Annotated in this window: 49 protein-coding genes (2 of these 49 cut by a window edge); 37 read left to right on the forward strand and 12 right to left on the reverse strand. The window is 56.9% G+C overall.

The features are described 5' to 3' along the window. From rnr to Mag101_RS01645, 7 genes are all read left to right on the forward strand, one after another. A protein-coding gene (gene rnr / locus Mag101_RS01615) for a ribonuclease R (protein ID WP_232325094.1) crosses the window boundary here: on the forward strand, nucleotides 1–842 show its end. Its footprint begins 2,071 nt before the window's first position; 842 of the gene's 2,913 nt are visible here — the last part of the coding sequence; its start codon lies beyond the left edge, outside the window; its stop codon occupies nucleotides 840–842. A gap of 3 nt (nucleotides 843–845) precedes the next feature. Further along, nucleotides 846–1,604 (forward strand): 23S rRNA (guanosine(2251)-2'-O)-methyltransferase RlmB, encoded by a 759-nt coding sequence (gene rlmB, locus Mag101_RS01620; protein WP_077399871.1) that lies wholly within the window; start codon nucleotides 846–848, stop codon nucleotides 1,602–1,604. 216 nt (nucleotides 1,605–1,820) lie between these two features. After that, nucleotides 1,821–2,951 carry a hypothetical protein gene (locus Mag101_RS01625; RefSeq protein WP_077399874.1) on the forward strand — a complete coding sequence of 377 codons (1,131 nt, stop codon included), beginning with the start codon at nucleotides 1,821–1,823 and terminating at the stop codon, nucleotides 2,949–2,951. After that, nucleotides 2,939–3,571 (forward strand): hypothetical protein, encoded by a 633-nt coding sequence (locus Mag101_RS01630; protein WP_157520103.1) that lies wholly within the window; start codon nucleotides 2,939–2,941, stop codon nucleotides 3,569–3,571. Before Mag101_RS01625 ends, Mag101_RS01630 begins: the two co-directional genes overlap by 13 nt. A gap of 119 nt (nucleotides 3,572–3,690) precedes the next feature. Beyond that, complete coding sequence (locus Mag101_RS01635; protein ID WP_198040048.1) at nucleotides 3,691–5,037, forward strand: hypothetical protein; 1,347 nt, start codon at nucleotides 3,691–3,693, stop codon at nucleotides 5,035–5,037. Between the two features lie 145 nt (nucleotides 5,038–5,182). Beyond that, entirely contained in the window at nucleotides 5,183–5,893 is a 711-nt protein-coding gene (locus tag Mag101_RS01640) for a hypothetical protein (RefSeq protein WP_157520109.1), read from the forward strand. Between the two features lie 46 nt (nucleotides 5,894–5,939). Continuing rightward, on the forward strand, nucleotides 5,940–7,253 hold the full coding sequence (locus Mag101_RS01645; protein WP_077399886.1) for a tetratricopeptide repeat protein: 1,314 nt from the start codon (nucleotides 5,940–5,942) through the stop codon (nucleotides 7,251–7,253). 116 nt (nucleotides 7,254–7,369) lie between these two features. Here Mag101_RS01645 and Mag101_RS01650 read toward each other — a convergent pair whose 3' ends face one another. Next, a complete protein-coding gene (locus tag Mag101_RS01650) occupies nucleotides 7,370–8,221 on the reverse strand; it encodes an alpha/beta fold hydrolase (RefSeq protein WP_198040049.1) in 852 nt (283 codons plus the stop codon). Nucleotides 8,222–8,592: 371 nt separating this feature from the next. Here Mag101_RS01650 and rpsF point away from each other — a divergent pair, with 371 nt between their 5' ends. The 5 genes from rpsF (at nucleotide 8,593) to dnaB (ending at nucleotide 12,368) form a co-directional block, all read left to right on the forward strand. Beyond that, nucleotides 8,593–9,042 (forward strand): 30S ribosomal protein S6, encoded by a 450-nt coding sequence (gene rpsF / locus Mag101_RS01655; RefSeq protein ID WP_077399892.1) that lies wholly within the window; start codon nucleotides 8,593–8,595, stop codon nucleotides 9,040–9,042. 12 nt (nucleotides 9,043–9,054) lie between these two features. Next, the gene (gene rpsR, locus Mag101_RS01660) at nucleotides 9,055–9,285 is read left to right on the forward strand and encodes a 30S ribosomal protein S18 (RefSeq protein WP_010133305.1); all 231 of its coding nucleotides are present in this window, start codon (nucleotides 9,055–9,057) and stop codon (nucleotides 9,283–9,285) included. A 67-nt stretch (nucleotides 9,286–9,352) separates the two neighbouring features. Next, nucleotides 9,353–10,177, forward strand: a complete 825-nt coding sequence (locus Mag101_RS01665) for a hypothetical protein (RefSeq protein ID WP_232325095.1) — start codon at nucleotides 9,353–9,355, stop codon at nucleotides 10,175–10,177. A gap of 34 nt (nucleotides 10,178–10,211) precedes the next feature. Then, entirely contained in the window at nucleotides 10,212–10,658 is a 447-nt protein-coding gene (rplI, locus tag Mag101_RS01670; RefSeq protein ID WP_077399898.1) for a 50S ribosomal protein L9, read from the forward strand. A gap of 264 nt (nucleotides 10,659–10,922) precedes the next feature. Then, nucleotides 10,923–12,368 carry a replicative DNA helicase gene (gene dnaB, locus Mag101_RS01675; RefSeq protein WP_077399901.1) on the forward strand — a complete coding sequence of 482 codons (1,446 nt, stop codon included), beginning with the start codon at nucleotides 10,923–10,925 and terminating at the stop codon, nucleotides 12,366–12,368. A gap of 343 nt (nucleotides 12,369–12,711) precedes the next feature. Here the strand turns inward: dnaB and Mag101_RS01680 are convergent, their stop codons facing one another. Next, nucleotides 12,712–13,203, reverse strand: coding sequence for a L,D-transpeptidase family protein (locus Mag101_RS01680; protein ID WP_077399904.1), 492 nt, complete (start codon nucleotides 13,201–13,203; stop codon nucleotides 12,712–12,714). A 364-nt stretch (nucleotides 13,204–13,567) separates the two neighbouring features. Between Mag101_RS01680 and bioD the strand changes: the two genes are divergently transcribed. The 4 genes from bioD (at nucleotide 13,568) to Mag101_RS01700 (ending at nucleotide 17,279) form a co-directional block, all read left to right on the forward strand. After that, nucleotides 13,568–14,269, forward strand: coding sequence for a dethiobiotin synthase (bioD, locus tag Mag101_RS01685; protein WP_077399907.1), 702 nt, complete (start codon nucleotides 13,568–13,570; stop codon nucleotides 14,267–14,269). 169 nt (nucleotides 14,270–14,438) lie between these two features. After that, nucleotides 14,439–16,214 carry an acyl-CoA dehydrogenase C-terminal domain-containing protein gene (locus Mag101_RS01690; RefSeq protein ID WP_077399910.1) on the forward strand — a complete coding sequence of 592 codons (1,776 nt, stop codon included), beginning with the start codon at nucleotides 14,439–14,441 and terminating at the stop codon, nucleotides 16,212–16,214. A gap of 103 nt (nucleotides 16,215–16,317) precedes the next feature. Beyond that, nucleotides 16,318–16,545, forward strand: a complete 228-nt coding sequence (locus tag Mag101_RS01695) for a DUF3094 family protein (protein WP_077399913.1) — start codon at nucleotides 16,318–16,320, stop codon at nucleotides 16,543–16,545. Nucleotides 16,546–16,610: 65 nt separating this feature from the next. Continuing rightward, on the forward strand, nucleotides 16,611–17,279 hold the full coding sequence (locus Mag101_RS01700; protein ID WP_077399916.1) for a nitroreductase family protein: 669 nt from the start codon (nucleotides 16,611–16,613) through the stop codon (nucleotides 17,277–17,279). Nucleotides 17,280–17,340: 61 nt separating this feature from the next. Here Mag101_RS01700 and Mag101_RS01705 read toward each other — a convergent pair whose 3' ends face one another. After that, nucleotides 17,341–17,805 carry an EVE domain-containing protein gene (locus Mag101_RS01705; protein ID WP_077399919.1) on the reverse strand — a complete coding sequence of 155 codons (465 nt, stop codon included), beginning with the start codon at nucleotides 17,803–17,805 and terminating at the stop codon, nucleotides 17,341–17,343. Nucleotides 17,806–17,939: 134 nt separating this feature from the next. On the opposite strand from Mag101_RS01705, the gene Mag101_RS01710 reads away from it, so the two are divergent. The 4 genes from Mag101_RS01710 (at nucleotide 17,940) to Mag101_RS01725 (ending at nucleotide 22,616) form a co-directional block, all read left to right on the forward strand. Continuing rightward, the gene (locus Mag101_RS01710; RefSeq protein WP_077399922.1) at nucleotides 17,940–19,028 is read left to right on the forward strand and encodes a sensor histidine kinase; all 1,089 of its coding nucleotides are present in this window, start codon (nucleotides 17,940–17,942) and stop codon (nucleotides 19,026–19,028) included. Between the two features lie 26 nt (nucleotides 19,029–19,054). Next, on the forward strand, nucleotides 19,055–19,867 hold the full coding sequence (locus Mag101_RS01715; protein WP_077399926.1) for a LytR/AlgR family response regulator transcription factor: 813 nt from the start codon (nucleotides 19,055–19,057) through the stop codon (nucleotides 19,865–19,867). A 168-nt stretch (nucleotides 19,868–20,035) separates the two neighbouring features. Further along, nucleotides 20,036–20,656 (forward strand): HdeD family acid-resistance protein, encoded by a 621-nt coding sequence (locus tag Mag101_RS01720; protein ID WP_198040051.1) that lies wholly within the window; start codon nucleotides 20,036–20,038, stop codon nucleotides 20,654–20,656. Nucleotides 20,657–20,816: 160 nt separating this feature from the next. Continuing rightward, complete coding sequence (locus Mag101_RS01725) at nucleotides 20,817–22,616, forward strand: PLP-dependent aminotransferase family protein (protein WP_077399932.1); 1,800 nt, start codon at nucleotides 20,817–20,819, stop codon at nucleotides 22,614–22,616. Nucleotides 22,617–22,664: 48 nt separating this feature from the next. Here the strand turns inward: Mag101_RS01725 and Mag101_RS01730 are convergent, their stop codons facing one another. Continuing rightward, nucleotides 22,665–23,948 (reverse strand): MFS transporter, encoded by a 1,284-nt coding sequence (locus Mag101_RS01730; protein ID WP_077399935.1) that lies wholly within the window; start codon nucleotides 23,946–23,948, stop codon nucleotides 22,665–22,667. 268 nt (nucleotides 23,949–24,216) lie between these two features. Here Mag101_RS01730 and Mag101_RS01735 point away from each other — a divergent pair, with 268 nt between their 5' ends. From Mag101_RS01735 to Mag101_RS01745, 3 genes are all read left to right on the forward strand, one after another. After that, complete coding sequence (locus tag Mag101_RS01735) at nucleotides 24,217–25,071, forward strand: carbon-nitrogen hydrolase family protein (RefSeq protein ID WP_077399938.1); 855 nt, start codon at nucleotides 24,217–24,219, stop codon at nucleotides 25,069–25,071. A 203-nt stretch (nucleotides 25,072–25,274) separates the two neighbouring features. Then, a complete protein-coding gene (locus tag Mag101_RS01740; RefSeq protein ID WP_077399941.1) occupies nucleotides 25,275–27,725 on the forward strand; it encodes a TonB-dependent receptor in 2,451 nt (816 codons plus the stop codon). A gap of 112 nt (nucleotides 27,726–27,837) precedes the next feature. After that, nucleotides 27,838–29,469: a tetratricopeptide repeat-containing sulfotransferase family protein gene (locus tag Mag101_RS01745; protein WP_077399944.1), complete on the forward strand. Its 1,632-nt coding sequence runs from the start codon at nucleotides 27,838–27,840 to the stop codon at nucleotides 29,467–29,469. A 46-nt stretch (nucleotides 29,470–29,515) separates the two neighbouring features. Here the strand turns inward: Mag101_RS01745 and Mag101_RS01750 are convergent, their stop codons facing one another. Further along, on the reverse strand, nucleotides 29,516–32,311 hold the full coding sequence (locus tag Mag101_RS01750; RefSeq protein ID WP_077399947.1) for a M1 family metallopeptidase: 2,796 nt from the start codon (nucleotides 32,309–32,311) through the stop codon (nucleotides 29,516–29,518). A 297-nt stretch (nucleotides 32,312–32,608) separates the two neighbouring features. Then, nucleotides 32,609–34,168, reverse strand: a complete 1,560-nt coding sequence (locus tag Mag101_RS01755; protein ID WP_077399950.1) for an alpha/beta fold hydrolase — start codon at nucleotides 34,166–34,168, stop codon at nucleotides 32,609–32,611. A gap of 422 nt (nucleotides 34,169–34,590) precedes the next feature. Between Mag101_RS01755 and Mag101_RS01760 the strand changes: the two genes are divergently transcribed. Beyond that, nucleotides 34,591–36,132, forward strand: a complete 1,542-nt coding sequence (locus Mag101_RS01760; protein WP_232325096.1) for a hypothetical protein — start codon at nucleotides 34,591–34,593, stop codon at nucleotides 36,130–36,132. Between the two features lie 151 nt (nucleotides 36,133–36,283). Then, nucleotides 36,284–37,207: a glycosyltransferase family 2 protein gene (locus Mag101_RS01765; protein WP_198040052.1), complete on the forward strand. Its 924-nt coding sequence runs from the start codon at nucleotides 36,284–36,286 to the stop codon at nucleotides 37,205–37,207. Nucleotides 37,208–37,221: 14 nt separating this feature from the next. On the opposite strand, the gene Mag101_RS01770 is transcribed toward Mag101_RS01765, so the two are convergent. From Mag101_RS01770 to Mag101_RS01790, 5 genes are all read right to left on the reverse strand, one after another. Then, on the reverse strand, nucleotides 37,222–37,605 hold the full coding sequence (locus tag Mag101_RS01770) for a VOC family protein (protein WP_077399956.1): 384 nt from the start codon (nucleotides 37,603–37,605) through the stop codon (nucleotides 37,222–37,224). A 24-nt stretch (nucleotides 37,606–37,629) separates the two neighbouring features. Further along, a complete protein-coding gene (locus Mag101_RS01775; protein ID WP_232325097.1) occupies nucleotides 37,630–38,121 on the reverse strand; it encodes a GNAT family N-acetyltransferase in 492 nt (163 codons plus the stop codon). Nucleotides 38,122–38,162: 41 nt separating this feature from the next. After that, nucleotides 38,163–38,486, reverse strand: coding sequence for a hypothetical protein (locus Mag101_RS01780; protein WP_077399963.1), 324 nt, complete (start codon nucleotides 38,484–38,486; stop codon nucleotides 38,163–38,165). Between the two features lies 1 nt (nucleotide 38,487). Next, nucleotides 38,488–39,303: a class I SAM-dependent methyltransferase gene (locus Mag101_RS01785; protein WP_077399966.1), complete on the reverse strand. Its 816-nt coding sequence runs from the start codon at nucleotides 39,301–39,303 to the stop codon at nucleotides 38,488–38,490. 90 nt (nucleotides 39,304–39,393) lie between these two features. Beyond that, nucleotides 39,394–40,341 carry a LysR family transcriptional regulator gene (locus tag Mag101_RS01790; protein ID WP_077399969.1) on the reverse strand — a complete coding sequence of 316 codons (948 nt, stop codon included), beginning with the start codon at nucleotides 40,339–40,341 and terminating at the stop codon, nucleotides 39,394–39,396. 176 nt (nucleotides 40,342–40,517) lie between these two features. Here Mag101_RS01790 and Mag101_RS01795 point away from each other — a divergent pair, with 176 nt between their 5' ends. From Mag101_RS01795 to Mag101_RS01820, 6 genes are all read left to right on the forward strand, one after another. Then, the gene (locus tag Mag101_RS01795) at nucleotides 40,518–41,963 is read left to right on the forward strand and encodes an NAD-dependent succinate-semialdehyde dehydrogenase (protein WP_077399972.1); all 1,446 of its coding nucleotides are present in this window, start codon (nucleotides 40,518–40,520) and stop codon (nucleotides 41,961–41,963) included. A gap of 211 nt (nucleotides 41,964–42,174) precedes the next feature. After that, nucleotides 42,175–43,488, forward strand: coding sequence for an aspartate aminotransferase family protein (locus Mag101_RS01800; protein WP_077399975.1), 1,314 nt, complete (start codon nucleotides 42,175–42,177; stop codon nucleotides 43,486–43,488). A gap of 375 nt (nucleotides 43,489–43,863) precedes the next feature. Then, nucleotides 43,864–45,780, forward strand: a complete 1,917-nt coding sequence (locus Mag101_RS01805) for a DUF4382 domain-containing protein (RefSeq protein ID WP_157520112.1) — start codon at nucleotides 43,864–43,866, stop codon at nucleotides 45,778–45,780. Nucleotides 45,781–46,082: 302 nt separating this feature from the next. Continuing rightward, nucleotides 46,083–46,913 (forward strand): DUF6515 family protein, encoded by an 831-nt coding sequence (locus Mag101_RS01810; RefSeq protein WP_157520115.1) that lies wholly within the window; start codon nucleotides 46,083–46,085, stop codon nucleotides 46,911–46,913. A gap of 158 nt (nucleotides 46,914–47,071) precedes the next feature. Beyond that, entirely contained in the window at nucleotides 47,072–49,354 is a 2,283-nt protein-coding gene (locus tag Mag101_RS01815) for a mechanosensitive ion channel family protein (RefSeq protein ID WP_077399983.1), read from the forward strand. 173 nt (nucleotides 49,355–49,527) lie between these two features. Continuing rightward, nucleotides 49,528–50,940 (forward strand): rhomboid family intramembrane serine protease, encoded by a 1,413-nt coding sequence (locus tag Mag101_RS01820; protein ID WP_077399986.1) that lies wholly within the window; start codon nucleotides 49,528–49,530, stop codon nucleotides 50,938–50,940. Here Mag101_RS01820 and Mag101_RS01825 read toward each other — a convergent pair. Further along, nucleotides 50,937–52,382 carry a tetratricopeptide repeat protein gene (locus Mag101_RS01825; RefSeq protein ID WP_077399989.1) on the reverse strand — a complete coding sequence of 482 codons (1,446 nt, stop codon included), beginning with the start codon at nucleotides 52,380–52,382 and terminating at the stop codon, nucleotides 50,937–50,939. The genes Mag101_RS01820 and Mag101_RS01825 overlap by 4 nt on opposite strands. 193 nt (nucleotides 52,383–52,575) lie before the next feature. Here Mag101_RS01825 and pepB point away from each other — a divergent pair, with 193 nt between their 5' ends. From pepB to Mag101_RS01855, 6 genes are all read left to right on the forward strand, one after another. Continuing rightward, complete coding sequence (pepB, locus tag Mag101_RS01830; protein ID WP_077399992.1) at nucleotides 52,576–53,865, forward strand: aminopeptidase PepB; 1,290 nt, start codon at nucleotides 52,576–52,578, stop codon at nucleotides 53,863–53,865. A 14-nt stretch (nucleotides 53,866–53,879) separates the two neighbouring features. After that, complete coding sequence (locus Mag101_RS01835; protein WP_077399995.1) at nucleotides 53,880–54,077, forward strand: antitermination protein NusB; 198 nt, start codon at nucleotides 53,880–53,882, stop codon at nucleotides 54,075–54,077. Nucleotides 54,078–54,561: 484 nt separating this feature from the next. Next, nucleotides 54,562–55,332 (forward strand): FadR/GntR family transcriptional regulator, encoded by a 771-nt coding sequence (locus tag Mag101_RS01840; RefSeq protein WP_232325098.1) that lies wholly within the window; start codon nucleotides 54,562–54,564, stop codon nucleotides 55,330–55,332. Between the two features lie 324 nt (nucleotides 55,333–55,656). After that, nucleotides 55,657–55,776 (forward strand): hypothetical protein, encoded by a 120-nt coding sequence (locus Mag101_RS01845; protein WP_418287757.1) that lies wholly within the window; start codon nucleotides 55,657–55,659, stop codon nucleotides 55,774–55,776. Between the two features lie 317 nt (nucleotides 55,777–56,093). Continuing rightward, nucleotides 56,094–56,750: a phenolic acid decarboxylase gene (locus tag Mag101_RS01850; RefSeq protein ID WP_198040053.1), complete on the forward strand. Its 657-nt coding sequence runs from the start codon at nucleotides 56,094–56,096 to the stop codon at nucleotides 56,748–56,750. A 542-nt stretch (nucleotides 56,751–57,292) separates the two neighbouring features. Next, nucleotides 57,293–57,671 carry the start of an alpha/beta hydrolase gene (locus Mag101_RS01855; protein WP_077400000.1) on the forward strand. The gene runs 416 nt beyond the window's last position, so the window shows 379 of its 795 coding nt (coding positions 1–379); it begins with the start codon at nucleotides 57,293–57,295; its stop codon lies off the right edge, out of view.

Raw genomic sequence — 57,671 nt, forward strand, 5'->3', positions numbered from 1 at the left:
AAGATCTCTATGTGGAGGGTCTGATCCATGTCACTGCCTTGCCAAAGGACTACTACCACTTCGAACAGGCGCAACAGCGCCTTGTCGGAGAGCGCAGCGGTACGCGTTTTCATCTAGGTGATGGAGTGACCGTGCAGGTGGCACGTGTGGATCTTGAGGAGCGTAAAGTCGATTTCACATTTGTCGAATTGCATCCGCGCCCCAGCTACCAGACACCCAAGTATCGCAAGCCTAAAGCCGATAAAAAGGCTGATAAAAAGTCAGACAAAGAATCCCGTAAGCAAGATGACAGCAAGGTTAGTAAACAAGCCGTGAAGAACAGTGTTACCGGTGAGCCGACATCGGCGCCAGATGTGGAAAACAAGGCGAAGAAAGCGGCGAAAAAATCCCGTTCCGGAGAGGAATCAACTCAGGTCAGTGGCCGCGCGATGGAAATGGCAGTGGAGTTTCAGGCCGAGCGCCAACGTCGTGGCAAGCACGACTTTAGCAAAGAGGCGGAAAAGGCCAGCCCCTGGGGTGGTGGACTGAAAACCAAGCGCACCGACAAGGTTGAAGATGAGCCGCGTCCGATTCGTAAGCGCAAGGTGGGCAGCGATGACGCTGAGGTAGTGCCGCCATCAGAAGAGATCGTTTCCGAAACGGAAGCCGGCGAAGAGTCTCCACCGAAAAAGCGTCGCCCGAAGAAAACACCACCGCGCAAAGGTGGCAAGCGTCCGGCAGTAGCCGCGCGCAAAGCTGCGCAGAAAGCAGAAAAGGCCGAAGCAGAGCAGCGTGCAGCCAAGAAAGCAGCGAAGAAAAAGCTGAAGAAAAAACTGGCGAAGAAATCAGGTGGGAAGAAATAAATCGTGGCTCAGCAATTGGTTTATGGCTTGCACGCGGTGCAGGCCCTGTTAAAAAGTTCGCCCCAACAGGTGCAGGAGCTACTGCTGTTGCGCGGCCGCCGCGATCAAAAACTGCAGAAAATTATTCGTCAGGCGGAACAGAACGAAATCGTGATTCGCTTCGTGGATCGCCGTGCGCTGGATGAAAAAGTTGCCGATGAGGGTAACCACCAGGGCGCGGTGGCCATCTGTGTGGGTGATACCAAGATTTATGATGAGCAGTTCCTGAAGTCCTTGCTGAAAGACCTGGATACTAATGGCGAAGCGCCTTTCCTGTTGATCCTCGATGGGGTTACCGACCCGCACAACCTGGGCGCCTGTCTGCGCTCCGCGGATGCGGCCGGCGTGCATGCAGTCATTGCGCCCAAGGATAAAGCCGCGGGTCTCACGCCGACGGCGCGCAAGGTGGCCTGCGGGGCCGCCGAAGTGTTGCCGTTTATTACTGTCACCAATCTGGCGCGTACGCTGCAAATGTTGCAGCAAGCCGGTGTGTGGATATACGGCGCTGCCGGTGAGGCAGAACAGGATGTGTACCAGTCTTCTCTGACCGGGCCGCTAGCGCTGGTGATGGGTGCCGAAGGTCCTGGCTTGCGTCGTCTGACGCGGGAAAACTGCGATCACCTGATCAAAATCCCCATGGCGGGTGAGGTTAGCAGCCTGAACGTTTCTGTTGCCACAGGTGTTTGCCTGTTTGAGGCTGTGCGACAGCGTCGGAACGGTTAATCTGCCGAAAACGGCGCCTCTTTCGTGATATATCACGCAAAGCGCCGTTGATGCCATCTTCTTAATATTCCCCCACAACGCCTTTCTATCAAATCCCTCCTCACTTCCGTAGCTTGCGTATGGCCGCAGGTTCACTGCTGCGCTGCACAAGTGGTGCTCGCCTGAATGCGGCAATAAAAATACTCAAAACGATAAAAACGATGTGAGGAAGACGCGATGAACAAAAGGAAGTTACGCGGTTGTCTCGCCCTGGTGGCGGCAACCTTTTTACTGGTCGGCCTGAAAGCGCAGGCTCAGTCTTGCCCAGCTAGTCACCCGCTCGCTTGTGGCGGCGCCTGCTATGTGGATGCGGCGCAAGCGGCATCTGGTGGTTGTACCGTCGACGGCGGCGGTTCCGGTAGCAGTTCCAGCAGCTCAAGTAGTTCCAGTAGCAGTTCCAGTGGCGGTGGCAGCTCTAGTGGCGGGAGTTCTGGCGGGAGCAGTTCAAGCAGTAGCTCCAGCAGCGGCGGCAATGCGCTGAGCTGCCACAGCGATGAAAACCCGTCCCACGTCGAATCCGGTCGCCGCACCGAGTTCACTCAGGAGTGGTGTGACACCATATGTGTAACCTACGTGGGTAACGGCACCGGCTGTTTGAATGCTGCTGGTACCTTTGTGAGCAATGCCAGTATTTGTAGTGATCCGGCCAACGCACGCGAAGCGATTATTGATATCGAATACAACCTGGGCATCGAAGTCGATGACGAATTCCAGGCGCTGGCGGGGTATCAGGGGCCGGTTCCATCGATCAACCCGACAATTTCCGTGGCCGATGCGGAGACCTATTTCAGCGCTTTGATCGGAGTGGAGCGGGGTGTCGAATTGGTGCGCCTGTTAAACACCAATGGCGATAGCATTGTGACCCGCAACGAAGCGAGTCAGGCCAAAGGCTCCGACCCGCTGCAATTGCTGAATACCGATTTTGGTTGTGGTTTGTCTACCGATGACATCATGGCTTATGTCGGCCTGTATATGGGTGACGGTGCCATCGATAAATATGCCGGCGACCTGGATGAATCCGTGAAGGCGGCGATGCTGGAGTTCACCCGCAGCTGGCAGCCCGGTGTTTCTGCACAGGATTGTGAGTATCGCGGTGGTTGTGACGGCAGTGCGCAGCCCGAACCTCAGCCTGAGCCCCAGCCGGAACCAGAGCCTCAGCCGGAACCAGAGCCTCAGCCTCAACCGGAGCCAGAACCTGAACCGCAACCCGCGAACAGTTGCCCGGCTTCACATCCTTTGTTTTCTGCTGCCTGTAACCAGTGCTTTACCGACGAAGCCCAGGCCGCCTCGGCGCAGTGCGTAATCTAAGACTGCCATTGCTGGCGATCACCATCGCACTTTCCGGTGCGGGGGTGATCGCCCATTGGCTAATGCCATCATCACTGGTGTTATTGCCTCGCGCGGGCTCCGCGCAGGGTGAGCGAAGTGCGGTGGCGGCATCGCCCCGCTCGGCTGATCTTCAGCAGGTTATCTCTGTCAGCTCCCTATCAAACTCTTCACCAAGTGCGCCTTCGGTGCACCCGGCAGTCCCGGCAATCAGCGCGGGCGAGTTTATTGGTCGCAAACACGGCGCAGTTATTCAGGACGACTTTGGAAATTTTCGCGTGGATCTTTCTACTCGAGGATTTGCCTCGCGAGAGTATCTGGTGTCAGCGCGCCCGATTTATTACCCGCAGGAAGTTATGTTGGATAGTCCGGCACAAATTCAGGGGTGTCCACTGGTCGGTTATTACATTGAGGGCGGTTCGCACGGCAGTCTGCTAGTAGTTTCTGCAGGCGGCTTCCGCGTATTTCATTATCGCTGTCAATTTGATGTCGCGCGTAGCGTATTTCACCTGCAAAAGCTTGCCGATAACCCAGTACTGGACGGTAGCCTGAATCAACTATTAGCTGCAGCGGCAACGCTGCCGGCAAAAAAATCACAATGACTAATCAAGCAATATCAATTTCTTCAGCGCTCAGGGCAGTCGTCCGCGGATGGCACGTTTTGATTGTGGCGTGTGTATCCCTGGGCTTTTCGAGCGCGGTACCGGCGAGTGAGCACACTGTGCCCCTCACGGCATCCGGAGGGGTAAAAGTGGGGAGTATTATCTGCCCCGCGGAGCCTCATGACACGATTGTGCCGGTAGTTATCCCGAGCGATGTACATGATGCTGCGTCCGCGCCAGAGATGACTATTGCAGGATTGTGGGGCTTGATTCAGCAGCAGGGCCTTACATCAATTGATCAGCTGTTACCTTACCTGCCCGATCACTTTCGTACGAACTTCTCTCTTGTGGAGCACACGCGTGCGACCGGGCAATCCAACCTGGAGTTTCCGCGTGTTGTGCTGTTTGGATCCGATGGACACTTGTTGTTGAACATCGGCACCAAGCCGGATGATCCGAAATATAACCTGCTGGACGTTGCCCAATTACATGAGGGCAGTGGGCGCTGGGAGTTTTCCGTATTTGATTTTTCCAGTGAGAGGCCCCGCTTAATGCGCAATGACGCTAGCTGTATTGAATGCCACGGCGCCGACAACAGTCGCCCGGTGTGGGGTACCAACCTGGATTGGCCAGGTGTGTTTGGTGACAACATTGCCGCTGGCCCGCAGGGGGAGGCGCTGGATTCGCGGCACCTTGAACAGATACACGCAATCATGGCGGGTGATGGCAAGTCTTCGCGCTTTGATTTCCTCGAGTGGCGCCACGAGCCGCTGCGTCGCGGTGGCAAGCGACGAATAGCCCGGCATGCGTTCGGTGCCGAATTGATTCTTTCCAATATCGCCATGGGGAGTGCGACCGCGCGCGGTGTATTCCAGCGCCTACGTAGTGAAAATCTCCAGCATTTTCGCCAGCAGCGTATGGCATTGTTGTACAGCTACTTTGCCCGCAAGGGACACCTTCCCTGGGGAGAGGGGAACGCACGCTTACTTGGGTTAACGCCAGACACCAGTGCTGAGCAGGCGATGGATAAGTTATTGGCGCATTTGGGGGTGGATACCTCTGAGGCGTTCTCAGTGGCGACCCTGCATCTTTTGGAGCCCGCGCAAACCCATTGGAGTATGGGGCGCGGGGATTTGTACGACCTCGTCGCACTGCAAGTGCTCGATGATCTAAAGCGGGAGGATGCGGAAGTGGCGGCTATTCTTGCCGGTCGCAAGGTAGCTGAGGGTGTGCTCGGTTGTCCGGTTACTGCGGGTAGTGTTGCCGAGGTCGTGGATTTTAAAATGCTGCATCTTTTTTATTTGCGTGGTCATGCGCGTTTCCTCGTGCACGAACAGTTTTATCCACTCGACTTGGAAGATGTGTATTCCCGCGTTTTTCTACCGGTAGCCCACCCGTTGCTGAGTTACCTTGGCGAGTCTTTGCAGATACAAGCTTCGGTTCCTGATGGTCGCGGCGCGGGGTAACACCCGTTGTCGCTGTTCTGCGCATTGCCCTGAGGTTTTGAGACCTGCTTTGCGCAGTTTTCCCGCTCCTTGCGCAAATAGCCTGCTTTAATTTCCTTGTCTTTCCGCTCCATTGATTGCTTTTGATGACGCGAGGTAAAGGATTATGTCAGCAAAACAAGCACACCGTTTTTTCCAAATCATCCCTTCTGTATGTACACGCCATGTCGTTTCTGCCGGCTTGGTTGGCTTGGCTGTAGGCGCACTATCGTTGTCTAACGTTACCGTTGCACAGCAAGAGGTGGCCTTGCCTGATGAGGGTCCGGCACTTGATGTGCAGGCTGACGTGGTCGACCCGGATGTGACCCTGCAAGTGGTTGAAGATGCGCAAAGCGTCGAAGACCTGCTCAACAGCATTGAATTGCCAGAGGAGGTGCGAGCGCTCGCGGAACAGCGGCTCGCTGCGGCGCTTGCAGCGATTAAGGCTGCGCGCGAGGCGTCTCCATCCAATGCGGACGAGGTCCCTAGTTCTGGCGAGGTCTCCAGTGAGGTTGCCGAGCGTAGGGAAGCCATGCTGGCCGAGATGGCCGAACGGCGCGGTGAAATGATGGCAAACGCGCAGAATGCCGCGCTCGCCGCAAATGAACAGGCACAGCAGGCGGTGGAGTCTGCCCGTGAGGCGGTCGAGGAGGCATTGAAAAATGGCCTCACCAGTGACGAGATGCAGGGCATGATCGAGCAGATGGTGCAGGACATTCTTGGCAGTCTGCCCGCCGATGCGGGTGCAGATATGAGTGAAGTGGATACTCTGCTCGAATCCTTGCGTGGGGATGTGGCGGCCGAGCCGGTTGATGTGAGTGACGCTACCGGTAGCTGAGTCCACAGTTCCTTCGAGCGAAACCCGCAGTGTCACGAGGCAAGGAATGCGCGAGTTTATCAAGTTGTTTGTGCTGATCACCATGTTGGTGCTGGTGTCGGTGTTTGGTCCCGCGCGGCTGGCTGCGGCGGAGTTGTCCAGCGCCGCAGGCGCGTTTAAGAGTGGTGATTATCCTCGTGCGCTGGCCCTGTTCCAGCAAATGGAGCAGGCCGGCGATCAAACTGCGCGGCTGAAGTTCAATCTCGGGGTCACTCTCTACAAATTGGGCCGCTACGCCGAGGCGTCCGAATATTTTTGGTTATTGGTGCCAGAGCCCAAGTGGCGTGATTTGGCAGAATATAACCTTGGGCTGATGGCGAGCAGGCAGGGCGATCCAGCGCTTGCTGCGCGCTACTTTCGCCGGGTGAGTGAGCACGCAGATTCGCCCAAGCTGCAACGCCTTGCGGCGCTCCAGCTGGGAGCCAGTACGGAGCGTGCATCAGCGCCGCGTCCCTGGCTTGCCATGGCCAGTGTCAACGGCGGCTTCGACAACAACCCTTACGCGGTGAAGACCGAGTTACTGGGCGAAGATGCGGTCGGCGATGACAACTTCCTCGAGCTATTTGCCTGGGGGCAGTACCGCCTTGCCGGTAGCGACATCGATGGCTGGCGATTGCAGGGCTACGGTTTTACCCGGCGCTACAGTGAGCTGGACAGCCTGAATCTGGGAAGCCTCAGTGCTTCGCTAATTCGCGATAGCCGCTGGCGAGGATGGCAGCTGGAGACCGGCGGTGGCGGCGAGCAGGTTTCCCTCGGCGGTGAGCAGGTGAGCCGGCAGTTGCAGCTGACCGCGCGGGCCGCGCGGGCGTTCGGCGCAGTGCGGGTACAGCTGTCTTATATCCCCGCCTACTACTCCGGTGGTGAGCGTTACGGCTATCTCGATGGCTGGCGGCAGCGCTTCTCGGCGCGCGCGCGCCGCAATACGCTCGGCGCGGACCTCGGTATCTATTACCTGTATGACAGCAATGATCGCGAGGATTTACAGCAGGCGGCGGGGGACTATTACAGTTACTCACCCGCGCGCCACGCTTTCGGCAGCGATGTGCGCTGGCGCTTTCTCAGCCGCTGGGAGTTGCGCGCTGGCCTGGAGTATCGCTATAGCGTGTATGACGGAACCAATCGGGTCAGTGACAGCAGCGGCGAGTTGCTCGAATACGAACGCGAGTCGGATAGAGTGAAATCCTGGGTGTCGACCCGCTATCGGCTGACACCGCGGTTGAGCCTCGATGGCAAGCTACTGCGCATCGACAATCGGGAGAATCGTGAGATTTACGACTACGACAAGACGGAGCTGAGCCTTGGTGTCAGTTACGTGTTCTGAGGGGGCAGAAAGGGGTAAAAAATGAAGGGGCACAAGTGCCCCCCTACGGTGTTGTCCCGCTTGTTATTCTTCGGTCCTTGCTCGTTATTGTTATTGTTTAGAATTATTTTCGCGACCTATGCCTGTATGACGTCTGGCGCGCTATCCCCCTCAATCCATTGTTCAATTATTTCTACTACCGGTTCCGGGTTCTTGATCCAGCTCAGGTGTGGGTTGCCATGCGGGAAGGTGGGGGCGACTTCGCGGACTTCCCCTTGAACCAGGGCCGCTAGCCGGCGCGTGGCGCCAACCGGGGCGAAGGGGTCGCCTTTTATGCACAGGTGCAGGGGCCGGTGGGCTAGCGTAGCCTGCTTGGGGATGCGTGCCTCTGGGGCAAAGCGGCCGCGCAGTATGCCGTTGCCCCAGTCGCGCATCAGTGTCGCCGCTTCGCGGCCACCAAAGCGCATCTGCCGTCCGGGGAAATAGCCGAGCAGGCGGGTACTGGTGTGCGCAGCCAGTGCCGCGCCCATAATCGCCAGACGGGTAGGTCCGCGCCAACTGCGGCAATCCAGGTGGCCCGCCGCCACGCTCACCACCCGCGCATCCCCGGTTAACCCGGCCCGGGCGGCCAAGGTCATGGTCTGCCCGCCGATGCTGTGGCCCAGCATTAGTGCTGGGCCGTGGCCGAGAGTGCTTTTCAGTGCCTGCAAAACCTCGGGGATCAGCTCGAAAACCAGATCGCTGTAGCCGTAGTCGTTGCCCCGTCTGGGGTGCGGTGTACTTTTGCCGGTGCCCGGCATCTCGTAGATCGCGGTCTGGTACCCGCGCTCACCCAGTGTGGTGAGCAGTTGCTGGTACTTGATCGCCGGCACGCCGAGTGCCGGCGCCACCAGTACCAGAGGTCGGGCGTGTGACTGATTGGGCGGACTACATAGTGTCAGCGGCACATTGAACCCGTGAAAGGGCAGGTTGATGGTATGGGGCTGCACCGACAAAGATACCTCCGGTATATACATGGAAAGCTGGAACCAAGAGTCAAACTATAGTCACGTTTTCTCCTGCTCCCCTTGACCGAACCACCCCACTTGCTGGGCTATTTTTCTGTCGCCAGTGGCGCCTGCAGGGTGGTCGCCACGTAGTAAGTGAGTACTCGCAAATGTATGTGTCCCGATTTGCGGCGGCCGCCGCATTGTTCAACTTGCAACCACTCCGGTAGAGGCATAGAATACGCCGCCCGCAATAGCGCCATCCCGGGTGTTGTTGCGTACTCCTTGCCTCACTGGGCGGTTGCTGCACTTTTCTACTTATTAGACAGGGCGGCGGCAAGCCGGGAGGCTGTGTTAACCCGTAAGGAGCGAAAATGCGTCATTACGAAATTGTATTCCTGGTTCACCCGGACCAGAGCGAGCAGGTACCCGGCATGGTCGAGCGTTACACTGCGACCATCAAAGAGAGCGGTGGCAGCGTTCACCGTCTGGAAGACTGGGGCCGCCGTCGTCTGGCTTACCCGATCAACAAGATCCACAAGGCTCACTACATTCTGATGAATGTTGAGTGTACTGAAGAAGCGCTGGGCGAACTGACCACCAACTTCAAGTACAACGACGCCGTGCTGCGCAACCTGGTGATCCGCGAAGATGAAGCGGTTACCGAAGAAAGCCCGATCATGAAGGCTGAAAAAGAGTCCCGCGAGCGCAAAGCTGCGCGCGCAGAACGCTCTGAGCGTCGCGAGCGCGCCGAACGTGAAGAATCTTCTTCCGAAGGCGCCCAGGAAGCTAAGTCTTCCGACACCACTGAAGACGAAGAGTAAGGGGATAGTCAGATGGCACGTTTTTTCCGTCGTCGTAAGTTCTGCCGTTTCACCGCTGAAGGCGTAAAGCGTATCGACTACAAAGATCTCGATACCCTGAAAGCCTACGTTTCTGAAACTGGCAAAATCGTACCGAGCCGTATCACTGGCACCAAAGCCAAGTATCAGCGTCAGCTGGCCACCGCGGTCAAGCGCGCGCGTTACATTGCGCTGCTGCCGTACACGGACAGCCACGAAGCCTAAGCATCGCTTTGCTTCGTATTGATTGTTATAGAGAAGCTATCTAGTGCGCGCTATCGCTGAATTTGCCATGCGATCGCGCGTGCGCGCGGTGATCCTCACCATGGTGGGAATCCCGCTGATCAGCCCCGCGGTGCTTGCACTGGTGGGGTTACGCCGCGGCAGTGGCGACGGCCTGTTTGTACTGGTCTGGGGTCTACTGCCGATTGTTGCCGCAGCCGGCGCGGGCTATATGTCCCCGCTGATGGCTGGTATGGCGATCACGCACTTTGTGGCGGTGTTGGTCAGTGCTCTGGTCCTGCGCGAAACTAGCGCTTGGAGCTGGACACTGGTGACCCTGACCACGGTGACCGCCGCGGGTATTCTGGTGACCTCACAGGTGACTGGCGGTGTACTGGGCAATCTGCTCGAGGCGGTCAATGAGGCCGCGGGCGGCGCCAGCACACCGGAAGCGCAGCAGCTGGGTAAAGCATTTACCAGCGAAGCGCAGGCTACCGGTTACCTGGCCTGGGTCTCGGTAATCAGTGCCATGTTGGCTCTGTTATTGGGGCGCTGGTGGCAGGCCCTGTTGTACAACCCCGGTGGTTTGCAGCAGGAAATGCACAACCTGCGTATGCCGTTGCCGCTCGCAGCTGCCGGTATGCTGTTGTGGATTTACTGCCTAGTCAGTGAACACTTTGTGTTCTGGGGCGCGGTTGCCGCTTTCCCGATCATGGTGGCAGGCATTTGCCTGATTCACTGGCTGGTAGCCCAGAGGGGCTGGGGACGCGGTCCGCTGATTGCCCTGTATGTGATGCTGGTAATTGCGGCACTGCCGCTGGCAGGTTTCCTGTGCGGACTGGCACTGATCGATAGCTGGATTGATATTCGCGCACGCGCAAGCGACAAACGCTGAGCGGCGCACAAGAACTGAAACTGAGGGTTCCGAGATGGAAGTTATTCTGCTCGACAAAGTAGGCAAACTGGGCAACGTGGGCGACCGCGTTGAAGTAAAAGCCGGTTACGGCCGCAACTTCCTGCTGCCTACCGGTAAAGCCGTACTGGCCAACGCAGCAAACGTTGCTGAGTTCGAAGCCAAGCGCGCTGAACTGGAAGCAGCTGCTGCTGCAAAAGTAAGCGAAGCTGAAGGCCGCGCTGCCCAGCTGGTTGAACTGGCTGTGACCATCGCCGCTAACGCTGGCGACGAAGGCAAGCTGTTCGGCTCCATCGGCACTCGCGATATCGCGGAAGCGATCACCGCTGCCGGTGTTGCAGTAAGCAAGGCTGAAGTGAAGCTGCCGGAAGGCGCTCTGCGTGAACTGGGCGAGTACGACGTAGACGTACAGCTGCACGCCGACGTAATCAGCAGCGTGAAGGTTGTTGTAGAAGCCGAATAAGGCTCTGCAGTTACCGAATCGCCATAGCGAGGCCTGCGGGGAACGGAATTGCCCGTTCTCCGTCTAGCCGCGCTACAATCAGGCGCTGGATTCTCCCAGCCGGTTTTTTGCCGGTGATGGAGGGTACAGCGCCTGACTTGTTTGTGAGTCCGGCAAATGGTTTCAGCCCCCGGCGCACTTGGCCTGTGAGCCCGTGGTGGGGCAGGCCTGAAACCAATGACCGCAACGACCGGTAGTAACACAGAGCAGCGAACAGCAGCGAACATGAACGAATACGCTCCGCAAGAAGAAGAGGCTCAGCAAGCCACCGCCAGCTCCCCGCTGCCACACTCGGTCGAGGCCGAGCAGTCGGTGTTGGGTGGACTGATGCTCGACGCCAGCCGCCTCGATGCGGTTGCCGAGCAGCTGAGTGCGGAAGATTTCTTCGTCGCCAGCCACCGGATTATTTTCGGTGTCATGCTCGAGTTGTCCGGTGGCGAGCAGCCGCTGGATATCGTTACCCTCGCGGAAGGACTCGCCAATCGCGACCTGCTGGCCGACATTGGCGGCCCGGCATACCTGGCCGAACTTGCAGAAAACACCCCTTCTGCCGCCAACATCGTCGCCTACGCGAAAATCGTGCGCGAGCGCTCTATGTTGCGTCAGCTGATTGCCGCCGCCGGTGAAATCAGCCGTACCAGTTTCAACCCTGGCGGTCTTGGCTCCGTCGACCTGCTGCAGATGGCCGAGCGCCGCGTGGCAGAGATTGCCGAAGGTCGCGCCAAAGAGGGCGGCTTTGTCGGTGTCGACTCGCTGCTGAAGAAAACCGTCGAGCGTATCGACGAACTGTTCAAATCCGAGGGTGACCTCACTGGTCTCAGTTCTGGTCTCACCGAACTCGACGAGCGCACCTCTGGCTGGCAGCCCGGTGAACTCATTATCCTCGCCGCCCGTCCTTCCATGGGTAAGACTGCACTGGCACTGAACTTCGTTGAAGCCGCCATGCTCAGCCAGGAAAAACCGACCCTGGTGTTCAGTATGGAGATGCCGTCGGACAGCCTGGTCATGCGTATGTTGTCTTCCATCGGCAAGATCGACCAGGGGCGTATCCGGAACGGCAAGCTGCAGGAAGAGGATTGGCCCAAGCTCTCCAGTGCCGTGCAGAAGATGAAGGGCAAGGGGCTCTATATCGACGATACCCCGGGCCTGTCGCCGTCTGAGGTGCGGGCGCGCGTGAAGCGCACGGTGCGCGACCACACCAACAAGCTGATGCAGGCGGACCCCAAACTGAGCCGCGAAGACGCGGAACAGCGCGCGCTGCCGGCGATGGTGATGGTGGATTACCTGCAGCTGATGCAGGTGAAGGGCAGCACCGAAGGGCGTACTCAGGAGATCTCGGAAATTTCCCGCTCCTTGAAGGCGCTGGCCAAAGAATACGAATGCCCGGTGATTGCCCTGTCGCAGTTGAACCGGGGGGTGGAACAGCGTCCGAACAAGCGCCCGATGAACTCGGACCTGCGGGAATCCGGTGCGATCGAGCAGGATGCTGACGTAATCCTGTTTATTTACCGCGATGAGTATTACAACGAAGACAGCCCGGATAAGGGCCTGGCGGAGTTGATTATCGGTAAGCAGCGTAACGGTGAGATCGGTACCTGCCGCGCGGCGTTTGTGGGTAAATTCACCCGCTTTGATGATCTGGCGCCTGAGTACTATCAGGAAGAGCACTAGCCCCCGGATGTTGAATCGGGTTGAGAAGCTTAGAGATAAGGTGACGATGCCAGGTAAAGGTTTGTGAGACCTTCTAAAACAGGGATGTTTTAGAAGAGCCCCCAGGGATGGGTTCACGGCGTGTCTCACAAACCTTTACCTGGTGGCGTCACCGCCACGGCTCTGGGTTTGGAGCTTTGTTATAGCTTGGTGGTGGCCAAGCGCCGGCTGCGGGTTTTCAGGACCGCTGTTAACCCATCCCTGGGCGCTGCGGCGGCGACGTCCATGTCGCCGACGCTCCTGAAAACCCGCAGCCGGCACTTGTCCTTCGATTCGAGCTTTGAGCGCTGCTATCTATTCGCGATCAGGGGAAAATCTCAATCGGCGTACCGGTATCCACCATCGCCCAGATCTCGTCCATCTCCGGGTTGGTTACCGCGATACAGCCGTCGGTCCAGTTCATGCGGGTCAGGTACTGTTCAATACCTTTCCAGTGCGGTTTCTGGCCGTGGATCATGATGGCGCCACCTGGGCTGCGGCCCATTTTTTTCGCCCGTGCGCGGTCCGCCGAATTGGGGTAGGAAACCTGGATAGCGCGATAGTAGGTGCTGTTTTTCTTTTTCCAGTTCAGGGTATAGCGGCCTTCCGGCGTACGGGAGTCGCCCTCGTACTGCTTGTGCCCAATTGGGTTTTTACCAAATACCACCTTGTAGCTTTTAACAACCCTACCGTTGCGTTTCAGCTGCATCAGGTGCTTGGATTTGTATACGACCACCTCATCTACGGTTTTGATCTTGGCCATAGCCAGGGTGGGGATTATTAACAGGGCAATCAGACTCAGTTTCAGGTATCGCATGGCTCTCGTCGGTAGTAATGGCATTGTCGGTGTCATTCCGGGGCTGAACAATCAGCTTCCGTGCTCTCGCACTTCCACGTCCCTGACTTATGCGGGGAGTCTCTGCGGGTTGGCAGAATCGGGCTGCCAGGCGGAGAAATGTGGTTGCGCGGTGCGACTTAGTGACGCAATAGCGTTATGACAGCGCTGTCCCTGACTGTCACCCCAGACCAGGTCCGGGAACTTTTTTAGGCAATTATCCTAACCCGGGCCTCGATTGGCGAAATGGGTTGTATGAATACCGCTCTAAGTGATTAATTTATCAGCAAGTAGATCACGTTTAAAGAGCCGTCAAACAAAAAAACCAAAGAATGAGGAAGAATTTGTGACCGAAACTTTGTTTGTGACCGGAACGAATACAGAGGTCGGTAAAACCTATGCCACTGCGGCGTTATTGCACGCGGCAGGCGAGCAGGGCCTGAAAACCGCGGCGGTAAAACCGATAGCGTCTGGCTGTGAGCAGACCGCCGAAGGCCTGCGTAACAGCGATGCGCTGACCCTGATTGAGGCGATGAACCAGGACATGCCCTACGAGCAGGTCAACCCGGTGGCGCTGGAGCCCGCCATCGCCCCGCATATCGCGGCGATGGAGGCAGGGCGTAGACTCGACGTTTCCCGTCTTGAGGGCATCTGCCGCGGCGTCATGAGTAGTGGCGCGGATCTGGTACTGATCGAGGGCGCCGGTGGCTGGCGGGTGCCCCTGGCCCCTCGTCAGTTCCTGTCGGATCTGCCGCGCGCGCTGGAATTGCCGGTCATTCTGGTGGTGAGTATCGAATTGGGCTGCATTAATCACGCATTGCTGACCGCTGAGGCCATTCGCCGCGACGGCCTGCCGCTGGCGGGCTGGGTGGCAAACTTTGTGCGCGGCCCACAGGAAGATATGGCCCGCGCCGAGGAAAACCTGATGACCCTGCGGGCAATTCTGCCCGCGCCATGTCTCGGTACCCTGCCGCACGACGAATCTGGCGACTACCGCAATGGCGCCGCCCACCTCGACCTCTCCCCGCTGCTATCTTCTTCCAACTGACCAAATTTGTTTGATTCTCCAAGCCGGACCGTGGGTCCGGCTTGACTTGGGAGGCCCTTCGGCCTAGATTTCAAACATGCGTTTGAAACAAACGATTGAGTGACTCCGGCTTGCACATCGCAGAGCCACCTCCAGACACACCAAAAAATCGATTCTAAGAGGCGACACCATGGCCGATTACAAGGCGCCACTGCGCGAGATGAACTTCCTGCTGCACGAAGTATTCGAGGCAGACAAACTGTGGGCGCGCCTGCCCGCGCTGGCGGAAACCGCGGACCGCGAGACCGCCGACGCCATTCTGGAAGAGATGGGCAAGCTGGCCGCAAACACCCTCGACCCGATTAACCGCAGCGGCGACGAAGAGGGCTGCTCCTGGAATGACGGTGTGGTGACCACGCCAAAAGGTTTCCCCGAAGCCTACGCCACCTTCTGTGAGGGCGGCTGGGGCGCGCTGGTGGGTAACCCGGAATTTGGCGGCATGGGTATGCCCAAGATGTTGGGTGCCCAGGTCGAAGAAATGCTGAACGCGTCGAATATCTCCTTCGCCCTGTACCCGGTACTGACCAACGGTGCCTGCCTGGCGATCGATGCCCACGGCAGCCAGGAGCTGAAAGAAAAATACCTGCCCAACATGTACGCCGGCACCTGGTCCGGTGCCATGGACCTCACCGAGCCACACGCAGGTACCGACCTCGGGATTATCCGCACCAAGGCGGAACCGCAGGAAGACGGCAGCTACTCCATTACCGGTAGCAAGATCTTTATTACCGGCGGCGACCAGGACCTGTCCGAAAACGTAATTCACCTGGTTCTGGCCAAGCTGCCGGACGCGCCGAAAGGGCCCAAGGGCATCTCCCTGTTCCTGGTGCCAAAAATTCTGGTGAACGAAGACGGCAGCCTGGGCGAGCGCAACGCGGTCAATTGTGGCTCCATCGAACACAAGATGGGCATCAAGGCCTCCTCCACCTGTGCGATGAACTTTGACGGTGCCAAGGGCTGGCTGGTTGGTGAGCTGAACAAGGGCCTCGCGGCTATGTTCACTATGATGAACTACGAGCGCCTGGGTGTAGGTATCCAGGGGTTAGGTGCTTCCGAGCGCTCCTACCAAAATGCGATTGAATACGCCCGTGACCGCGTGCAGAGCCGTTCCCCGTCCGGCGCCAAGCAGCCAGAAAAGGCTGCTGACCCGATCATCGTGCACCCGGACGTGCGCCGCATGCTGCTTACGCAGAAAGCCTACATCGGTGGCGCGCGCGCGCTGTCTACCTATGTCGCCAAATGGCTGGACCTGGCCAAGTACAGCGAGGGTGAGGAAAAGCAGCAGGCGGAAGCTATGGTTGCGCTGCTCACCCCGGTAGCCAAAGCCTTCTTTACCGACCGCGGTCTCGACTGCACCGTAATTGGCCAGCAGGTATTTGGTGGTCACGGCTATATCCGCGAGTGGGGTCAGGAGCAACTGGTGCGCGATGTGCGCATTACCCAGATCTACGAAGGCACCAACGGTATCCAGGCGCTCGACCTCATCGGCCGCAAGACCGTTGCCAACGGTGGCGCGCTGTTTGAGCTGTTTGCCGCCGACGTGCAGCAGTTTATCGATGCCAATGCCGGCAACGCCGACCTGGCCGAGTTCATTCAGCCGCTGACCGTAGAATTGCAGCGTTTGAAAGACGCGACCGCAGCGGTCATCGAGGCCACCAAAACCGATCCGAATGCACCGGGCGCAGCCTCCGTGGATTATCTGGATCTGTTTGGTTACGTGGCTTACGCCTATATGTGGGCCAAGGTCGCCAGCGTTGCCAACGGCAAAGACGAAGACTTCTACCGTTCGCAGATCAAGACCGCGCGCTTCTACTTCGCGCGTCTGCTGCCGAAGTCTCAGGCCCTGGCCGCCAGTGTCGTGGCCGGCAGCGGCACCCTGATGGACCTGGAAGAAGAGTTGTTCTGATCTTCCGTCCCCGGTTCAAAAAAAGCCCCGCACTCGCGGGGCTTTTTTCATGGCGGCGAATCTCCTACACTCGGGGCATCACAATAAAAATACCGGGTTGCTTATGTCTAAATTTGAGTCCAATCCAGAACAGGATGCGGACCTCTCGGTTCCGCCGAAAAAACTCTCCGACGAAGACCAGGCAAAGGTCGACCGCTACCTGGCCCGCGGCTACAACCGGGTCGAGCGCAAGCCATTCCGTCCACTTCTGTTGCTCGGCATTATTCTGATTGTGTTGACCCTGCTGTCCCTGCTCAGCCTGTTTATCGCGGGCACTAAAGGCGTTGTGTAACGTGGGCATTGTGTAAAGCGGGTTTTGTGCAACAAGCGCCGGATTCGAAATAGGAATTGACTGTCATGGCTGAAGCCGAAGAATTTATCCCGCTGCAATTTGAGCAGCTTGATGATGCGACCAAGGCCGCGCGGGCCAAAGCGTTTTATGAGCAGATGAAGCAGCGACGCTCGGTGCGCGATTTTTCCAAGACACCAGTGCCGCGCGCGGTGATTGAAGACGCGGTGCGTACCGCCGGCAGCGCACCCAGCGGGGCCAATATGCAGCCCTGGCACTTCTGCGTGGTGGAGTCAGAAGCGGTAAAAAAAGAAATCCGCATTGCTGCTGAAGCGGAAGAACGCGAGTTTTACGAACGACGCGCGTCGGAAGAGTGGCTCGATGCGCTGGCCCCGTTGGGGACCGACGCACACAAGCCGTTTCTGGAAACAGCACCCTACCTGATCGTGATCTTCCTGAAGAAGTTTTCCCAGAGTGAGGCGGGCGAGCAGCTCAAGAATTACTACACCTCGGAGTCCGTGGGTATCGCCACCGGTATGCTGCTGGCGGCATTGCACAACGCCGGTGTCGCCACTTTGACCCATACCCCGAGCCCGATGAAGTTTCTCAACCAGATCCTCGGCCGCCCCAGCGATGAGCGCCCCTATATGATCGTGGTGGCAGGACTGCCGGAAGAGGGCGCGGAAGTACCGGCGATTCAGAAGAAGCCGCTTGAGGAAATCGCCGAATTTATCTAGCGCACCGCTATTGCGCTTCTAGTGTGTCTCTAATGCAACTTAGCGGGCCGGCTCGATAGCATTAGCCGGTCTCTCCCAGTTTCTTGATGAGACGCCACTCCGTCGCTTTTACCGGCTGAATGGAAAGCCGCCCCTGCTTGACCAGCACCATCTCCTCCAATGCCGGGTTCTGCTTGATGTCTTTTAGCGGCACCGTTTGGGCAAATGCGCTTTGCCAGCGGATATCCACGCAGTACCAGCGCGGCTGCTCTGCGGTCGCCTTGGGGTCGAAGTATTTGCTCTCCGGATCGAACTGGGCCGGGTCCGGGTAGGCACCGCGCACCACACTGGCGGTACCGACAATCGCGGGGACCTTGCAGGCGCTATGGTAGAAGAGCACGCCGTCGCCCTCCTGCACCGAGTCGCGCAGGAAGTTGCGCGCCTGGTAGTTACGGATGCCATCCCAGCGGCCTGTATGACCAGGCTCCCTCTTCAGGTCATCTAGGCTATATTCATCCGGTTCCGACTTAAACAGCCAGTAATTCATCGCTATCCCCCAAATCTGCGCGATTTCTGCGGCAACCTGTCAGATTGCTGCGGTTGGTGGTATTTCGTTCACCCCGTTCCTCATTTAGGCTATTTTCCCAGATTGGCGCAATGCGTGCGCACTTATGGAGAAATATGGGTACTTTTGTTTTTAACTGGCTTTCCGACAGACTGGCAACTGAGCGTCACCAGTACTGGGCGCTGCAGTGCAGCGGCTGGGCGGGCTATACGCTGCTGACGTTTATCGGTGGCTTCTTCTGGGTGGAGAACCACCTGCTGTACTGTGGCTACCTCGCCGTAGCCACAGCATCGGGGATCGCCCTATCGGAAGGCATGCGCCGTGGTTTCCAGCGCCTGTGGGACAAACCGCCGGTTACGCGTCTCATCGGTTCCCTGGGAGTCATCATCGTGGCGGCGGCACTGTGGGCCGCGATCAAGTTTGGTGGCAACCTGTGGCTGTACGGCAAGGAGAGTGACGAACACCCACTGGTGATGTCGGTCTACTGGTTCTCCTACTCGTTCCTGATCTACATGACCTGGACCGCGCTCTACTACGGCATCAAGTACTACCAGACATCCCAGCAGCAGCAGGAGAAGGCGCTTAAGGCGGAGTCCATCGCGCACCAGTCACAGCTCAAGATGCTGCGCTACCAGCTGAACCCGCACTTCCTGTTCAATACCCTGAATGCGATTTCCACTCTGATCCTGGATCAGGACGGCAAGACCGCCAACAGCATGGTTACCCGTCTGTCGCAGTTTTTGCGTCACTCACTGGATAACGACCCCATGCAAAAGGTGACGCTAGCGAAGGAAGTCGAGGCGCTGATGCTATATCTCGACATTGAAAAGGTGCGCTTTGCCGATCGCCTGCAGATCAATATCGATCTGGAGGGCGATGCCCCCCGCGCACTGGTGCCGAGCCTGCTGTTGCAACCGATTGTGGAAAACGCGATTAAATACGGTATTTCCCAGCGCGAGTGGGGCGGGGAGATCACCATCAAAGCGCGGGTATTTGCCGGCGAGCTGCTGATTGAGGTCAGCGACAATGGCCCCGGTGTGCCCGAGAAAGAGCTGGTAGGTTTGGGACAGGGTAGCGGTGTTGGTATTCGCAATACCTGTGAGCGCTTGCGCGCGCTCTATGGTGACGAGCAGAAGACCCGCTTCTGCAACCGCCCGGAAGGCGGGCTGAGTGTGCATCTGCGCATTCCATTTGAACAGGAATAACAGGATTATCTGGAGAGGGCGTACTGGTGAGTAGTGATATTCTGAAAGTCATCATTGTGGACGATGAACCCCTGGCCCGGCGCGGTTTGCGCCTGCGTTTGGAAAACCTCGGTGGTATAGAAGTGGTGGCCGAGTGCGGTAATGGCCGCGAGGCGCGTGAACAAATTCTGGCATTAAAGCCGGATGTCGCCTTCCTGGATATTCAGATGCCTGGGGTCAGTGGTCTCGACCTGGTGCAGCTGCTTCCCGCTGATGACATGCCGCAAATCGTATTCGTTACGGCCTACGATCAGTACGCGGTAGAAGCGTTTGAAGTCAATGCGGTCGACTACGTATTGAAGCCAATCGAAGAAGATCGCCTGGCGATGGCGTTGCAGCGGGTGCGGGAAAAACGCGGAAGTGAAAGCCTTGTGGCCCAGCGCGAGCAATTGCTGGAGGCGGTCGCCGACCTGACCCACGAATCCCCGGAGGCGCTGGAAGAAAAACTGGCGGCGGGCGAGTTGGGTGGCAGTCGCTACCCTGAGAAAATTGCCATCAAAGATTCCGGGAAGATTTCTCTGGTACCGGCGCGGGATATCGACTGGATCGATGCCGCCGGAGATTACATGTGTGTGCACGCCAACGGCGAAACACACGTTATGCGCATCACCATGAAAGAGCTGGAGCAGCAGCTGGACCCCAAAGTATTCCAGCGTATTCACCGCTCAACCATCGTCAACCTGAAACGAGTGCGCGAGATCTGCGCGCATATCAATGGTGAGTATCACCTGGTGCTGAACAACGGTGAGCGTCTCAAGATGAGCCGCAGCTATAAGAACAAGGTGCAGCACTTTATTTAATCCGCTATCCAAGGCGGCGATACAACCGCGCCGCCAGGCCGCACCTATGTGACGGTGTGACGGTGTGGTCTCTAAGTTGCCCCTGCCGGAAGGGAAAATAATCTCGTTTTCTGTGGCAGGGGAGACTAAAACTTCGCTCTGAAGCTAAACCTTTGCTTTGGAGATCCCATGGCTACAGAAAACAGTCCTCAACACGGGGCCCAGGGCGGCTCACAAATCTCAATGGCCCATCGCCCACTGCTGCGGGCAATGGCAGAAAACTGGTGGATAGCACTGGTGCGCGGGTTGCTCGCCATATTGTTTGGTGTGCTCACCTTTGTGTGGCCGGGTATATCCCTTCTCAGCCTCGTCCTCCTGTTCGGTGCCTACACTCTGGTGGACGGCGTCGTTGCCTTGTACGGGGCTATAAAGGGCCGCGGTTCCGCAGAGCGCTCATCCCTGTGGTGGCTGCTGTTTGTCGGTATCACCGGTATTGCCGCCGGTATCATCACGTTTGTATATCCGCAGGTGACCGCATTGGTGTTGGTGATTTTTATCGGCGCCTGGGCACTGGTGCGCGGTATCTTTGAGATCATCGGCGCGATCCGTCTGCGCAAGGAAATCGACCACGAGTGGCTGCTGATACTGGCCGGTATCCTGTCGGTTATTGTTGGATTGTTTTTGCTGATCAAACCCGGAGCCGGTGCACTCGCATTGCTGTGGTTGATCGGTGGCTATGCAATTGCATTCGGTATTATTCTGGTGTGGTTGGCCTTCCGCCTGAAGAAGGTTGGCACGCAATCCGCATGAAATTAACCGGGCCTCCAATCGCTGGGGGCTGGCAATAACCCTTGGGGCCCGCGCTTGAAACTGCGCGGGCCCCCATGCACACTGTGGATGACACTCGTGGCTGTCATGCCTAAGTCGTTTGCGGTGTGTATCAGGCCAGAACAAATATAACGAGCCGAACATGAGCGAAGCGCTGATCATTCTCGATCCTGCGGCAGAAAAAAGTCTGCAGCAGCAAATTCGTGAAAAGCTAATCCAGGGTATTTTGTCCGGGAGCATCCCCGCCAGTCATAAAATGCCTTCCTCGCGGCGGATGGCCGAGCAGCTGGGGGTGGCACGCAATACCGTGGTGCTTGCCTACCAGCAGTTGGTGGATGACGGCTTTCTGGTAACCCGCGAGCGCAGCGGCTTTTATGTCAGCGATACCGTTTCCCAGCAGGGCGTAATCAGCCATAGCGCCGGCGAACCCCAGCGGGATGAAGATGATCGCAGCTTCTGGCGCACGCACTGCAACGCGGTTTCGGTTAATCGCCGTGCGCTACAGGCGCGCCCAGCCAACTGGTTGCAATACCCTTTTCCCTTTGTCAGTAATGAATACGACCCGCGCTTGTATCCGGGGGCCGAATGGCGAGAGTGCACGCGGGATATTTTTACCGCGCGGGAAGTTGCACAGTGGGCGACCCTGGGCAGCAACGAAGACGATCGCCACTTGGTGGAACAAATCTGTACCCGGTTACTGCCCCGTCGCGGTATCTACGTAGAGCCGGGGCAAATTTTGCTTACCTGTGGTGTGGAGCAGGCCTGCCATTTACTTGGCGAGCTATTGCTGGGCGATCAGCGCAAACTTGCACTCGTGCAACCGGCTGCGGGTGAGACCGGCGAGATTTTCCGCCGCACCGGTGCGCAGATGTTGCCGTTAGCGCAGGATGCAGACGGCCCATTGCTGGACCAGAATCTCCAACAGGCAGACTGTATTTATCTGCAGCCCAATGTGCACAATCCCACGGCGGTTACTTGCAGTCTTGAACGCCGACGCTTGCTGCTGAAGCAGGCGCGCGAACAGGGCGCGGTGATTATCGAGAACGACTGCGACCACGATTTCTGTTATCACGGCAACCCGTTGCCGCCGCTGAAAGGTATGGACGGCGGCGGTTCGGTCATCTACCTCTATCAGTTTCCTAAAATTATCGACCCCGGCATGCAGCTGGCATTTGTGGTCGCCCCCAAACCGGTGATTCAGCGTTTGCGCGCGCTGCGTTATACCCTGCGTGAGCGCGTGCCGGCGCTTAATCAGCGCTTGCTGGCAAAGTTTGTCGCTGCCGGTCATCTTGACGCGGCTCTGTTTAAAATTACCCAGCAGCTGAAAGAGCGCTGGACGGCGCTGGGTGAAGCGCTGATGTACCATTTGCCGAAATTGAATGTCCGACGGGCAAGCTGTGGCACCGCCTGTTGGTTAGAACTACCGCAGCATATGGACGGTGCGCAGCTGCAAATTAGTGCTGAGAAAAACGGTTTGCTACTGGAAGCGGTCAGTGATGGCAGTGCGGTGCGTCTGGGTTTTTCTGCAATCGATGCGGATAAAATTGAAGGCGGCGTGCGCGTATTGGCACAGCTCATTAATGGTGAATTGCAGGCGGAAGAAGAGTCGCTAACGAACATGGCAGGTAGACGCCTGAGCGCCCAGGATCTGCAGAAGGAAATGCCCGGAGCCGTTTTCCTTGGCACCAATACTCTGGGCGAATCGTATCGTATCGAATTGAAACCCGACGGCACCATGTTGGGCTATTCGCGTAACGATGTGGAAATGGATGAGACGGATACCGGGCGCTGGTGGCTCGATGGCGACCAGTGGGTGCGCCAGTGGCGCACATGGTCATACGGCCGCAAGGCCAGTTTTCACGTGGTAACCGATGGCCACCGTATTAAATGGTTTAACGAGAGCGGAAAACTGATTGATACGGCAGTTGTTGCCAACGAGTAGCCAAGTCGAGATTGGCCAGGTCGAGAGCAACCAAGTCGATTAATACGGTTAGCCCTGCTGGTTTGAGTGATCCAGCCGGTTCGCCGCTGGAATGGCAATCAAACAGATACCAAGAATCACCGTGGCCAGGATGATCAGTTGCGCATAGCTGCCGCCACCGGTGATGAAGTACCCCGCAAATAATGGCCCACAGGCCAAGCCCAGCTTGGATGCAAACCCCGCAAAGGCGCCCATCTGGCCCGCACTATCAAAACGCGAGGCGATGGTCAGGAAATAGGGTACGCAGAATGCCCAGGTAATACCCGTTACCACATTAGCCACAATAAACATCGCGCGCACATCGCTTAGTAAGAAAAGCAGCAACCCAGCCAGCGTAATCACCAATGCCGCAGCAAGCGGTTTCGCCAGCGGATATTTCTGCCCGGTCACTGCCGCCAGCATGGCGCCACTGATGGCAATCAGGTTTGCCCAGAACAGTGTCTGGCTGATAAACCCGAGCGGCAGTGCATAGGTTTTCCCCAGGTCAAAAATAAACGCGAATAGGGCCATATTGGCAAACTGAAAACAGAATAGCGCGAACAGTGTAATTGCAATTGGCAGGAGAGAGCGCGGTGCCTTTGTCTGTTCGTGAGCGGCACTCGGTGATTGGGTGGGTGATTCGGACGTCGGTTCGCTCGGCAAAGGATAGTCCGCGACCAACGGAAGCATCACCAGGGTAATTACGCTAAAGGTAATCAGGGCATAGAAAGGTACGTAGGTGCCATGCTCAACCACCAGGGCTGGCAGTAATCCCATACCGATAGCGCCACCGGTGTATTGCACCAACAGCACCATGCTGTAGCTGCGCCCAGCGATGCCACTGCGGGCAATCACCGCAAACCCCAAACCAACCAGTGCGCCGCCGAGAATGCCGTGCACCAGGCGTAACGGAATCAACAGATCGAGATTGGCCAGCTGAATGGTCAATACATCCATGCCGATCGAGCAGCACAGCAGAATCGCGGCCGCGCGTTTCCAGCGCGGGATATGGCGAATCAACCAGGAAACACCAAAGGCACCGATCACCGCGCCGATGGTATTGGCAAAGGTGATTTGCCCAGCCTGTTCGGCGCTCAGCCCGGCGCCGGCCATCAAGGCATCCACAATGACCGGAAAGATATTGACGTAATAGAGACCCGCCGAAGAGAGAAACGCGAGGAATATGCTCGCGGCCCAGCCGTTACTCGCAAACCGGCCACTGGCCATCGGCAGTTGCGCTGAACCGCTATCGGGCAGTACGCCGCCGCCACTATTGGAGGCGTCAGTCGCTGCGCTGTTTACTGGATCTTGCATGGCTGCTCCGGTGCATCGTTGTTGTTATGGCTGTTTTCGTATCTGTCTGCCCTGCCGTAGTGGCCTGGCCCCGGATCAAAACTAACTTATTACATCATCATCCATAGTGCCAGATTGGCCCTGTCGTTGGAGCCAAAAGTCCGTTTTCGTTGGGAAACGGGGGTTGGACTCATGTTATGCGGTCATCTGGCCCTATAGCGGTGCTTTCACTTGGGCCAGTATGGTCCCAGCCAATATGAACAAGACTGCACAATCAGGAACCGGTGTAATGAGTAGCAAACCCAATACGTTCGGGATAGCCGCGCTGCAACTGAAGCTTGAGGAGGCGGACAATCTGGAGCTACTGCTGCAGAAAATCCAGCGTACCAAGCTGCGTTACCCCTGGGTGAAAATGATTGTGTTGAGTGAGCTTGCGCTACGCGGTGTTGGTGCGCAGCACGCCCGTGAGCTGCCCTCCGCCGAAGAGGAAGCCTTTTGCCGTGCCGCTCGTGAGCTGGGCATCTGGCTGATCCCGGGCTCCATGTATGAAAAGTGCGGCAGTGCTGTCTTCAACACCACACCGGTAATCACCCCGGCGGGTGAAGTGATTGCCCGCTACCGCAAAATGTATCCCTTCCTTCCCTATGAAAAAGGCGTGACCGCTGGCGACCAGTTTGTTGTATTCGACGTGCCGGAAGTGGGCTGTTTCGGCGTGTCTATCTGCTACGACATGTGGTTCCCGGAAACCACGCGCGCCATGGTGTGGCTGGGTGCAGAGGTGATTATCCACCCCACTAAAACCGACACCATTGACCGCCAGGACGAACTCTCCATCGTGCGCGCCAGCGCCACCATGAACCAGTGCTATATCGTCGATGTAAATTCCGCGGGTACCCAGGGGGTGGGCCGCTCCATCATCGTCGGGCCGGAAGGTGAGACGCTGCATGAGGCCTCGGTGGAGGAAGAAGTTATCGCTTTTGAGATTAATCTGGACAAAGTGACTCAGGTCCGTGAACGCGGCATGAAAGGCCTGGGACAGACATTGAAGAGCTTTCGCGATGGTCGGGTGCACTACCCCCAATATGAGGCAGGTGCAGTTTCTCCGGCCTTGCAGCGCCTCGGCGAGCTAAAAGTACCGGATTGAGTACCGGATTGAGCACCGAAGCGAGCATCGCAGTAACCGAACCCATTCTCACAGGATGAGTAAAAACTGGACCAGTCGTTATAGACTAACTGGCCCTAGGTTGGGGTCAGGGTCCGGATACAAGAAATAACCACAACAATAGCCGGCGCTGTTTGGCCAGCAAAGACAATTCAAAGAGAGTTCCAAACCTAGCAGAGGGCACCATGAAACAAGTAAACAAGCAGAGGTTTACCAAATCCACACTGGCCAGTGCGGTCGCGGCAGTATCTGCGGGTACGTTATTTGCGGTTCCGCAAATCTCCGCGGCGCAAGGTGCTGACGCGGTTGAAGAAATCATCGTTACCGCTACCCGTCGCGCACAGAGCGTACAGGACATTCCCTACAATATTTCTGCGGTTTCCGGTGATGAACTGGAAGCAAGCCAGATTACCGATGCCGCAGAAATGATGCGTAGCGTTCCCGGCTTGACCGTTGTGGATCGCGGCTACCGCAACTCCGGCACGGTTAACGGTGTAATGATTCGTGGTGTGAACGTCGATAGCGGCTCCAATGGTGATGTGCCGCTCTCCGCCGTACCTACCGTAGCGACCTACGTAGACGACACACCGCTGTACGCCAACTTCGTGCTGAAAGACATCGAGCGCGTGGAAGTATTGCGCGGCCCGCAGGGCACTCTGTACGGCTCCGGCTCCCTGGCGGGCACCGTGCGCTACATTATGAATAAGCCGAAGCTCGGCGAGTATGAAGCGACTGTAGGCAGCAGTTTCAGTCAGACAGAAGGTTCCGACGGCTTTAACATGAACAGCGATGTGCTGGTCAATGTACCGCTCGGTGACATGGTGGCACTGCGTGCAAATGTGGGCATGATTGATAATGACGGTATTGTCGATTACACCAACGTGTATGAGCTCGATGCCCAGGGTGCCCCCGTGGCAGCCGGCGGTGATATCGCCAATGGTGCACCGGTATTCCGCAGCGTGGAAGACGCAGACACAGTGGAAATCAGCTACGCGCGCGCCGCACTGCTGATCGAACCCAATGACCAGTTGAGTGCGCAGCTGTCGCATCAGATGCAGAGCGACGAAATTGGTGGGCGCCGTCAGGTCACCCGCGGCACCAACTGGGTCAGCGGCGAAGAAGAGTTCTACGATGACTATGAAAACGGTGCGGTAACCCTGGAACCCTCCGAGCGCGACGTCTCCCTGACCTCGCTGGAAATTTCCCTGGATATGGGCTTCGCAACCTTCACGTCCAGCACTTCCAGCTACTCCCACGATGGCATTGCTATTAGTGATAACTCCGGCTTCTACGCACAGAATGGCTGGTTCGCGAACTACTACGGTGGTTCCCCCCGTCCGCTGGCACAGGCCGAGCGCTTCTACGATGACAGCGCGCTGGTGCAGGAAATTCGCTTGGTTTCCAATGGGGACAATGCGGTCGACTGGGTGGCTGGTTTCTTCTATATGGATCAGGAGAGCAAGGCCGGGCAAAACAGCTATATGCCGGGCTGGGCTGAGTGGGCAGCGGCTGCACCAGCTGTATGGACCCCGGGTATTTCGTTTGCCGAGGAGTTCACCGGTTGGGGTGCCAATGTTCAGGATCAGGACTTCTACTTCCGCCGTAATCAGAAATTTACTGACGTGGCTGTTTTCGGCGAAACCACATTTAACTTCTCCGATACCCTGCGCATGACCCTGGGCCTGCGCCACTTCGACAACAAGCTAACCAACGATTCGGTACTGCAGCTGCCGATCTGGCCGGAGCCGGAAGCGGATACTCGCGCAAGTTTTACCACCGAGGATGACGATACGTTGCTGAAGGCGAATGTATCCTGGGATATGAGCGAGAGCACCATGCTCTACGCGACCATCTCCGAGGGTTATCGTCGCGGTGGTGCCAACGCGGTACCGTTGATGGGTGGCTTCGCGGAAAGTCCGGAATACCTGCAGTACGGCGCCGACCAGGTGCTGAACTACGAGCTTGGCGTTAAGGGCACGACAGACGCAATGCGCTACACCGTGTCCCTGTTCCGCATGGATTGGACCGATCCCCAGTTGAACACTGCCACCACTAACTGGGGCTTCTTCGCCGCAGTTAACGGCGATGAAGCGCGTACCCAGGGTCTCGAAGTCGAGCTGAATGGCGACCTGAGCGAAAACATCAGCTACAACTTCGGTTATGCCTTTGTCGATGCCGAACTGACCAAGGATTTCTACCAGCCCAGTGGCAACTGGCAGGGTAGCGGTGTCTTGGGCGAGTTTATGGTTGCCGAGTCCGGCACCACTCTGCCCGGTACTGCCGAGCACACCATGTCACTCTCTCTGGATCACACCACCACGGTTGCGACAGATCTGACGCTGGTATCGCGCTTGAGTGGTTACTATCAATCTGAAACCACCAACGCGATCGGCAGCGGTAGAACCTTTACCGAGTTCGACGGCTTCCAGCTGTGGAATGCGAGTAGCACGCTGGTGGCAGAAGATTGGGATGTCACGCTGTTTGCGAAGAATCTCTTCAATGAAGATGGTGTAACGGGTGCCCTGACCGAAGCGCACATGGGTACCGATCCGGCCGAAAACTTCTATGGCAATGCGTCAAAAGACTACATCAGTCTGCCGCGCACCCTGGGTGTTTCCGGACGCTACCACTTCTAAGACTCATCGTTGTCTCACCGTGTGACAGCTTAGCCGGCCCTCGAGGCCGGCTTTTTTATGGCGCAAAAGCGGGTACACTGGGTAGATAAGGTTAAAAATACAATCCAAAACTATGCAGACAGTGGTTGAACCCAACAGCGAAGCCAAGCAAGCGTATATCCGCGCTCGCCAGTATTTTCGTTCTGGTAACCTGAGTGCAGCGCAGAGCGCGGCTGAAGAGGTGATCCGTCATTCCCCCGGGTTTGCCAGTGGCCGCCGCTTATATGCGGACATATTAATGGGGTGTAATCAATTTGTGGCCGCGCGCGATCAGCTCGACAGTGCACTAAAGCTGTTTCCCGATCAGGTTGAGCGCCGGCGCCCCATCCTGCTGCACAAAGCGACCAGTTTTGTACGCGAGGGTGATCTGGCCGGTGCGTTCGGCGTCGCCACATCTGCCGACCTGAAGCCGGTGGAAGCCTTGGATGCCGCCATGCTCTCCCAGCTCGGTTATCTGCTGACCCTGTGTGAGTCTCATGAGGCCGCACTGCGGGTATTTGAACATGCGCTGATCAAGCAACCCGGCGATCCGCTGTTCTTATTCAACTGCGCTGCGGCAAACCGCGCTATGGGTAACCTTGAACGTGCGGAGGAGCTCTACGATCGCGTATTGGTGTTAAACCCGCAAGACTGGGAGGCCTACAAGAACCGCTCCGATCTGCGCAAACAGAACGCGCAGCGCAACCACATTCCGGAATTGCAGCAGCAACTTGCCCAGCGCGATTTGCCTGAAGTGGCCAAGGTGCAACTGCAATTTGCCCTGGCCAAAGAATATGAAGATCTGGACTGTTACACGGACAGTTTCGCGGCACTGCAACAGGGCTGCGAGGTAAGAAGGAAATCGATGGATTACCAGATTGATGGTGATCTATCGGTTATTTCGGATATCGCCGCGCGCTTTTCTTCCGAGTTTCTGGCCGGTTGTGATATCCCATCGGATTTCGGTAAAGAAATTATTTTTGTGCTCGGTATGCCGCGTACCGGATCCACGCTGCTGGATCGGATACTGTGTGCATCGGGCGATGTGGTTTCTGCCGGTGAACCGGATACCTTTGCGCGATTGTTGCTGAACGAGGCCGCGAAAGTACAAGAAACTGAAAACGGAAGTGATCGGAACATCATTTTACAGGCCGGTGAAGCTCTCGATGTAACTGCGGTGGGCAAAGCATATGTCCAGCAGCTGTATGCGCGTGCTCAGCTTGCTGGGGGCAAGCGGATTGTTGATAAGAATCCAATGAACTTTCTCTACCTTGGCTGGATTGCACGTGCACTGCCGGGCGCCAAAATTGTCCACTTGTGCCGAAACCCCATGGACACCTGCTATGCGGTTTACAAGACGCTGTTTAAAACCGCGTATCCGTTTTCCTACAGCCAGTCGGAGATGGCGCAGTACTACGGCGCCTACCATCGATTAATGCAGCACTGGCGCGCTGTGTTTGCCGATCGGGTGATCGATGTGGATTACGAGAGCCTGGTGATGGATTTGCCAAATACCGGGCAGGAACTTTATCGTCATTGTGAGCTGCCCTGGGATGACGCTGTTGCGACCGGCTACTATAAATCGAATAAAGGCACCGCAACTGCGAGTGCAGCGCAGGTGTATCAGCCGGTATACCAGACGTCACTTAATAAGTGGCGTAATTACGCGGAGCAGCTGCAGCCCATGCAGGATATTCTCGTGCGCGAGGGCATAGAGTTCGCCTGATACCAAATAGAAATGGCAGCCGAGGCTGCCATTTCTATTTGCTTGTTTATCTAAGGCTGTCGACCATCGCGGTACCCTTATCCTTCAAGGCGATACACAATTGTATGCTCTCCTCGGTCTGTGCCAGGGCGCGCTCGAAGCCGGGTATGATCTCGTGGTGATCGGCGAACAAGATTTTCACCTCACGCAACTCCTGCGGGTCACAGAATTTGGTTGAAAAACGCGGTGTGTTACGTCGCCACTGCCCGGGAATCTTTTCTACTATGGCGGCAAGGTTTTCTTGCAGCCATAGCCAGTTGAGTGCCTGAACTTCAGAACTGCCCATGGAATTCATAACCAGCCCGAAAGCTTCCCGTGGACCCAGGTCATCGCTCAGTGCAAGGTCGTGAATAATATGCAGCTGTGATGGGTCTGTAACACGGCCCATGGCGTTGGCGCTGGCGTTTTCGAATAGCGGATCGTCGATTTGTTTGCGTACTTGGATCAGGTGCTCGAGGAAGTTCTTGTCCGAGTCTTGTATAGCAACGGTCAGGGCGCTTTCGTAGAGATCAGAATCCAGCGCCTTGGGATCCCGCGCTACGCCAAAGCCGGTGAATCGCTCGGCCTTTTCTTGCAGCTGCTTGCGTACTTCTTTGTCTTTTGCCTCCAGCGCCAGGAAACCGAGCAGGCGGCTATTCAACAATTTGCTTTCCGCATCATCCTTGCCCGACAGTTCATTTACTTTTTCACTGTACAGTTTTCTCAGGAACGCGTGCCAGCTGTCCGCATGATTGCGATCAACATAATGGTCGCTGTATTTGCTGAGGTATGCCAGCGGGGCTTCCACTACCTGGCGCTTATCGGAGATGGCAGACAGGCGCACCACTTCAAACAGAGTGGCGGGTGTTAGTTGCCCCGCTTCGAATGCGGCAAATGCGCTATCGATCAGTGACAAGCGTTCGGTTGCGTTGAGGGAGTCATACGCACCGAGTAATTTCTCCCATTGTTTTTCATCCATGTTGAAGCGGTAGTAACCACTACCGTTGGCATTCGGCATGACCCATTTTGGGCAGGCGCCACCGGAAAGTGCGAGTGTCTGTTTGCTATCTGTGAGGAATTCGCACTGTGCGACGCCAGAGCTGCCGCGCATACAGAGCGGAATACTCCACTGTTGTCCTGCGTCGGCAATGGGGGAACCGAGTGGCTTGTAGCGCTCCTGGGTAATATGCACCTGCGCATTGCCCTCTGTATTGCAATCCACGGTGACCGACAGCAACGGCACACCTTTCTGCTCGACAAAGGTGCGGAAGGTTTCGGTCAGCTGTGGGCTGTCGGTTTCATCCCCGATGACCCGGTAGAAGTCTGGCGAGTCAGCGACGCCGTCGGCAAACTTTTCCACATAGCGGCCCAGTGCGGGACGGAAGACATCGGCACCGAAGTACTCATCCACCATGTGGATAACCCCGAGGCTCTTTAAATAGGTAATCGCATCGTAGGCGTTGCGAATATTGTTGTTGTCGGTAATGGGTTCACGGATGGCGCGGGTGCTGGCGAGCGAATCCATCTTCATCGCGCTGATTGCGCGTGCCGCGGCGTTCAGGTCGTGGCCTCCGTCCGGTTCCATGATGGTCAGTGCCAACGGAGTGCCCCAGGTAGCGAAACCCTCTTTCAGCCACAGGTCATCCCACCAGGGCGGCGTAACCAGGTTACCGAACCACATGTGTGCAATTTCATGGGCATGAATCCCCAGCAGCGCCAGGCGCTGACCCGGTGCCGGCTCGTCGCCATCGACCAGAATACGCTGCTCCCGGTAGGTGATCGCCGCGGAAAGTTCGGTGGCGCCGCTGGGCCATTGGGGCGCGGCAATGATGTCGAGTTTGCGGAAGGGGTAGGGGCGTCGGATCTGCTCTTCAAACACACGCAGCATTTGCGGGGTGATATCGAGTACGTATTGCAGGTCTTTGCCGCGGCCCTTGCGCGCAAAGCCGCGCAGTGGCAAAGGCTCTTTGCGGTACTGGTTGGCGGGGATGGCCGGGCGCTCCACTACATCGAAGGGACCTACCGCAAGGGAGAGCAGGTAAGTGGGCATGGGCGGAGACTGGGCGAAGGTAACTTTCTGCATCCCGTTGCCGGCGTCGTTGCGCGCGGTTTCCGGTTCATTGCTGATGGCCTCGTATCCCTCGGGCACGGTCAGGCTGATGTCATAGGTTGCCTTGAGGCCGGGCTCGTCGAAGCCCGGCAGGAAGCGGCGAGCCTGGATGGATTCGGATTTTGCCAGGGCGTAGGCATCGCCCTTTTCCTCGACCTTGAACAGGCCGGCGAGGTTTTTGTCGAATGGTGCGCTGTATTGAATACGCAGGGTGATTTTGCCGGCGGGTATCTCTTCGCCAAAGTCGACACGGACGACGCCACTGTCGAGCACCTGTTTGTATTCCGCCGGTACAACCTTTTCGCCTTCGGCATTGGCCGCTGCGTTTTCATTTACGGCGTGTACCACGGCATTGATATCGGAAACATTAATGTTGTTGCCGTGTATCCAGATATGGTCGGACGCCTTATCCAGCTCGATGTCGATATCCACCTGACCGTGGAAGGTATCTTGGCGCGGGTCGAGGGTAAGGTCGAGCCGGTAAGCGGTTGGGCGCACGTCGTCGGGCAGCCGGCCCGCGGGCGCCTGCTCGCGTGGATTTGTGCTGGCCTGGGGCTGGCTGGCGGACTTTTCTGATGCCTCGGGCGCAGCGCCTTGTTCACTCTTGGCTGCAGGCTCCGTTGGTGGAGTGTCTTCGGTGTTCTTTTTGTCGGATCCGCATGCGGTAAGCAGGATCAGCCCGGCCAACAGGGCGGGTAAGGCAAATTTTTGCATTGGAAATCTTTGCGTAAATTTTTGGATTGGAAAATAGGGGAAAGGTTTTCCCTATTGCAGTGGGCTCTATTGTAGCGGGTCGCGCGCTTTGCTTTACAGGGGAAGGGTGCTGATTTTGGTGTCAGCTAACAGGAGGGCGTTGTGGACTAGGTAGCGTCCAGGTGCCAGGTATCCAGGTACCAGGTATCCAGGTGCCAGGTATCCAGGTGCCAGGTATTGGATTCAAAAATGTTTCTGAAAACCAATACCCGGTACCTGTCCTTTATATATGACTTATGAATTTTTCCATTTTCGGTATTACAGGTGCGGAATCGTCAGCACCGACTGCTGGCTCCTGCGATAGGGCACGGTAATTTCGTACCGGGTATCGGCAGGCTTCTGATAAATCAGCCCCTCGGTGTCGATGGCGAGGGTTACTACATGCCCGGCGGGTACATCGTAGGAGGTGGTGAACAGGTCCAGGGATATCTTCTGGCTCTGGCCAACCGCAGCATTACGCACGGTGATGGGTGCATGGGTGATCAGGCGGCCGAGGCCCAGGGGGCCGGTGTCGTAGAGGTGGACGTGCAGCTGTACTTCCGGCTTGCTCGGTTTTATCCACATTTCCAGGCTGGGGGTACCGCGAATCTTGAACGTACTGCCGAATACCGGCGAGTTGTATTCGATGGCGTGGTAGCCGTTGATACCGAGCATGTTGGTATACACCGGAATACCGAACCCTTCGAGCGCATCGGATATTACCGGGATACCGGTGCCCGCTTTGGTGTCGGCACCACCGTGGAAGTCGTTGCTCCAGCCCCAGCCGTTGTAGCTGCTGGTTTTCATGCTGGCGTTGTTGAAGTAGCTGAAGCGCGGATGCAGGAAGTAGCGGGTGGACTTGTCGGTGACCGGAAAATCGTCGAACTGCTCCAGCTTGTTGCTGATGCGCACGGTCATGTCGACCTTGGGCTCGGTGTCGATACCGTTGGCTTCCTCCTTAAGGTAGCGGTCGAACCAGCGGAAGGTGGTTGCCCAGATATGCCCGTCGTTGCCGCCAAGGGTCTCGGTCACCGCGTGGGTGCCGGGGTTCAGCAGCAGTTTCTTGGGGCCGTCCAGCAGGGTATACAGCTGGGTCATGCTGTTGGGTTTGAACAGGTAGTCGGCGAAGTTGTTCGACATCAATACCGCGGTGCCATTGCTGTTGAGTTCCGGCACATAGGAGAGGGCGGAGCGCGGTGCGGCGAAGGTTTCAACGCCGGCAATGTCTTCGGTGGCGCGCAGGTTGGCCCAGATGGTGTCCACTTCCGGATCCAGGTTGAGCGCGGTGGTAGTGAGGATAGTGCCCCACACCAGGTTAACGGTGTCGTTCGGGTACAGGCCCTCGATCACATCCGACCAGCCCGAAAGCGCCGCTACGGCGGTAACCCGTGGGTCTTGGGCAGCGGTGACCAGGGAAATACCGGCTCCATAAGAAATGCCGGCCATGCCGAGTTTGCCCACCGGGTAATTTGCCTGCAGCCAGTCGATCAGCACGCTGGCGTCGTTGATGGAGTTATCCCCAGCCACGTCGACCAGGCCCTCGGAGACACCAAAGCCACGGGTGGAATAGCTCATCACCAGATAGCCGTTTTCGGCGAGCTCTTTGGCCTGCAGTAGGTACTGATGCTTGTCGAGCATCCAACTGTTGGTAAAGAGCACCGTGGGGTAGCCGCCGGCAGGGGCTGCGGTTTCCGGTATAAAGAGGTTGGCATCCAGCTCGCTGCCGTCGAAGGTGGTGATGTCGAGGTCTGGAATAAAGGTGGGGGCGGCCTGGCTGCTTGCGGTAAATCCGGCGCACAGGGCACCGGCCAGCAGCGCCGGCAGGGCAAATGTCTTCATGGTTTTCTCTCGGAAATTATTATCGTTTTACTGCTTCATCGCTCCGCCTCTGGTACGGGACCGGGGCGGATCCAAGAAGTCTATGGAGCCCAGTGAAAATGGGGAGAGGGTAACTTTTGTGACTGTGAACCAGTTGTCAGTCATTGGCGCGCGGCTAAACCCAGAACTTTTCGGTCATTTTGTGACTGAATAGTTCGTACCGTTCGTGACCGCCTTTATGCCAAAGATGAATTATAGGTTCTCGTTTAAGATTGTTCTTTTTTTAACCAATGAAAACGGTTATTGTGGCTTTTCACGCAGCGCTGTTCAAAAAACGGACAGCTGCACCATTGGCGAAAAACCCGGATGGTCAGAATATGTTTTCACGAATGCTCGCGTATTTAGTTGTTTTTTCCGGTGCTTGGCTGTCGACCAGTGATGTCATGGCAGAAAGTCTCGCGGAAGACACTTGGTACGAAATTGACAGCGCTAACTTTCACATCGTCACCAACGGTGAACCCAGCTCCGTACGCCGCCTGGCAGAGGATTTGGAACGTTATCGCGCGGTGGCTTTGAGCCTGCTGGGTGCCAAAGATGATGGTGCCAAGCTGACCATCTATGCCGCCGCTGACCGCGAGAGCTATGCCGGTCTGGTAGGTGATGACCTCTCCGAGCTGACCAATGGTCTGTTTGATACCACCGCTGAGGGCAGCTACGCGCTGGTGAACCTCGACGGTCGTACCGGTGAGCGTCAGTTGGAGGCTCGTGAGTTCCTGTTCCACGAGTACACCCACTTCTTGAGCTACAACGGCACCACTACCCACTACCCGTACTGGTACAGTGAAGGCTTCGCCGAGTTCATGTCCACCATGACCTTTGGCCCGGGCAATACCTACGACATCGGTGCTATCCCCGGTGAGCGTGCCATGACCCTGCTGTACACCAGCCCGGTACCGCTGCAGGAACTGTTGCGCGCGACCGTGCACAACACCCCGGATGAGGAAAAAGGTCGTGTGTATGCCAGTGGCTGGATGCTGGCCCACTGGATCATCATGAAGAGTGGCAAGGCCGAGGAATTCAAGCAGTTCGTTAAGGACTACAACAACGGTGCCGACCCGGTACGTGCGCTGAGCAAGAACCTGGGTATGTCCATCGCTGAGATCGAAGAAGCGTATAACGCGCAGTTCCTGGAAGGTCGCTTCCAGTTGGCCCGCGGCAAGGTGCCGGCGCACTTCAAGTCCGAGCGTCCGAAGCTGCGCGTAATGAGTGGTCAGGAGACCGTCGTTGAACTGGCGCGCTTCCTGGTGAAGTCTGGTTACAACCAGCAGGGCATCCGCGATCTGGCTGCCTACGCAGAAAGCGCTGACGTTTACTCTCCGGAGTTGACCGCGGTGCGTGCAGACGCTGCGACCCGTGAAGGTGACTTCGACCGCGCTGCCCGCTTGCTGGCGCAAGTAGCCCCTTCCGACCGGGATGAGTTCTGGTACCAGAAAGCCCAGGCTTGGTTGTGGCTGAACCGTGAGATCGGCAGCATGGGTAACGAGCGCAGCAAGGAGAACCTGAAAGGTGCCCGCGACAAGTTCGTAAAGCTGGTTAACAACCAGTCTGGCCAGGCGATGAACTGGTACGGCCTGGCGATCACCATGCAGATGCTGGGTTACCCGAAGAAGCAGTATGTGGAAATGCTTGAGCAGGCTTACCTGCGTGCCCCGCGCGAGCTGCACATCGCTCAGTGGATGGCTCAGGAGCTGTACGATCGCAAAGACGCGGAGTACTTCACCGAAGTTGCGCAGCCGCTGATGCTGGAGCTCACCAATGAGCACGAGTACAACCAGATGAAGATGATGTTGGCTGAGATGAAGCCGGAAGCAGGTCGTTCTACCGCCCATGCTCACGCGCACAGCCATAACCATAACCACGGCAAGGCATCGGCGAAAAACAAAAATGCGATGGCCGCAGGCGGCAGCAACAAGGCTACCCCCTGATCCCATAACAACATCTTTCCCTTCCTTTACTGGGTATCCGATAGAAGCGGCAGGCATTAGCCGCTACTATCGGACCCAGTTTTTCGTTTCAGTGGCCTGCTTTTTACTGGCGGGAAGATAACAATAAATCCTGAATCGGCTGGAGGGAGCCTTGAGCCTTCTGATATCTATCGTGTGCCCGATGTACAACGAAAGCGCGGGACTCGAGCATTACTTCAAAGAAATTACCCGGCATTTGGATCAGCTCGAGTATCCCTACGAGCTGATTTGCATCAATGACGGCAGTACCGACGACACGCTGGAAGCGCTGTATGCCAAACAGCAGGAAGTTAAGGCGCTGCGGGTGGTCAACCTGTCGCGTAACTTCGGCAAGGAGCGCGCCCTGTCCGCAGGCCTGAGCGTCGCCGCTGGCGATGTGGTGATCCCGATAGATGCGGACCTGCAAGATCCGCCGGAATTGATTCCGAAGATGCTCGAGCAGTACCACCAGGGCTTCGATGTGGTGCTTGCGCGGCGCACCTCGCGCAAATCCGATTCGCTGGCCAAACGCTGGACTGCCGGCATGTTTTACCGCCTGTTGAAGCGCCTGTCCAAGGTACAGATACCGGAGAACGTCGGCGACTACCGTCTGATGTCGCGCCGGGTGGTGACCGTGCTCAACAACCTGCCGGAATCCCAGCGCTTTATGAAAGGCCTGTTTGCCTGGTGCGGATTCCCCACCACCTATGTGGATTACGAGCGCCCCGAGCGGGTGGCCGGCGAGAGTAGTTTCAGTGGCTGGAAGCTGTGGAATCTGGCGTGGGAGGGAATCACCAGCTTCAGTACCGTGCCGCTGCGGGTGTGGACCTATATTGGCGGGATGGTCTCTTTCGTGTCCTTCCTCTACGGGGCCTGGATTATTCTGCGCACGCTGGTGCTTGGCGTGGACACCCCGGGTTATGCATCCACCATTGTGGTGGTGTTGTTTCTCGGTGGCATCCAGCTGGTTGGCATCGGTGTGGTGGGGGAGTACGTGGGGCGTATTTATATGGAAACTAAACGGCGCCCGGTGTTTGTCATTGAAAGTGTCAAATAGCACGTTGCGACGCGCTAGCTCTCATATAGCTCGAGCGGCAGTCCGTCGGGATCACTGAAAAAGGTGAAGCACTTGCCGGTGTACTCGTCCACGCGCACCGGTTCCACTTCTACTCCGCGGGCTTCCAGCTGCGCCTTGGCTGCCTCCACCGAATCCACACAAAACGCCAGGTGACGTAACCCACGTGCTTCCGGATAACTTGGCCGCGGTGGCGCATCCGGGAAAGAAAACAGCTCCACCTGGCCGCCATCCGGCAGTTGCAAATCCAGCTTCCAAGAGTCCTGCGCCGCGCGGTAATTCTCCGCTAGAATTTTGAGCCCGAGAATATTTACGTAGAAATCTTTCGCGCGCGGGTAATCGGAACAAATGATTGCCGCGTGATGGATGGACTTCAACATGGCTTTTTAGTCTTACTCTTCGGCTCAGTCTTCGGTTTCGGTGCGGTAAATCTGCATGCCGCGCGCCTGATAGTTGGCCAACGCGCCCTCGTGATCGAGAGTGCAGGTGTGCACCCACACGCGTTTGCAGGGGGCCCAGTTCCACGCCTCTTCCAGTGCCCGGCTTAGCAGGTGTCCGCCAAAGCCGCGGCCGATAAAGCGTGGGGCCAGGCCGAAATAGGCGATCTGTACCGTATCGTCCGCCTGTTTCTCCAGTTCGAAGTAGCCGGCAATAGTGCCGCGGTAGTAGGCCGCCCAGGTGCGCAACGTGTCGCGCTCTGCATAGTCCTGCCATTGCGCATCCGATTGCTTGAGTTTATCCGTCCACTCCCAGGGTTCTCCCACCAGCTGGTAAAGGTAGCGGTTAAAGCGGAACTCTTTCTCTTCCGCCTCTACAATCGACAGCCCGTCCGGACATGGTTTGCTATTCAGTTGCCCCGGGTCGGTCATTTCTAGGTAGTAGGTTGTTACGCTCACGGTTTACTCCAAAGGTTGATCGTGCGTTGGCGACCGTAATATTACTGATTGCGCTCGTAGGCGGGAGTGTCAAACTGGCGGTAGTCGATTTCTTCAAATACCCAGGCGTTTGGCGCTTCTGCCTTGTGTTCGGCGATGGTCTTGCCGAATACCTCGATGTGAATCTCTTCCATCAATTGGGCCAGTTCGGTCTTGCTATTAATGCCGAGATAGATGCCGGCCTGCATAAAGCCTTCCAGGCGATGGCGCTCGACGACGGGTATCTGCATGCCCAGTTTGGAATTGGCAAACAGCTGGCGCAGCCGGCGTGCGACTTCCTCTGCAAACTTCTCCGTAAACCTCTCCTGCTGTATCTCCTGTTGCATCTCAGGCTTTCCTCCAGCTGGCGGTCAGGGCGAGCGGTGGGTTGTGTGGGATGTTGGCGAGGTCGCCACAACAGTTGCCCACGTCTTCGGCAATCTCTTCAAAGGTTTCCAGCACCAGATTGCTGGCGATAGCCGCGCTGAAGATATCCCCCAGGGTATGCTGGAAATTGTAATGGGGTTCGGACGCGTACTTTTCGCCGGTGAAATAATCCAGGCCGTCGTCGCTCACTTGTGCCTCGCGATCGAAGTAGGAGTAGGCAATGTGTGACGGTGTGCCCTCGGCGTACATATTCAGTACCGGGTGTATCTCTTCCATCAGCAGGCGGCCGCCGGGTTTTAGCAGCTTGCTGCAGGTTTGGATAAAACCCTGTAGGTCGGGCATCCAGTTAAGCACGCCGATGGTGATGACAGCGAAGTCGAAGCGCCCGTAGTGGTGCGGCGGAATCTCGTACACATTGTGGGTTTCGAATGCCATATCCGAAAAGTCGCCGCTCTTAACAAGACTATTCGCCTGCTCGATAAATTTGCTAGAGCCGTCGATGCCGAGGCAGTAACCCGCCCCCTTGTTTTTGATCGACAGCAGATCTTTGCCGTTATTGCAGCACACTTGCACCACTGAAGCGCCGGTAAGTTCCTGCGCATCCACCAGTCGATTGAAATCCGCTTCCAGTGCGTTGAAGCCTGGTTCGGCAACGCGCTCGGCCAGATCCGGGTTGCGCTGGTGGTGAATGGCAGCCGCCTCATTCCAGGATTTCAGGGTTTGTTCGGTATATTTTTTGGTGCTGTCTTTAAGCGCTTCTTTGGTTTCGGTAGCCATGGTTACATCCCGAGTTGTCTCCCAAGTGAGATTTGGGTTTCCGTACTTTTAAGCGTGTTATTTTTCTGGGTTTATTCGTGTGCCGGTTCATTAAACTTCACTCGCCGGCATCTGTAGCGATTCGATAAACAACTGTACCGCAGGTTGCTCCAATGCACTGCTTTTGCAGGTAATCGCATTCTGGATCTGGTAGCAAAAGCGCTCCGGGCGCAGCGCATTCAGGGATCCATTTCTAACATATTCATCCGCCAGGTAGGCGGGTAAAAAGCCGATAAATTTTCCAGACAGGATCATCGCTAAACGCGCGGCCATATGGTTGGCGATGCTTTTGTGCGGAAACAGCCGATATAAATGCGCGGCGCCAGACAAAACCGCGTGGTCTGGGGCGGCGAGTTCCTGCTGGGTGATCAGCTCCTCGTCAATCTCCTGTTCCGTTTGCTCGGCGCAGGGGTGGTTGGTGGCGCAGTACAGCAGCGACTGATGGCTGAACAGAGGCTGGTAGCTGAGGCCGGGGCGGCGGGAGTGCAGCGGGTTGATGCCCACATCGGCACGCCCGGCGAGAATTTCCAGTTCTAGCTCGTGGGGGGCGGCCAGCTGGATATCCAGCTGTAGTTGCGGGGCGCGCTCGCGCAGTTGTGCAATGGTGTCTGGTAGGTCCAGCTGCGGCATGGAAAGGACATCGTCCGGCAGGATCAATCTCAGCTTGCCGGTCAGTTGCGACTGGATGGCGTTGATCTGGCTTTTGAAGGTGGCCAGGTGACCATCCAGTTCCAAAATTGCCTGGTACAGGGATTCGCCCTCCGGGGTGAGCTTGAAGTCAGCGCGGCCGCGAGAGCGCAGGCACAGCTGCATGCCCAGGCGGGTCTCCAGGTCTGACAGGTGCACGCTGATGGTGGAGCGGCTGATATTGAGGGTCACTTCGGCAGGTGCCAGCCCACCGGCCTGCACCACCTCGCGGAATACCCGCAGCAGGCGCAGGTCCATATCGCTGAGCCGCCCGGAAAGTGCCGTTTTCGCGGATTTTTGACTGCTTTTCATGGCTTTTAACCTCAATTTGCCCGTCTAGCTTGCGTGCAGACGTCGCGTCTCTGGCACAGCCTAATCCAAAGTTAGATAAACATAAATTTTAGTTTTAAATTTCTTACTTTTCGCCACCAGACTTCCCCGCCACTATTGCTCCAATACTGATAAATAAAGGGATCAGGGAGTATTCGATGAAGTTGAACAATAGCCAGTTGCTGCAGACCAAGAACTATATCGACGGTCAGTGGTGCGAGAGTACCGGTAAGTTGGCGGTCACTGACCCGGCCAATGGCGAGCTGTTGGCTGAAATTGCCGATGGCAGCGTTGCCGATGCCGAACGCGCGGTTGCCGCGGCGCACCGTGTCTTCCCTGAATGGCGCAGCAAAACCGCCGCCGAGCGCGCGGCGGTGTTGAAGCGCTGGTATCAGCTGATTGTGGAAAATCGCGAAGACCTGGCGCGTATGCTGACTCTGGAGCAGGGCAAGCCGCTGGCAGAGGCCCTGGGTGAGATTGACTACGGTGCTTCTTATATCGAGTGGTATGCGGAAGAGTGTCGTCGCGCGTACGGCCAGACGATTCCGACCCACAACCCGGCCATGCGTCTGCACACCATTCGCCAGCCGGTGGGTGTGGTGACCTGTATTACGCCGTGGAACTTCCCCAACGCGATGATTACCCGCAAGGCGGCACCGGCGCTGGCGGCGGGCTGTACCGTGGTCATCAAGCCGGCGAGCGAAACGCCGCTGTCGGCACTGGCGCTGTGTGCGCTGGCCGAGGAAGCGGGTATTCCGGCGGGCGCCCTGAATGTGGTGGCGAGTAAAGACTCTCGCGGTGTTGGCAAGGTGCTGACCCAGGATGCGCGGGTGGCTAAGTTCACCTTTACCGGTTCCACGCCGGTGGGCAAGTTGCTGATGGAGCAGTGCGCGAGCACCGTGAAGAAGATGTCTATGGAGCTTGGTGGCAATGCGCCGTTTATCGTGTTTGACGATGCCGACATCGATGTGGCGGTCACTGCGTGTATGGCTACCAAGATGCGTAACGCGGGCCAGACCTGTGTGTCGACCAACCGCATTTATGTGCACGAGTCGGTGCACGATGCGTTTGTATCCAAGCTGCAGGCGCAGATGGAAACCTTGCAGCCGGGTCACGGCCTGGAAGAGGGTACTAATTTCGGCCCGCTGATTTACCGCCGCGCGGTGGATCAGGTGCATGGTCTGGTGGAAGAGGCGGTTGCCAATGGTGCGCGCCTGTTGCTGGGCGGTGATTTCCTGCCGCACGGTGAAAATTACTATGCGCCGACTTTGCTGGTGGATGTGCACGATGAGATGCGCGTTGCGCGGGAAGAGATTTTTGGGCCGCTGGCGGTGGTGCAGAAGTTCCGCGATGAAGACGATGTGATTCGTCGTGCGAACGATACACCTTACGGTCTGGCGGCTTATGTGATGAGTGAGAATATTCACCGCGCGAACCGTGTGGTGGAGGCGCTGGAGTACGGCATGGTGGCCTGTAACGCGGGTGTTTTCTCCACCACTGTGGCGCCGTTCGGTGGCTGTAAAGAATCCGGCATCGGTCGCGAAGGCGGCGTTGAAGGCATGGCCGAATTCTATGAAACCAAATATTGCTGTTACGGGGCATAAGCCCTATTTGAATGGTTAATTGATCGTGTGGCGGCAGAGCACCGGGTACAGATTTTCAGGACCACTGTGAACCCATCCATGGGCGTTGCGGCGCAAACTTCCTGTTTGCGACGCTCCTGAAAATCTGTACCCGGCACTCAGCCTTCGCATCAAAGTTATTTGCTACCTTTTGTGTGCCGCTTAGGCGCATGAAAATAAATCGGAGAACATCATGTCCGAACTGAATACCGACGCATTTTGGATGCCGTTTACCCCCAACCGCAGCTATAAGGCAGCGCCGCGTATTGTTGAGCGCGCGGAAGGCATTTACCTGTTTGAAAAATCTGGCCGAAAAATTATCGATGCGACCGCAGGCCTGTGGTGTTCCAACGCTGGTCACTGCCGCAGTGAAATTGCCCAGGCGATTCAGCAGCAGGCAATGAAGCTGGATTACAGCTCCATTTTTAATTTCGGCCACGAGCTGGGCTTTGAGTACTCCGAGCGTCTGGTTAAGCACACGCCGGAAGGTATCAACCGTGTGTTCTTCGGTAACTCCGGTTCCGAGGCGGTGGAGTCCGCGCTGAAGATTGCATTGCAGTACCAGCGTGCCCGCGGCAAGGGTTCGCGCACCATGTTTATCGGCCGTGAGAAGGGTTATCACGGGGTGAACTTCGGTGGTATTTCTGTGGGCGGTATTGCGCCGAACTATCAGAGCTTTGGTCAGCCGGTGAAGGCGAACCATATGCGCCATACGCTGGATATCGAGCGCAATGCGTTCAGCAAAGGCCTGCCAGAGCACGGTGTGGAGCTGGCGGAAGATCTGGAGCGTCTAGTGGCGTTCCACGGTGCGGATCAGATCGCGGCGGTGATTGTAGAGCCGTTCTCCGGCGCCGGTGGTGTGGTACTGCCGCCGAAGGGTTACCTGCAGCGCCTGCGCGAAATCTGCGATAAGCACGATCTGCTGCTGATCTTTGATGAAGTGATTTCCGGTTGGGGCCGTACCGGTTCGCCGTTCGCTTCTCAGGAGTTTGGCGTCACCCCGGACATGATTACTTCCGCCAAGGGTATTACCAACGCGGCGGTACCGCTGGGTGCGGTGTTTGTCAGTGACAAGATTTACAACACCGTGATGGATGCGGCGGCCGAAGGTACGGTGGAATTCTTCCACGGCTATACCTACTCCGCTCACCCGGTAGCCTGTGCTGCGGGTATGGCGACGCTGGATATTTACGAGCGCGAAGGTCTGCTCACCCGCGCTGCTGGCGATATCGGCAAGCACTGGGAAAATGCCCTGCACAGCCTGGCGGACATGGATAACGTCATCGACGTGCGTAACTACGGTTTGGTCGGCGCGATTGAACTGCGTGCGCCGGAGCACCTGAAAGGTAAGTTTGGTGCTAAGGCTTCTGCACTGGCTTGGGAAGCGGGTGTGATGGCACGTGGTATTGGCGATGCACTGTGCATGTCGCCGCCGCTGATCATCGAGGCCCATGAAATTGATGAGATCGTGGGCAAGTTGCGTGAGGTGATCACCACCCTGGCCTGATCTTTCATCGAGATATGGCGCTCATTAAGGTAGTAAACACTATCGTAAGAGCACCGCGAGAAGGCGTGAATCCTGGGGTTCACGCCTTTTTTGTGTTTGTTACTTTCAACGCGTCATTTTCTATGTGTCATTTTGTGCCGATTTGACCTGCGCAAAATTTCTTTCGAATTCCTGTCAACCTTTGTGCCCGCTCCCCGTTTTATACAGGCGACCTGGTCAGTTACCTGATTTTCCGTGAGCAGGCTCCCGTGTTGTTTCCCGGGGCCTGCTTTCAAAATAAATAACGAGGAACCAAGGATGTGGGCAATACCCAATTCAATGCGTCTGCAAGGGCGATCTAATCTGCATTCCGCACGCTGGTTAAGCGGAGTGCTGTTGAGTGCGCTATTGGCTGGTTGCGGTGGCGGCAGTGAGACAACCGAAGTAATCCCGGACCCGATTAACCCGATCCCGCCGAGCAGTAGCAGCTGCGAAACCTCTGATAGCGGCAGTAACTCGGATTCTTGCGGCACGGTGCTGATCGGCATGACCGATGCCGACGGCGACTTCTTGCAGTACGAAGTGGAAGTGGTGTCACTGTCGCTGGAGCGGGTAAACGGCGCGCGCGTGGATGTATTACCGTCCAGCAACATCGTGGACTTCGCCCAGTATGTGGATGTAACCGAGCTGGTCACCGCGGCAACGGTGCCCGTGGGTACTTATGTGCGCGGGGAAATCACGCTCGATTACACCGAGGCAAATATTTACATCGAAAAGGACGGTGAAGCGCACTTGGCCACGGTGGTGGACGAATCTGGCGAGGCAGTAGGAGAGGTTACCCTGGCGCTCACCATCGACAACCGCAACCAGCTGGTAATCGCGCCGGGTGTGCCGGCCATGCTTACCGCTGACTTTGATCTCGCGGCCTCACATACGGTCAATCTGGAAGGGGATGCGCCGGTGGCCGAACTGTATCCGGTGCTGGTCGCCGAGGTGAATGCAGACGAGCAAAAAGACTTCCGCATGCGCGGCCCGTTGATCGAGGTGGACGAGACCGAAGGCGATTACCGTATTGCCCTGCGTCCGTTCCAGCACAAGCAAGGACGCTTGGGTGGAATTGATATCGTTACCGACAGTGAAACCTCCTGGGAAATCGATGGCGAGGCCTATGTCGGCGCCACCGGCCTGACCGCGCTGGCAGAGCTCGAAGCCGGCACCGCGACGCTGGCGATGGGTGTGTTCAACCGCTCATCCCGCGAATTTACTGCGGATTCGGTACTGGTGGGCTCCAGTGTGCCGGGTGCTGATCTGGATGCGGTTTTTGGGCATGTGATTGCGCGCGATGGCGATCGTCTTACCGTGCGCGGCGCGAACCTGGTGCGGGTGGATGGTGAAGTCCAGTTCAACCAGACCATGGACGTGCAGCTGGGCGAAATGACCCAGGTGAGCAAACCTCGCCGCCAACACGAGATGCTCGGCCTGCAGGATATATCCGTCGGCCAGCGCATTCGTTTGCTGGGTAGCTGGGATGCCGAGAGCGCACTGTTTGATGCGCGGGAAGGTCATGCCCACCTGTTGCTGACGCGCCTGTCGGCGACCGCCTCTGCGCAGACCGACAGCACTTTGGAAGCTGCCGCGCTGACCTTCGGTGGCCGTGAAGTTGCCATGTTTGATTTTGCTGGCACCGGTGCATCGGCGGAACACGATGCGGATCCCGCGGCTTACGAGGTCGATATTGCCGGTTTGGGATTGGGCACTCTCGGCATGGGCTCGCCGCTGCAGTTGCGCGGTTATGTGGCGCCTTTCGGCAGCGCACCCGCTGACTTCAACGCCCTCTCGATCACCGATTTCAGCGACGCCCGCGCACGCCTGCTGGTGGGTTGGGCACATGGGGATGAAGAGGAAACTGAAGCGGGAGAGGTAGGAGAGGTAGGAGAAGTAAGTGCAATTGCGAGTCTTTCCGCAACCGGCCTCACCCTGTCCGCTGACAGCACCTTTGGCGCCAAGCATCATATCCTGCGCGGCTCGCACCGCACCGACCTGCTGGAGCTGGACGGGCTGCCCGCCATTGAACCCGCCGACTCGATGTTCTTCGGCCGCGGTATCTACACCATCGCCCAGCGCGGTAGTGACTCCGGTGATCTGGTGTTTTTCTCCGACTTTGAAAGCTTTGCCACCGAACTCGATAGTCGACTGATGGCCGGTGCCATGGTCAAGCGGCTGCATGCCCGCGGTCACTACGATGACGCCGAGAATCGCTTTGGTGCGGTGGCCTTGAGTGTGGTGCTGCGCGAAGCAGTGTCTGTGGAGTAAGACGCAAGCTACCTCTTTTGCGGGCACCCTTTTTGGAGGACTCTTTGAAGCACTCTTTGAAGCACTTTTTGGGAGTTGCCCCAAGCGAAACTACACTGAATAAGTAGTCGGCCGTACGGTAGAAAGTGCGGAGCTGAAAAGTTCGAGCGCCCTGCCGTCACCGCCGGTCTCTAGTAGAGCGGCGCCTCCGGCTACTATGCGCGCGCGGCCTCTCGTTGCCTTGCCTTTTACGGCGTCGGGAGACCGTGCGTTGCTGTGTGTGGTTGTCATGGTCAAGGCCATGTAAAGCGCGAGGTAGTTGTGTGAAGTTGCTTCCCCCACAGTTCAATCGGTTGCGCAGCTGCGCAGTAGTTTGTGCCATGGCTTGCGCGGCCAGCCTTCCCTCTACGGCGGGGGCGCAAACCACCCTGCCGCCGCCGGACACCACGAGCGGCGAATCCGCAGAAGATTACCAGCGCGACCCCAACCGCCAGCGGCAGCTCTCCTCCGATGCCGTCCAGCTTACCTTGAGCGGCAATATTTATTACTATCAGGGCGGTTACTTTTATCGACGTGAGGGTGATGGCTTCCTGCGCGTGGAACCGCCACTGGGGGCGGAACTCAAGTTTGTACCCTACGGCAGTCGCGGTTTTGAGATCGACGGCCGTCAGTTTTTCCTGAGTGGCACCGGCACCTTTTATCGTTTCGACCCCCGTCGCGATCGCTATGTAGTAACCCAGCCACCATATGCCTGGCGGCGCTACTACAACGGCGATTTTGCCGGCAAGTATGAAGAGCGCCTGTACGGCTATCCCGATAAGGACCTCGGCACCTTGCGCGACCGTTCGGGGATTCCCCAGGCCTATCCGCCGGATGCGCTGGACCCGGATGGTGTCGATGACGAGGGTATGACCCTGTTTGAAGCGGAGGGTTATCGCGACCCGCGTCGTCGCCAGCCGCGCCCCTACGCCAATATTCGCCCCCCCTATGACGCCAGTGGTGAGCGCTACGACAACCGGGTCATTGCCGAGTCCCTGTGTCGTCAGGATGCCTCTGCCGCCGCACAGCGTGGCAGCAACCTGGACCGCCAGCGTATGCGCATTTATCAGCGGGTTTATCGCGACTGTATTCAGCGTTACGACCGCCGGCGCTGAAGTGCGGGCGCTTCACGAAGATCCACAAAGCAGTGCTCATCTACACTGAAACAGATGTGCGGTGCATAAGTACTGTGTGCGTGAGGTGATGGCCGGCGAGTACTCGCGGTCAGTGCAGGGAAGCTAGTTGGGGAGTGTGGTACAGGGATGGTTTCGGCATGTTAGCCAGTAACGCCCACCCAAGGGGCTTCCCGCCACTGCGGCCATATTCATGGCGGCAGTCTCTGCTTCTGTGTGTTTGCACATGTTTATTACTGTTCTCCGCGCTGGCCAGCGCGCAACTTCCCTCGGTTAAACCCAAAGAATTTTCCCCGGTCGTTCCGGATTTTACCGCGCTGTCTGCGGACTGGTGGACGCTGTGGCCGGACGTAACCCACGAGCAGAAAGAACAGTGGCTGACCGAGGTTGAGAAGGCCTGGCAGGACTGGAAAAAAACCTTGCCGGAAGAGGCAGAACTGGATGAGCGGGTTCTGCAAATCGACAAGCGCCTTGAGGGCATCCGCAAGACCTGGCAAAAAAGTGACAACTTAAAATCCGTCAAGATCTTGCCGGAAGTGACCTTTCCCGAGTCTCCCACGGTGTTGGAGTGGGCGGCATCCGACGCGGCAGTGGCGCGGGGCCAGCAGCGTTACCAGGGAGTGCAATTAGAAAAAAGCCAGATGGACGATGGCGTGGCACATTCCCTCAGCCGTCTGCGGGAGAGTGTGGCGGTACTGCGGGATATCAACCGCAACGACCCGAAACATCTGAGTGCAACGCTGGATGTGTTCTTTGGCCAGATAAATCATTTGCAGGTGCTGGAAGAGCAGCAATTGCTCAGGGATCAGCTGACGCTGTGGGATGAAGAACTCACTTACGGTCGCGCGCAACTACAGCGGATGCTGACCGGACTGCGCTTTAGTCAGGAAGTTGCCGATGAACTGGCCTCGGCGCGCACCAAGGAAAAAACCGGGCTGGAGGAGTTGGCTAAGGAGCGCGCGGATTCCCGTCACCTGGTCTTTGAGAGTGCCGACAGCGAAGTCACGCTGGAACAGCAGATCAGCCTGATGAATTACAGTGTGGAAACACTGCAAAATCGTCTGCAGTTGCGCAAGCAGGAACTGCTGCTGGCGATGAACAGCGTGCTGGACCCAAATGGGGAGGCGGAGAAACTCACCATCAGTAAAACGCTGGTGGAAAACGCGGAAAAAGCCCAGGCAGATTTGGTGCGCCAGCTCAATGTGCGCCAGCGGCAGGTAGTAGCCTGGATCGGTGAAGACCCGAAGGCGATGCAGCGCTGGTGGCAGCGCTTCGAGAAGATCAACAGCGCCCTCGGCCATGCCGGCGACCTGATCGACGACGTAAAACGCTACGAGGCCGCCCAGTTGTTTGTGTATCAGCGGCTGCAGGGGTGGTGGCGCACGCTCGGTGACCGCATTGTCCTGCAGCTACAGCAATTGCGCAGCGGCTGGCGCAACCTGGCAAATTACGAACTGTTCGCCATCAGCCAGCAGCCCATCACCCTCAAAGATATTGCCCAGATGATCCTGGTGATCATCGGTGCGTGGGGGTGTTCGCGGCTGTTGAGTTTGATCTTGCGGCGCATGGAGCGCAGAAAGCGCACCAGTGAACAGGCCGCGTACGCGCTGTGGCGGGTGCTGAATTACTGCATCGTACTCATCACGATCATTATCCTGCTGACCATGGTGGGGCTGGATACCTCGAAACTTACCTTGATCGCCGGTGCCCTGTCGGTGGGTATCGGTTTTGGTATGCAGGCGATTTTTTCCAATTTCATCTCCGGGATTATTCTGCTGTTCGAGCAGCCGCTGCGGGTCGGCGACCTGGTAGAACTGGAGTCCGGAGTATTCGGGCGTATCCGCGATATCAATGTGCGCTCCACCCGCATCACGACCCGCGACAACGTGGATATCCTGGTGCCGAACTCCGAGTTCGTGACTGGGCGCGTCACCAACCACACGCTGGAAGACCCGGTGCGGCGTATTCACGTGCTGTTTGGTGTGGCCTATGGCACTGATCCGGAAGAGGTACGCGAGGCGGCGATGGCGGCTGCGGAGCGGGTACCGGTGACCTTTTCCAATTGGCAACGCAAAACGGAGCTGTGGCTGACATCCTTCGGTGACAGTTCCCTCGACTTCAAACTGGTGGTGTGGGTGAACAGCAACGCGGTGTCGTCGCTGGGTGACCTGCACGCGCTGTACAACATCGAGCTGCTGCGTGAGTTCAACCAGCGCGGCATCGAGATTCCCTTCCCCCAGCGCGACCTGCATGTGCGCAGTTGGGGGGAAACTGCTCCACCTGCGCCGCAGGCACCGGACAGCGAACCGCCCAAGCCCATCGAGCGGCGTGGTTCCAGCGGTTCCGAGGACTGGCCGGGCGCCGGTGACGCGGATGGTGGTGCTGAAGGCGGGGACGGCGGAGACGGCGGCGATGGCCACTGACGCCTGAGTCAGCGTGGGCTGCAGCGCTTCGCCGCAATTCGCTGCAGCTGGCCGCAAAGGCGGGGAAATGCTGCCGAAAAGGCCCGGATTGGGGCTGGTCTTATTTTGTCACCCCTGTATTCTGGAAGACCTGAACATTTTCCAATCAACGCCAAACCTTTAGCGGACCCACCTTGCTGATCATCCCCATCCAGAACAAACCCGACTGGCGCCGGCCACCACTGGTGTGTTTTGCGCTGATCCTGGCGAACCTGCTGGTGTATGTGCTCTATCAGAGCGGCGACGAAGCCCGCTGGCAGGCAGCCGAGGAGTACTACTTCTCCAGTACCTTGCCAGAACTGGATGAGGCGCGCTTCTACGAGTTTGTGGATACGGAGAAGCCCGAGTGGCGCACCCTGGCCCAGGGCGCCGGGGAAGAGTTCATGTATGAGCAGCTGTTGTGGAGCCGCGAGTTCCACGACTGGCTGGTGCCGCAGCTGCAGCAGGAAGGTGGGGAGGCCCAGCAGTGGCTGGCCCAGCGGCAGGAGTTCGCCCAGCTGCGCGATAGCCTGTCCAGCTTTGCCTACGGCCTGACTCCCGCAGATCCCACCCTGAAAGGCCTGTTCGGACATATGTTCCTGCACGGTGGCTGGGACCACCTGCTGGGGAATATGGTGTTCCTGCTGTTATTTGGCCTGTCGGTAGAGCTCGCTCTGGGAGCCGCCTGGTTTTTGGGGTTGTACCTGCTCGGCGGGTTGGCTGCCGCCGGCCTGCATATGGGGGTGGAAGCGGGCAGCCTGATGCCGATGATCGGCGCATCCGGTGCCGTGTCTGCGGTGATGGGGATGTTTGTCGCTGTGTACGGTATTCGCCGGCTGCGCTTCTTCTACACCCTCGGCTTTGCCTTCGGAGAATTTTCCGCGCCGGCCTTGATGGTGTTGCCACTGTGGCTGGGCAAAGAGGTCTTCGGTTACTTCTTTGGTAGTGAAAACATCGCCTACTGGGCGCACTTCGGTGGTTTGGTGGCGGGCTTTGTCTGCACCATGGCGCTGATCCGGGTGCGCCCCAGTCGCGATATTCACGTGGAGGAAGATCTACCACCTACACCGGAACAGCTAGCACTGGCGCGCATCGAATCCCTGCAAAATCACGGTAAGTTACTGGAGGCGGGGCAGGCGGCCAGCAGTGCGCTCAAGCAGCACCCGGAGTCACTGCCGCTGATCGAAAAATCCATCGAGCTCACCGGGCTCGCGCCGGAGAGTGAGGCCCATCACCGGGCCTGGCTCGCGCTGTTTGCCCTCGCCAAGCTCCCGCAACAGGACTTTGCGCAAATTGCCGCAGGCGTCGAAACCTATCAGGGGAAAGTGCAGGAACCGCGCGCACTGACACCGCGGGTGTGTCTGGTTCTGGCGCAACGCGCCGCGCGGGAGAAGCAGTGGGCGCTGGTGGAAGTTTTACTGCAGCGCTTACAGCAAAAGCAGCAGCGCCACCCGCTGATGGCGCGCCTGGCCAATGGCGTTGTCGAGCACTACCGCCGCTGTGGCGACGAAGAGCGGGCGCGACAGGCGCTCGACTTTGCGCGCGCCCTGCAACCCAGCGCGGTTTAGGCCGGCTGCGAGCTTTCCTTGTTCTGCTGTTCGGCAGTCAGAATGGATTCGAGTTGTTGTACCTCACCGAGCACCGCGCTCTTCGGAAACTTACTGCGTACAAACGCCAGCAGCTTGCGGCTGTTGTCGGTGCGGTTAAACCCATCCATATAAATTTTCGCCAACAGCAGATAGGCACTGTCCAGACGGGTGTAGTGCGGGTCTTCCTTGTGCAGGTTGTTGACCAGTGCCAGTGCCGGCTTGAACTGGCGCTGGCGATACAGCGCCTCGGCAATCTGGTGGCGCAACAGTGACTTGTCGATGGCAGGTGTGCCGTGGGACTGCACGGTGGCCATATACAGTTCTGCGGCCTTGTGTGGCTGGTTCATGCTGATAAAGCGCTCCAGCAGATGCGGGCCAAGTTCGCGCAGGGCCTTCTTGTCGTCGGTGGCGAGCAGCAGGCGATAGTAACGCTCGTTGAGCGCGACATCGTTGGGTTGCTGACGCAATACACCGACCAGGGTTTTGCGTGCTTCTTCGTGGCGTCCTTCACGCAGAAAAATACTGGAATCCGCCAGTGCCTTGCGCCGCTCGAACTCGCGTTCTTCGAGAAACTCCTCGTCGTCCACCTGCGACGCCACGCCCAGCTTCTGCTGCCGCGTCAGGCAGATGTAGCCCATCATGGCACTGGTGACGATGGAGAAATAGCTGGTGACAAAAGCCAGCAGCGGCAACAGCATCCATACCGGCAGCTTATCCGCGACGACCGGTAGCAGCACGGTGGGGGCGGCGGAAACTGCACTGGTGGAGAGCCACAGCAGCCAATAGGGCCAGCCGATAATCAGGGTGAATTGCAGCAGCTTGAGCGGGTTTACCGCCGCGCGCATGCTGTGCTCTAGCGCCAGCACAATCATTGCCGCCGGCCCCAGTAGCGAAAGCACGATGGAATACACCTGGGCCGCGCCCACACCAAAGGTGGTCGCAATCAATGCGCCACCACCACCGGCGACCAGAATCATACCGATGACCCGCGCAAACACCGCCGCACTGCGGCCGTCCTGGGCATCGCCGAAAGTGGGCGACTGCAGATCGCCACTGGCCAGCTTTTCGATCACCAGCAGGTTGTAGCGCATGACCACCGCCAGCATGGCCACCAGGATAAAGATGGAGAGTATTCCCATCCCGGTGATCGCCAGTGCAGCCACCGCGCAGATCGCGGATACGGTTAACGGCCCGGCGTTAAGTGCGTAGCGGAAATAGAAGGGGGCCATTTGCCAGAAGGGCCTGGCCTTGTTGCTCGCCCCGACATTTTGCAGACGGTTGTTACACAAAATGCATTTGGGGGTGGAGCGGTAATAGTTATCCACCGAGCCGGGAACGCAGTCGCCGCAGTATTCCTTACTGCAACCGCTGCACTGCCATATGGCGTCGGCATTGGAGTGGTAGTGGCAAGCATTGCCCATGGTCTACATCCTTGTTGTTATTGTGCTTTGCTGCTGTGCGATTGTGAGTGTGCACTCGTCCAGTGTATCGGCTCTGTCCCCGGCGGCGCAATCTACCCCCCCTTGCAGGCTGCTAGACTGACCCAATATTGTAGGGAGTGACGATTCACTCTGGCGCAGTTGCGCAGAATAACACCGAATAAATGAGGTTCAGATGAGCAAAGCGATGCAGGTACGGCTGGAATCCTCCGCGGCGGCGGAGCACTGGGGCAAAAATGCCCTGTTAAGTTTCGCCGATACAGAAGCGCGCATTCACGCTAGCGACGCCACCGGCGGTTCACTGGTGGCCGCCCAGCGTGCCGCCCGCCGTCTCGACGGCATGGGTATTACCGACATCACTCTTGTTGGCGACAACTGGGACCTGGAAAGCCGCTGGGCCTTCTGGGCCGGTTACTACAATCCGAAACGCAACAGCAACCTGGACTGGGGCAGTGCGGAAGGCAACGAGCTGGCGGAATTGGAAGCGCGCAAGGCGGCAGCTTTGTGGGTTCGCCAAATTACCAACGGTTCTCCGGAAGATATTTCCCCGCTCGCCCTCGCGGAAAGTGCCGCGGAGATGCTGCAAAAGCTCGCCCCGGATGCGGTGAGCTTCCGCATTGTCAAAGGCGATGCGTTGCGCGATGAAGGTTACATGGGGATTTATAACGTGGGCCGCGGCAGTGTACGTGGCGGTGCCATGCTGCAGCTCGACTACAACCCCGCAGGTAGCGATGCTACCGATGTGGATATTTGCCTGGTGGGCAAGGGCATTACCTTCGACTCCGGTGGTTACAGCATTAAACCCTCCCCCGGCATGGCCCATATGAAGTCTGATATGGGTGGAGCGGCAATGGTTGCCGGCGGCTTGGCGCTGGCAATCGCGCGGGGTTTGCAGAAGCGGGTGAAGCTGTATTTATGCTGCGCGGAAAACCTGATCTCGGGTCACGCATTCAAGCTGGGTGATGTGATTCGCTACAAAAATGGCGTAACCGCAGAAATCCTGAATACCGATGCAGAGGGGCGTCTGGTCCTGGCAGATGGCCTGCTGGAAGCGAGCGAACAGAACCCGCGCTACATCCTCGATGCGGCCACGCTGACCGGTGCTGCGAAGATGGCGGTCGGTCGGGATTACAACTCGGTGTTGAGCCTGGAAGACGATATGGCAGACAAAGTGTTGAGCGCGGCCAAGTCCGAACACGAAAAGGCCTGGCGTTTGCCGCTGGAAAAATTCCACCTGGAACAAATTCCGTCCGGCTTTGCAGACATCGCCAATATCGGTCGTGAGGGCACTCCCGGCGCTTCCACGGCGGCGGCGTTCCTGGCCAAGTTTGTGCGCGATACGGGTCGCGGCTGGGTACATATGGATCTTTCCGGGTCCTATTTACCCGCACCAAATGATCAGTGGGCGCAGGGCGCCAAGGGGCATGGGTTCCGTACCATTGCCCGTTTCTTGCAGGATAACTAATAGGAACCAAGACTATGGAAGAGTATCAAGTAATGATTCAGTCGCGGGAGTGGCTGGTGGGTTGGGGCACACTTTCCCTGATTAACGCAGGCTTGGCCCAGGGAAAGAATCGCAGTGGCCTGATCTGGTGGATTTTGAGTTTGATTTTCGGTCCGCTGGCGACACTGGTGCTCGTTTTGCTGAGTAAAGCTCCGGCAAACCCGCAGGACTAATCATCGGTTTTGATTGCCTGTTTTTGTGCGGTGGCGAAATTAAGCCACCGCACAAGCTTACTTCCGCTCCATTCGATAGCACTCCCCTTCTATCCACTATTCCGCCTCAATGCATATCCATACCTTTCGATACCCCGATAACAATTGGCTTGACGCTGTGAGTGTCGGGTGTGGATTGTAAGTCTGTGAACATCTGGTAAGCCTTAAGTCTGAAATTTTACATATTTTGGTAAGGCCAAATAGTCTACACTTGGTTGAGCCACCCAATCCCCCTCTGTTAGAATCCCGCCACATTTTTTTAGCCTGACTGACTAGTTGAGTGCTGTAGTGTTCGCGATACATGTGAATGAGCATTCTGGTGGCGCAACTATTGCGACAGAGGTCAGGCCGGGGTGTTTGTTCTGCTGCCAAGTGGGATGACCATAGAGGTTATTTGGGTCTGTTTTGGCTACTGCTGTGGTCAGATAGGCGTGGCAAAAACATAATGGCAGACGCCGTAGATATTGGAGAGTGGGGAATGCGGGGCGCGAGACTTTACCAGCAGGTGGCGGAAAAATTGGCGGCCGCTATTGCCGCGGGGGATTTTCCGGCTGGCTCTCGCCTTCCTGCGGAGCGCAAGCTGGCAGAGCGATTTGAGGTTAGCCGCCCGACCGTGCGCGAGGCGATCATTGCCCTTGAGCTTGGTGGTTACGTCGAAGTAAAAGGTGGCTCCGGTGTGTACGTAACTGACGCACAACCCAGCGGCTTTTCCGGTGGTGATAGCGACATCGGTGCTTTTGAAGTCTTGCAGGCGCGCATGATGTTTGAAGGTGAAGCCGCGGGCCTCGCCGCGCGCGAGATGTCCGACAGTGAAATTGCGCAACTGGAAGTGTTGCTCGAAGAGATGATTGCGGAGAACGCCGCCGAATCCGGCGCTGAGATCGCGGACGAAAAATTCCATTTACATATTGCCCGCTGTACTCACAACGACGCCGTGGTTTCCGTGTGTGAACACCTGTGGAAGATGCGCAATAGTTCCTCTATTTCCGTACGCATTCTAGAGCGTGCACGACAGGCCGGCAGCAAGCCGCGCATTGAAGAGCACCGCCGTATCCTGCAGGCGATTAAGGCGCGCGATCCGGAAGCCGCGCGCAATGCCATGCGTGATCATTTACAACGCGTAGTCCAGCAACTTCTGGATGCCACCGAAGAGGAAGCGCTGGAGCAGGCGCGTCGTGAAATGAGTGCCGCCCGTCAGCGTTTCGCGCTGCCCTGATAACTTTGCCGTAAACTAGAATTTCAGATAAACCGGCCATGGGCCGGTTTTTTTTGTGTCGTGCATTTATCCGCGGCAAATCTCAAGTCCCGATGGCAGCAATTTCTTGCCGTCGCCGAAACCCTTTCTAGACTCAATGTATGTGCTGAATTTTCCCGCCAGTGTAAAGCTGCATGAAAATTGCGTATGGAGTGGAACTAGTCAGTTCTTTTTCATACTCGGTACGGCTCTTATTTCATTCGGTGATGAGAAGGTAACTTCCTTGGTGGAGTAAAAGTCTGCAGAAACGGCAGTGCACGGCAGGATAAGCGGGATGGGCGGCTGGTGCTGTTTATCTCGATTTTCCTGTTTCCGATTCTCGCTGTGATTGTAGCCGGCGGTCATGGCTTTGTGGCCTGTATTACGCAGATGATTTTTGGCCCGCCGGGAACTCTGATGTCTTAGTTGAACTAGAGAGACCAAGTTCGATAAAAGTCATTGATAGCAGCTATCAAGCTAATCGTTGCATTGGTTTACTAGAAAAGCTGAAGCGCTATTAACTGTTCGAATATGTATTTATCTATCTAGTAATTAGCACAATCGCAAACTCTAAGTTCTAAGCGTAAATTTTCATTAGTGCGCCTGAAAATATCTTAGGAATTCGAGATTAACTAATGTGAGTGAAAGCTCTGTGCGAACCCATTTTTTGAACTACGATAATGTGGAGCCTGACGACAAAGAAATATGAATCAAACTAAGCAACGTTTGTTTTTGGATGGTGCTTGATTGTTCTAGATTTTTGTCAGATCGAACTTTACATCTTGCATCAATATTTAGAGGTGAAAATGGGAAGTAACTACGACAACTCAGCGTTCAAACCAACGGATAACCCACTTCAAGATTGGCAGGACAACCCGGATCCGCAGGACATTGTAAAAACGCAGCCACAAGGGGATCTAAGTGAGTTTGTTGGTAAACACATCATCTATACCTACGCCAATGGATGGCAGTACGAATACTACTTTCGAAATGAGAATTGCGGTGATTATCGTATTCATAATGGTGTTGTAGGGAAGCGCTGGACTACTGTACAGAGGTATATGCCCGTAAATTTGGGCCACGGTATTTACAAGGTTGCATGGACTGAGCCTACCGGCTCGGTAGTTTCACTAGATATAAATTTCAAAGAAAGATGGCTCCATGGTTTCTTCGGGTTAGCTCAATGGCTTGTAAAATCGCCGGAGGTGGGAACTGTTCACCAAAATGCCCACCTTAAGAATATCCGTGAGCATCGCGACAAAGGGCCGCTATATCCGCTATTAGTGAATTTTGATTTTGCTGAAATTACCTACTTGGAGGATCGTGGTATCGACAATGATGACGTCATCAACTGCGAGGTGGATGAGCTTCCGGATGGATACTGGGATCGTCGAAATTGAGTAGGAAAAAAATTGTATCGAATGTGTGATATATAGGAAACCTCATAGAAATCAGGACGGGTTTGTCACGGAGTTTAGAGGGGCTAGCAACTGCTAGCCTTTACCGCTGCGCAAGAATTTCAGATAAACCGCTCATGATCCGTTTTTTGTCGCGCATTTATCTTCGATAACTTCCAAGTCTCAATGGCAGCAATTCCTTGCCGTCGTCGAAAACCTTTCTAGACTCTAGGTGTGTGCTGAATTTTTCCGCCAGTGATGATTGCGTGGCGATTACGTATGGAAGGGACTAATCATTTTTTCGGGCACGTCACGGATCGTGTCTCTGCAGATCTATTTTGTACTGCTTGCATCCAATGGATGCGGAGCTAGCCATGATCTCTATGCTTCGACGTTGCGTTGTACCAGCTTTTATGTACTTGTCTTGGCCCGGCGTAACCAGCCGGATAAACGAATGAACAGATTCATCGATATGCTATAGATACTTGTGTCACCCGAGGGCGCTTATTTCATTTTGCGCTAATTAACCTCCGAGGAGACTTTCTGTGAGAATTCCATTAATTAAGCTCGTTTGTGCTATCGGTCTGTTACTTTCTATGTCTGTTGTAGCTCAAACCTCCAATGAGGGTGGTGCGAGAAGCTCGACCTTTGTTCTTGTACATGGCACCTTTCAATGGGGAGGTCAGTGGGTTCCTCTTGCCTCAATACTCGAAGAACAGGGTTACACCGTCCATATGCCAACACTTTCCGGTTTGGGAGAGCGGAATAATCTGCTGTCTAAGCAAGTCGGCCTGTCAACGCATATTGAGGATGTGAAGAATTACATCCAATGGTACAACGTAACAAACGTCATCTTGGTCGGGCATAGTTACGGAGGAGCCGTCATTACCGGTGTCGCCGATGCGCTGCCGGATCGAATTGCGC

Source organism: Microbulbifer agarilyticus, assembly GCF_001999945.1.
In the GTDB taxonomy this organism is placed as follows: domain Bacteria; phylum Pseudomonadota; class Gammaproteobacteria; order Pseudomonadales; family Cellvibrionaceae; genus Microbulbifer; species Microbulbifer agarilyticus_A.

What these genes read in the sequence shown, in the direction of transcription:
- Mag101_RS01780 (WP_077399963.1), bottom strand. Translation starts at nt 38,486, where the DNA reads ATGCAACAGGAGATACAGCAGGAGAGGTTTACGGAGAAGTTTGCAGAG.
- Mag101_RS01785 (WP_077399966.1), bottom strand. Translation starts at nt 39,303, where the DNA reads ATGGCTACCGAAACCAAAGAAGCGCTTAAAGACAGCACCAAAAAATAT.
- Mag101_RS01625 (WP_077399874.1), top strand. Translation starts at nt 1,821, where the DNA reads ATGAACAAAAGGAAGTTACGCGGTTGTCTCGCCCTGGTGGCGGCAACC.
- Mag101_RS01835 (WP_077399995.1), top strand. Translation starts at nt 53,880, where the DNA reads ATGGAAGAGTATCAAGTAATGATTCAGTCGCGGGAGTGGCTGGTGGGT.
- Mag101_RS01690 (WP_077399910.1), top strand. Translation starts at nt 14,439, where the DNA reads ATGGCCGATTACAAGGCGCCACTGCGCGAGATGAACTTCCTGCTGCAC.
- Mag101_RS01760 (WP_232325096.1), top strand. Translation starts at nt 34,591, where the DNA reads ATGGCAGAAAGTCTCGCGGAAGACACTTGGTACGAAATTGACAGCGCT.
- Mag101_RS01720 (WP_198040051.1), top strand. Translation starts at nt 20,036, where the DNA reads ATGGCTACAGAAAACAGTCCTCAACACGGGGCCCAGGGCGGCTCACAA.
- Mag101_RS01640 (WP_157520109.1), top strand. Translation starts at nt 5,183, where the DNA reads ATGTCAGCAAAACAAGCACACCGTTTTTTCCAAATCATCCCTTCTGTA.
- rpsF (WP_077399892.1), top strand. Translation starts at nt 8,593, where the DNA reads ATGCGTCATTACGAAATTGTATTCCTGGTTCACCCGGACCAGAGCGAG.
- Mag101_RS01840 (WP_232325098.1), top strand. Translation starts at nt 54,562, where the DNA reads ATGGCAGACGCCGTAGATATTGGAGAGTGGGGAATGCGGGGCGCGAGA.
- Mag101_RS01770 (WP_077399956.1), bottom strand. Translation starts at nt 37,605, where the DNA reads ATGTTGAAGTCCATCCATCACGCGGCAATCATTTGTTCCGATTACCCG.
- Mag101_RS01740 (WP_077399941.1), top strand. Translation starts at nt 25,275, where the DNA reads ATGAAACAAGTAAACAAGCAGAGGTTTACCAAATCCACACTGGCCAGT.
- Mag101_RS01695 (WP_077399913.1), top strand. Translation starts at nt 16,318, where the DNA reads ATGTCTAAATTTGAGTCCAATCCAGAACAGGATGCGGACCTCTCGGTT.
- rplI (WP_077399898.1), top strand. Translation starts at nt 10,212, where the DNA reads ATGGAAGTTATTCTGCTCGACAAAGTAGGCAAACTGGGCAACGTGGGC.
- pepB (WP_077399992.1), top strand. Translation starts at nt 52,576, where the DNA reads ATGAGCAAAGCGATGCAGGTACGGCTGGAATCCTCCGCGGCGGCGGAG.
- dnaB (WP_077399901.1), top strand. Translation starts at nt 10,923, where the DNA reads ATGAACGAATACGCTCCGCAAGAAGAAGAGGCTCAGCAAGCCACCGCC.
- Mag101_RS01725 (WP_077399932.1), top strand. Translation starts at nt 20,817, where the DNA reads ATGAGCGAAGCGCTGATCATTCTCGATCCTGCGGCAGAAAAAAGTCTG.
- Mag101_RS01730 (WP_077399935.1), bottom strand. Translation starts at nt 23,948, where the DNA reads ATGCAAGATCCAGTAAACAGCGCAGCGACTGACGCCTCCAATAGTGGC.
- Mag101_RS01745 (WP_077399944.1), top strand. Translation starts at nt 27,838, where the DNA reads ATGCAGACAGTGGTTGAACCCAACAGCGAAGCCAAGCAAGCGTATATC.
- Mag101_RS01795 (WP_077399972.1), top strand. Translation starts at nt 40,518, where the DNA reads ATGAAGTTGAACAATAGCCAGTTGCTGCAGACCAAGAACTATATCGAC.
- Mag101_RS01825 (WP_077399989.1), bottom strand. Translation starts at nt 52,382, where the DNA reads ATGGGCAATGCTTGCCACTACCACTCCAATGCCGACGCCATATGGCAG.
- rpsR (WP_010133305.1), top strand. Translation starts at nt 9,055, where the DNA reads ATGGCACGTTTTTTCCGTCGTCGTAAGTTCTGCCGTTTCACCGCTGAA.
- Mag101_RS01700 (WP_077399916.1), top strand. Translation starts at nt 16,611, where the DNA reads ATGGCTGAAGCCGAAGAATTTATCCCGCTGCAATTTGAGCAGCTTGAT.
- Mag101_RS01710 (WP_077399922.1), top strand. Translation starts at nt 17,940, where the DNA reads ATGGGTACTTTTGTTTTTAACTGGCTTTCCGACAGACTGGCAACTGAG.
- Mag101_RS01735 (WP_077399938.1), top strand. Translation starts at nt 24,217, where the DNA reads ATGAGTAGCAAACCCAATACGTTCGGGATAGCCGCGCTGCAACTGAAG.
- Mag101_RS01790 (WP_077399969.1), bottom strand. Translation starts at nt 40,341, where the DNA reads ATGAAAAGCAGTCAAAAATCCGCGAAAACGGCACTTTCCGGGCGGCTC.
- Mag101_RS01680 (WP_077399904.1), bottom strand. Translation starts at nt 13,203, where the DNA reads ATGCGATACCTGAAACTGAGTCTGATTGCCCTGTTAATAATCCCCACC.
- Mag101_RS01645 (WP_077399886.1), top strand. Translation starts at nt 5,940, where the DNA reads ATGCGCGAGTTTATCAAGTTGTTTGTGCTGATCACCATGTTGGTGCTG.
- Mag101_RS01815 (WP_077399983.1), top strand. Translation starts at nt 47,072, where the DNA reads ATGTTAGCCAGTAACGCCCACCCAAGGGGCTTCCCGCCACTGCGGCCA.
- Mag101_RS01800 (WP_077399975.1), top strand. Translation starts at nt 42,175, where the DNA reads ATGTCCGAACTGAATACCGACGCATTTTGGATGCCGTTTACCCCCAAC.
- Mag101_RS01705 (WP_077399919.1), bottom strand. Translation starts at nt 17,805, where the DNA reads ATGAATTACTGGCTGTTTAAGTCGGAACCGGATGAATATAGCCTAGAT.
- Mag101_RS01665 (WP_232325095.1), top strand. Translation starts at nt 9,353, where the DNA reads ATGCGATCGCGCGTGCGCGCGGTGATCCTCACCATGGTGGGAATCCCG.
- Mag101_RS01750 (WP_077399947.1), bottom strand. Translation starts at nt 32,311, where the DNA reads ATGCAAAAATTTGCCTTACCCGCCCTGTTGGCCGGGCTGATCCTGCTT.
- Mag101_RS01755 (WP_077399950.1), bottom strand. Translation starts at nt 34,168, where the DNA reads ATGAAGACATTTGCCCTGCCGGCGCTGCTGGCCGGTGCCCTGTGCGCC.